The following is a 54174-nucleotide window of genomic DNA, read 5'->3' as shown; positions in this document are numbered from 1 at the left end:
ACGTTGCACGCGGGCGGCAAGTTCGACAGCCAGTCGTACGCGGTCTCCGGCGGCCTGCACGGCGTCGGCTCGGCCGTCGTCAACGCGCTGTCCACCGCCATGGAGGTGGAGGTCAAGCAGAACGGCCACTACTGGCGTCAGCGCTACGAGCTGTCCAAGCCCACGGCCCCCCTGGCCAAGGGCGAGGAGACCGACGAGACCGGCACCACGATCACGTTCTGGCCCGACCCCGACGTCTTCGAGACCACCACCTGGAACTACGAGACGCTCTCGCGGCGCTTCCAGGAGATGGCCTTCCTCAACAAGGGCCTGACGATCACGCTGGTCGACGAGCGGCCCGACCACATCAACGGCGAGCCGCACTCCGTCTCCTACCACTACGAGGGCGGCCTGGCCGACTTCGTGCAGCACCTCAACGCCAAGAAGGAGCCGGCGCACGCGTCGATCATCTCCTTCGAGGAGGAGAGCGACGGGCTCGCGGTCGAGATCGCCATGCAGTGGAACAACTCCTACTCGGAGTCGGTCTACAGCTTCGCCAACGTCATCAACACCGCTGAGGGCGGCACCCACGAGGAGGGCTTCCGCGCGGCGCTGACGTCCATCGTCAACCGTTACGCGCGCGAGCAGAAGTTCCTCAAGGAGGGCAAGGACGACAACCTCTCCGGCGAGGACGTCCGCGAGGGGCTGACCGCGATCATCTCGGTCAAGCTGTCCGACCCGCAGTTCGAGGGCCAGACCAAGACCAAGCTCGGCAACACCGAGGCGAAGTCGTTCGTGCAGAAGGCCTGCAACGACCACCTGCGTGACTGGTTCGAGCGCAACCCCGGCGAGGCCAAGGACATCATCAACAAGTCCTTGCAGGCCTCACGCGCCCGCATCGCGGCCCGCCAGGCCCGCGACCTGACCAGGCGCAAGTCGCTGCTCGAATCGGGCAGCGGCCTGCCGGGCAAGCTGGCCGACTGCCAGTGGAACGACCCGGAGAAGTGCGAGCTGTTCATCGTCGAGGGCGACTCGGCCGGCGGCTCGGCCAAGGGCGGCCGCGACTCGCGCTTCCAGGCGATCCTGCCCATCCGCGGCAAGATCCTCAACGTCGAGAAGGCGCGGATCGACAAGGTCCTGAAGAACAACGAGGTCCAGGCGCTGATCACCGCCCTGGGCACCGGCGTCCACGACGAGTTCGACATCACCAAGCTGCGCTATCACAAGGTCATCCTCATGGCCGACGCCGACGTCGACGGCCAGCACATCAACACGCTGCTGCTGACGCTGCTGTTCAGGTTCATGAGGCCGCTGATCGAGGCAGGTCACGTCTACCTGTCGTGCCCGCCGCTGTACAAGATCAAGTGGGACCGGAAGGGCGAGGACGCCTCCTACGCCTACTCCGACAGCGAACGCGACGCGGTCATCGCCGAAGGCATCGCCAACGGCAAGCCCGACCCGCGGCCCCGCGACAACGTACAGCGCTTCAAGGGTCTGGGCGAGATGAACGCCGGCCAGCTCTGGGAGACCACGATGAACCCGGAGACCCGGCTGCTGCGCCTGGTCACGCTCGACGACGCGGCCCAGGCCGACGACCTGTTCAGCGTGCTGATGGGGGAAGACGTGGAGGCGCGGCGCGACTTCATCATCCGCAACGCGCGCGACGTGCGCTTCCTCGACGTTTAGCCACAAGAAGGACCTTTACCTGTGACGGACGTGAACACCACTCCCCCGGCTGACCGCATCGAGCCTGTGGACATCCAGTCCGAGATGCAGCGCAGTTACATGGACTACGCGATGTCCGTCATCGTGTCCAGGGCGCTGCCTGACGTGCGCGACGGGCTCAAACCGGTGCACCGGCGGGTGCTCTACGCGATGTACGACGGTGGCTACCGTCCCGACCGCGGCTACTTCAAGTGCGCCCGCGTCGTCGGCGACGTGATGGGCACCTACCACCCACACGGCGACACCTCGATCTACGACGCGCTGGTCCGCCTGGCGCAGTCGTGGTCGCTGCGATATCCGCTGGTCGACGGGCAGGGCAACTTCGGCTCGCCCGGCAACGACCCGGCGGCGGCGATGCGTTACACCGAGTGCAAGCTCGCGCCCATCGCCATGGAGATGCTGCGGGACATCGACAAGGAGACCGTCGACTTCCGCCCCAACTACGACGGCAAGTCGCAGGAGCCCGACGTCCTGCCGGCGCGCATCCCGCAGCTGCTGGTCAACGGCTCGGGCGGCATCGCCGTCGGCATGGCCACCAACATCCCGCCGCACAACCTGCGCGAGGTCGCCAGCGCGGTCAAGTGGGCCCTGGAAAACCCCGAGGCCAGCGAGGAAGAGCTGCTCGAAGCGGCCATGAGGCTGGTCAAGGGGCCCGACTTCCCCACCAAGGCGCTCATCGTGGGCCGGCGCGGGATCGAGGACGCCTACCGCACCGGGCGCGGCTCGATCACCATGCGGGCCGTGGTCGAGGTCGAGGAGGACAAGGGCCGGCAGGCTCTGGTCGTCACCGAGCTCCCGTACCAGGTCAATCCTGACAACCTCGCGCTGAAGATCGCCGAGCTGGTGCGTGAGGGCAAGCTGACCGGCATCGCCGACGTCCGCGACGAGAGCTCGTCGCGGGTCGGGCAGCGCCTGGTCATCGTGCTCAAGCGCGACGCGGTCGCCAAGGTCGTCCTCAACAACCTGTACAAGCACACCCAGCTCCAGGACACCTTCGGGGCCAACATGCTGGCGCTGGTGGACGGCGTGCCGCGGACCCTGCGGCTCGACCAGTTCATCCGTCACTACGTGGCGCACCAGATCGAGGTCATCGTCCGCAGGACCCGCTACCTGCTGCGCAAGGCCGAGGAGCGGGCCCACGTCCTGAGCGGTCTGCTGAAGGCCCTGGAGCGGCTCGACGAGGTCATCGCCCTGATCCGGGCCTCCGAGTCCGCCTCGCACGCCCAGCAGGGCCTCATGGGGCTGCTGGAGATCGACGAGATCCAGGCGCAGGCCATCCTCGACATGCAGCTGCGCAAGCTGGCCGCCCTGGAGCGGCAGGCCATCCAGGACGAGCACGACGCGCTGATGACCCAGATCGCCGAGTACAACTCGATCCTGGCCAGCGAGAGCCGCCAGCGGGAGATCGTCAACGACGAGCTCGCCGAGATCGTCGGCCGCTACGGCGACGAGCGCAAGACCGAGATCATCGCGTACGACGGCGACATGTCGATCGAGGACCTCATCGCCGAGGAAGAGATCGTCGTCACGATCACCAGGGGCGGCTACGCCAAGCGCACCCGTACCGACCTCTACCGGGCGCAGAAGCGCGGCGGCAAGGGCGTCCGCGGCGCGCAGCTGCGCCAGGACGACATCGTCGACCACTTCTTCGTCACCACGACCCACCACTGGCTGCTGTTCTTCACCAACAAGGGCCGGGTCTACCGCGTCAAGGCCTACGAGCTGCCCGACGCCGGTCGTGACGCCCGGGGCATGCATCTGGCGAACCTTCTCGCCATGCAGCCCGACGAAACAGTCATGGAGGTTCTCGACCTACGCGACTACAACGTCGCCCCCTACCTCGTCCTCGCCACCCGCAGCGGGCTGGTCAAGAAGACGCGCCTGTCCGAGTACGACTCCCCCAGGTCCGGTGGTCTGATCGCGATCAACCTGCGGGACGACGACGAGGTCATCGGAGCCCGCATGGTCTCCGAGTCCGACGATCTGCTGCTCGTCTCCAAGGGAGCGCAGTCGATCCGGTTCACCGCCTCCGACGAGGCCCTGCGGCCCATGGGGCGGGCGACCAGCGGCGTCATCGGCATGAGGTTCCTCGACGGTGACGAACTTCTGGCCATGAATCGCATCGCCGACGGTCAAGATGTGCTTATCGCCACGAAGGCTGGGTACGCAAAACGGACGCCAGTGGATCAGTATCCGGTTCAAGGACGTGGCGGTAGGGGTGTGCTGACTGCGAAAATCGTATCTTCCCGTGGCAAGCTGGTCGGAGCCGTCATGGTCAACCCAGAGGACGAGGTCTTCGCGATCACGTCCGCCGGCGGGGTGATCCGGACGAGTGCCGGCGAGATCAAGCAGTCCGGCCGCCAGACCATGGGAGTGCGATTGATGAATCTCGCCGAAGGCGACAGCGTGGTAGCCCTCGCCCGGAACGCGGAGTCCATGGAGACTCCGATGGAGAGTGAGGAAGACGGGGGAGGAGAGTAAATCATGAGCGCCCAGGGTGGCACCGCCAGGACAAAGGCGGCTGCGGGTAACGGTCAGCAACCGAAGAAACCCGCAGAGACCGAAATATTCACGCCGGTCGAGGAGGGCAAGGACACCTCGCCCGCGCAGGGCAGGCCCCTGCCAGGACAGCAGGAGGCCGGCAAGCCCGCGCCTCCTCCTCAGCCTGGCCCTCCGCCCGGTGGCGGGCCTGGTGGACCTGGCGGGCCCGGTGGGCCTGGCGGGTCTGGCGGGTCTGGCGGGTTGCAACCGCCGGAGGGCAACGAGACCGTCCGGCTGCGTCCGTCGCTGGCCACCGAAGCCCCGCCGGCCATCGAACTGCCCAAGAAGAAGTCGTCCAACTCCTCGGGGGGCCGGCTCCCCCGCAAGGCACACCTGGTCCTGCGCCGCGTCGAGCCGTGGTCGGCCATGAAGTTCAGCTTCGTGGTCTCCCTCGTCTGCTTCGTGGTGCTGTTCGTGGCCGTGGCCGTCCTGTACGGCGTGCTGTCGGCGCTGGGCGTCTTCGACTCCATCGTCGACCTGGTCAACCAGCTCGGAAAGGGCGAGCAGGGCCAGAGCTCGATCCCGATCGACATCGCCTCGTGGTTCGAGCCGGTGCGCATCCTCGGCTACACGGCCCTGATCGGAGCCGTGAACGTCGTCCTGATCACGGCCCTGTCCACCTTGGGCGCGGTCATCTACAACATCGCCTCCGACCTGGTGGGCGGCGTTGAAGTGACGTTCAGCGAGGCCGAATAGGCGTGGACGCTCGCGCCGCGCGCACTGATCGCGCGGCGCGAGCAGCCCGCCGGACGCGGTAAGCTCTTCTCGTCCGAGCAACCGGTTCGCCTCCCTGAGGCGAATGCGATAACGTTCGGTGTGCGAGCGGGGCTATAGCTCAGACGGTTAGAGCGCTTCCCTGATAAGGAAGAGGTCCCAGGTTCAAGTCCTGGTAGCCCCACCCAGTTGATTAACGACAAGGCCGCTATCCGATCTTCGGAGAAGCGGCCTTTTTTGTTGCGTGTGTAAATCCACCGCGATCGCCAATTGCTCGGTACGAGTCCCCGGTTCAGGGCGTGCGGGTGCGGAGGTGGTGGCGTTGGGCCTTGGTGCGGTTGCCGCAGCGGGTCATCGAGCACCAGCGGCGTCTGCCTCCTTGCGAGCGGTCCACGAAGCGCAGGCCGCAGCGGTCGGAGGCGCACGTGGTGAGGCGGTCGTCGGTGATCGTGGGTTGGAGGAGGGGCGGGGTGCGGCCGCCACCGTCTCGTTGATCAGGCTGGATGTGATTCCGACCCGCGAGATGTTCCGCCGACGACGTGACCGGTGCCCAGATCACCGAATGCGGCCGTTTCATTCTTGAGGAGCGGTCGGAGGTTCTGCTGGAGTACCTGGGTGGCTTCTTGAGTTGACCCGCCTTGTGTGCGGGGGTCTTGTCGCCCTTGCCATTTACGAGCGGCGGGACAAGGGAGGCGCCTGACGGTCGCGGTGTGGGGGCGTGGTTCATCATGAGTTGGTGAGCGTGCGTTATGATGAGGTGTTCGGGGCCCTGCGGACGGCCTACGACGGGGGTGCCGAGCGGCGGGACGGCGCGGGTAAGCAGTGGTGGAAGCTGGCGGAGCGGGAAGCGTTCCTCGGCCGGGTCCTGGGCGACGGCGGCGGGCGGCTGCTGGAGATCGGTGCCGGGACGGGGCAGGACAGTGTGTTCTTCAGGGACAGTGGGCTGGACGTCGTCGCCGTCGATCTGTCGCCCGCGATGGTGTCGTTGTGCCGGGAGAAGGGCCTCGACGCCCATGTCATGGACTTTCTGCGGCTCGACTTCGCGCCGGAGTCGTTCGACGCGGCGTACGCGCTCAACTGCCTGCTGCACGTGCCCAACGGTGATCTGCCGGCGGTGCTGGAGGCCGTTCGGGGGTTGCTGCGGCCTGGTGGGTTGTTCTTTCTCGGTGTGTACGGCGGCGGGTCGCTGCACGGAGAGGGGATCTTCGAAGGGGACGATCACCGGCCTCCCCGGTTCTTCTCCTTCCGTGGAGATGAGGAATTGCAGGAGTTCGCCGGGCGGGAGTTCGAGATCGTGGACTTTCATGTCGTCGGAGCGGACGAGACGCGGTTCCAGTCGCTGACATTGCGTCGATCGGGGTAGGGCGGCAGTGGAGGGGCCGGGGTTAAGGGCCGACGTCGAGGACCGCCCGGTCCACACTTCGCCGTTGACCGGCCTGGCGGCTTACTGGCAGTTCGGCTGACTGCCCGTGTACGTGGGGTCGCACATCTCGTCCTGGACGTCCTGATAGTCCTGCGACTCGCCCGGGATCGAGATGTCGACCTCGTCCACGTACTCCGTCGTCGGGTCTCTGTCGTAGACCGTGTTTTCGATCATCAGGGTGCACGAGGCCAGCAGGAGCAGTGCGACCGCCAGCGCGCCCCAAAGGGTGAGGCGGCGGCGGGTTGCCTTGGCCAGGGGAGCCCGTGGGGGCGGGGGATCGGACGGAGAGCGGTCCAGGAAGGACGGCTTGGGGGCGAAGCGCTCGAGGTCCGCGGCTGTGGGGATGCCGAGGATCGGTACGGGGGCGGGCCGCTCGGGTACGGGCTCGGGTTCGGGGCGAAGGACGGCGCGGATGATGGGGATGGTGGGCGGCGGTTGGGGGTGGGGGGCGGTGTTCCGGGTGAGATGCCGGGTACGTCGTACCGCCAGGAGTGCCACCAGGAGCGCCACAGCCGCCGCGAGGGCCGCTGCCAGGGCGAGCCAGACTGTTCGGGACATTGATAATCGCCGCACGTCTGGCAGGGTATCCGGTTTCGGTCATCGTGGAGATCATGAGCGGTGGTAGGGAATGCGGGCGCTGGTTCTGACGGGGGCCCCGGCGGTGGGCAAGAGCACCGTGGGTCGTCTGGTCGCCACGGAACGGCCGTTGGCCGCCTTCATTGACGTCGACGACGTTCGTCACCTGGTCGTGAGTGGGCATGCCGCGCCGTGGGAAGGCGCAGAAGGGCTCCGTCAGCGGCGGCTGGGGGTGCGGAACGGGTGCGCGGTGGCGGGGAACTTGCTGGCGGGCGGCATCGACGTGGTGATCGCGGACGTGCTGACGGACGACACCGCTGCGTTGTATCGGGAGCTCCTGCCGGAGGTGCTGATCGTGGAGCTCGCGGTCGAGTTCGGTGAGGCGGAGCGGCGGGCGGGCACTCGGCCGGTGCACCTGACGCCTGGGGAGTTTCGTGAGTTGCATGAGCGGCAGGGCGAGTTCTCGGCGGGTGATGTTCGGGTGGATACGACGGGATTGTCCGTTCGAGATGCCGTTGCGCGGGTGCGGGAGATCTGGAGATGAGGGTTTCGGTTGCTGTGGAGGGTTGCGGAGGGGCGTCCTGAACCCTTGGTGGCGGGTGGTGCTGTGGTTTCGAGGGTTGTACGGGGAACGGCAGGGGCGCACAATCCACGGGTACCGCCATTCCGCGCCTCCCCTAGGAGCGTTCATGAGCACCGTCGCTTTGATCACCGGTGCGGCGAGTGGCATCGGGGCCGCCGTGGCGCGGCGGCTGGCCGCGGGCGGGGCCGACTGCGTGCTGGTCGACCGGGACGCTGAGGGCGTCGAGCGGGTCGGCAAGGAGGTCAGTGGCGCGTGGCTGGTCGGCGACGTCAGCTCCGAGGACACGTCCGTACGGGCCGTGGCGCTGGCCGATGAACGCTATGGGCGCCTGGATCTCGTGCACCTGAACGCCGGCACCAACGGTGGTGTCGACTTCTCCGCGTTCGACCCGGAGCGGTACCGGACGGTGATGGGGATCAACGCCGACTCTGTCGTCTATGGCGTGGCGGCCGCCCTTCCGCTGCTCAAGCGCTCCGGCGGTGGCTCGATCGTGGTCACGTCGTCGATGGCGGGGCTGGTCGGGTTCGGCCCGGATCCGATCTACTCGATGAGCAAGCATGCCGTGATCGGGCTGGTCAGGGCGCTGGTGGAGCCGCTGGCCGCGGCGGGGGTCAGGATCGGCGCTGTCTGTCCTGGTTTCACTGATACGCCGTTGATCGCGCCCGCCAAGGACTTCCTGGTGGCGGCCGGGTTGCCGATGCTGACCGCCGATGAGGTGGCGGCTGCTGTGGACGGGCTGTTCCGGGAGGAGTCGTCCGGGACGGTGCTGGTGGTGCAGAGCGGGATGGAGCCGACGCCGTACCGGCACGCGGATCTTCCGGGGATGGGCGGCGGCTGACGGCGGGGCCGCGGTGGGCTCAGCGTGCGGGGCTGCGGCGGTGGGTTCAGTGGGTGCGGCGGCGGTAGATGCCGTAGAGGCCGCCGGCCAGGCAGAGGCCCACGATGGCGATGAGGCGGATCACGTCGGGGCCGCCGGTGACGGCCAGCTCGCCGGTGGGCGGGATGAGGAAGCCGGTGGCCAGCGCCCAGGCCGAGACGCCTGTCACCGTGGCGGCCCACAGGTCGGCGGCGGCCAGCGCATACCCGCATCCGGCCAGGCCCATCACGAAGAATCGCAGCTCGAACTGGGCGGCGGGGATCAGCACCGCGGTGATCGCGCAGGCCGCGACCGCCACGAAGAAGCCGATGCCGATCAGGAGCTCGGTGGGGCGCGAAGTGGCGGGTCTGAGGCTGCGGAGGGGCATGAATCCCCATTGAAGGGTGAGATGGTCGCCAGGGCAAGCGATCCGGGCGCCTGGGTAATCAGGGGGTCGGGTTCCTTCGGCGGCTGGACACGAGGAGGAGTGTGCAGGCGACGAGGCCGACGGCCACGGTGGCGAGGCCCGAGCTGCCGAGGGTCGGGCGGGGGCCCAGGGCCGAGGTGAGGGGGCCGCCGAGTGCGGTGCCGAGCGGTGACGCGGTGAGCAGCACCGCGCTGCGGGCGGCGAGCATCGCGGTCAGGTGCTGCGGGGGCGCCTTCGTCTGCATGAGCGTCACCGAGAGCGCCACGAACGGGCCGTAGATCGCGCCGCCGATCGCGAAGCCGGCGATGGTGACGAGGACCGGCACGTCGAACCAGAACGGCAGCAGGCAGAGGCCCCAGCCGATCACCACGCCGATCGTCACGGGCCAGAGCGGCAACTGCCGCAACGCGCCGGTCGCGAGGCCGCCGAGCAGCGCGCCGATGCCGAACAACATCCAGTAGAGGCCCAGCAGGGTGCCGGGCGCGTGCAGGTCGTCGGTCACGTGGAGCGGCAGGGCCACCTCGACCGGGCCGTACAGGAAGTTGAAGCACCAGGTGAGGGCGAGCAGGCCGAACAGTTCGGGGTGGGAGCGCAGCAACGCGAGCCCGCCGCGGGCGGCCGTCTGATCGACGGGTGACACGTGGGCGTCGGGGTCCGGCTCGGGCAGCCGGGTACGTACGACGAGCACGGCGAGGAACACGTACGTCAGCGCGTCGAGGCCGAGGACGAGGGCCGAGTCGACGTACGTCACCAGCACGCCGGCGATGGCGGGACCGGCGATCGTGGCGGCGAAGCCGAGCGAGCTGATCAGGGTGTTGGCGGCCAGCCGCTGCTCCCCCGGCAGCAGCTCGGCCAGCATGGTGTACTTGCCCGCGTTGCCCCATGCGTGCAGCAGGGACGAAAGGGCGAGCAGCGTGACGTACAGGGGCAGACTGAGCAGGCCGGCCAGCCAGAACAGCGGCACGGCGCCGAGGAGGACCCCGCGCACCGCGTTGTCGGCGAGCAGCAGCCGCCTGGCGGGCACGCGGCGCAGGAGGCGGCCGAACGCCAGCGCCCCGGCCACCCCCGGCAGCGTGTACGCGGCCACCGCGGCGCCCACCCACAGGCCCGCGCTCCCCTGCGGCGCGAGCTCGATGGCGAGCCAGGCGACGGCGACGAAGCTCATGCCGTCGCCGAGGAACGAGACGCCGAAACCGAGGATGAGCCGCCGGAACACCCGGTTGGCGAGTACGGGACGGTAGGCGGAGGGAACGCGGATCAGGCGCATCGGCGGCTAAGGCACTCGAGTACGGCGGTCAGGCGCCGACGTACGCGGCGAGGTGTTCGCCGGTGAGGGTGGAGCGGGTGGCGACGAGGTCGGCGGGGGTGCCTTCGAAGACGATCCGGCCGCCGTCGTGCCCCGCGCCGGGACCGAGGTCGATGATCCAGTCGGCGTGCGCCATGACCGCCTGGTGATGCTCGATCACGATGACCGACTTGCCGGCGTCCACGAGCCGGTCGAGCAGGCGGAGCAGTTGTTCGACGTCGGCGAGGTGGAGGCCGGCGGTGGGCTCGTCGAGGATGTAGACGCCGCCGCGCTCGGCCATGTGGGTGGCCAGCTTGAGCCGCTGCCGCTCGCCGCCGGACAGCGTGGTGAGCGGCTGCCCGAGGGTCAGGTAGCCGAGCCCGACGTCGCTGAGCCGGTCGAGGATGGCGTGCGCGGCCGGGGTGCGCGCCTCCCCCGCGCCGAAGAACTCCGTGGCCTCGTCGACCGACATGGCCAGCACCTGGCTGATGTCGCGCCCGCCGAGGCGGTGGTCGAGCACCGAGGCCTCGAACCGCTTGCCCTCGCAGTCCTCGCAGGTGGTGCTCATGCCGGCCATCATGCCGAGGTCGGTGTAGATGACGCCGGCGCCGTTGCACCCGGGGCAGGCGCCCTCGGAGTTGGCGCTGAACAGGGCCGGCTTCACGCCGTTGGCCTTGGCGAACGCCTTGCGGATCGGGTCGAGCAGCCCGGTGTAGGTGGCCGGGTTGCTGCGCCGCGAGCCGCGGATCGCGCTCTGGTCGACCGAGATCACGCCCGCGCCCGCCGGGACGGACCCGTGGATGAGCGAGCTCTTGCCGGAGCCGGCCACGCCGGTGACGACGACGAGCACGCCGAGCGGGATGTCGACGTCGACGTTCTTCAGGTTGTGCGTCGTCGCGCCGCGGATCTCCAGCGCGCCGGTGGACGTGCGCGTCTTCTCCTTGAGCGCGGCGCGGTCGTCGAGGTGGTGGCCGGTGATGGTGTCGCTGGCGCGCAGCCCTTCGACGGTGCCTTCGAAGCAGACGGTGCCGCCCGCCGCGCCGGCGCCGGGGCCGAGGTCGACGACGTGGTCGGCGATGGCGATCGTCTCCGGCTTGTGCTCCACGACGAGCACCGTGTTGCCCTTGTCGCGCAGGCGCAGCAGCAGGTCGTTCATCCGCTGGATGTCGTGGGGGTGCAGCCCGATGGTGGGCTCGTCGAAGACGTAGGTGGTGTCGGTGAGCGAGGAGCCGAGGTGGCGGATCATCTTGACGCGCTGCGCCTCGCCGCCCGACAGCGTGCCGGAGGCGCGGTCGAGGGAGAGGTAGCCGAGCCCGATCTCCACGAACGAGTCGAGGGTGTGCAGCAGCTTGCCGAGCAGCGGCGCGACCGACGGCTCTTCGAGGCCGCGGATCCACGCGGCGAGGTCGGTGATCTGCATGGCGCAGGCCTCGGCGATGTTGACGCCGCCGATGCGGGAGGAGCGGGCCTCCTCGCTGAGCCGGGTGCCGTCGCAGCCGGGGCAGGTGGTGAACGTGACCGCCCGGTCCACGAAGGCCCGGATGTGCGGCTGCATCGACTCGCGGTCCTTGGCCAGGAACGTCTTCCTGATCTTCGGGATCAGCCCCTCGTAGGTGAGGTTGACGCCGTCGACCTTGACCTTCACCGGGTCCTTGTAGAGGAAGTCCTGGAGCTCCTGCTCGGTGTACTCGCGGATCGGCTTGTCCGGGTCGACGAAGCCGGACTCGGCGTAGACGCGTACGGTCCAGAAGCTGTCGGACTTCCAGCCGGGGATGGTGAACGCGCCCTCCGTGAGCGACTTGGAGTCGTCGTAGAGCTGGGTGAGGTCGAGGTCGGAGACCGCGCCGCGGCCCTCGCAGGTCGGGCACATGCCGCCGATCCGGGTGAAGCTGGCCCTCTCCGTCTTGCGGTTGCCGCGTTCGACGGTGATCGCGCCCTTCGCGCGTACGGTGGGCACGTTGAAGGAGAAGGCCTGCGGCGAGCCGATGTGCGGCTGCCCGATCCGGCTGAACAGGATGCGCAGCATCGCGTTGGCGTCGGTGGCGGTGCCGACGGTGGAGCGCGGGTCGGAGCCCATCCGCTGCTGGTCGACCAGGATGGCGGTGGTCAGCCCGTCGAGCACGTCGACCTCGGGCCGCGCCATCGTCGGCATGAAGCCCTGGACGAAGGCGCTGTAGGTCTCGTTGATCAGCCGCTGCGACTCGGCCGCGATCGTGCCGAACACCAGGGAGCTCTTGCCCGACCCGGAGACGCCGGTGAACACCGTGAGGCGGCGCTTGGGGAGCTCGACGCTGACGTCCTTGAGGTTGTTCACGCGGGCGCCGTGCACGCGGATCAGGCCGTGGCTGTCGGCGATGTGCTGTTCGGGCGCCTGCTGCGAGTCCGTCCTCGGGGGCGTGGTCATCGTCTCTCCATCGTGTCGGGGGCTGTCTCCGCCGGTGCTAGCTCGAATTTAACCAGCTATGTGAGGTATGTCCGTTTGTCTCCCGTCCCCGCCGAGGAGCGGGGACGGGGACCGGCTGCTCACTTGTCCTGCAGCAGCCCGAGGACGTTACCGTCCGGGTCGGTGAACGTGGCCACCACGCGGCTGCCGCCCACGTTGCGCGGGGCCGACTTCACGGTGGCGCCGGCCGCGGTCACCTCGGCCAGTTTGGCCTCGATGTCGTCGACCTGCCAGTAGACCGTGGGCGAGGACAGGTCCTCCGTCTTGCCGCCCGGGACCAGCCCGATGTGCTGGCCGTCGGCCTCGAAGCCGACGTAGTAGGGGTCGTCGGTCTGCGGCTGGAAGCCGAGCAGCGCGGCGTAGACCGCCTTGGCCGCCTGGATGTCGGACACGGGGTGCAGCACGGTCTTGATGCCCTGGGTGGAGGTCATTTCCGCTCCTGGAGTCGTGGGGTCACCAGCTCGGAGACGGTGCTCCGGGCTGCTCATGACCCTCACGCTAGGGGCCGTGCCTGGGGTGGCGCTTCTCGAATCCTGCTCGCTTCCCGACGGGCCTCTCGCGAGGTCCGTACGCTCAGAGTGAGAACGTCATCGTGCCCGCGCCGTGCACGCCGGTGATCCCCCGGGTGGCGCAGGTGCTGACGTCCGAGGTCGGGGTCGCGGAGCCGGCGGTACGGGCGCCGGCCAGCGGACCCTTGGTGATCGTGCCGCTGAGCAGCATGTCGCCGGGGTTGTGGCTGCGTACCTGGCTGAGCGCCGGGCGCAGGGTGGACACGCCCGCCTCCCCGCCGTCCGCGCCGTACCAGGTGATGTGGCCCTTGCCGCGGATGTTCTGCACGCCGGTGCAGAAGGCGCGGCCGGTTCCATGGACGGTCAGGCGGCCGGAGCGCAGGTTCGCCGCGGCCGGCGCGGTGGAGGAGCAGCCGGTGAGGACGAGCGTCCCCTGGGCGGTGACCGTACGCGGGAGGAAGCCCACGGCCGGCGTGAACGTCACCGGCTGCCCGGCCGCGGTGCTGATCCGGCAGGTCAGGACGGTCTGCGCGGCGTGCGCGGCCATCGGCGGGGTGGTCGCGGCCACGCAGACGACGGCGGCGAACAGGATCTTGGACATGTCGGTGCTCCTCGATACGGGTGGTGGCTACCAGCGCAGCAGTACGGTCCCGGCGCTCACCCCGCTGGCCAGCCCCACCAGGGCGACCAGGTCGCCGCGCTGCACGCGGCCGGCTCGGAGCGCCTGGTGCAACTGCGCCGGCAGGCTGGAGGCGACCAGGTTGCCGTGCTCGACGATCGTCACCTCGACCTTGTCGAGCGGGATCCCGGCCAGCTCGCAGAGCATGTGCAGGGACGCCAGCGAGGCCTGGTGCACGCAGATCGCGGCCAGGTCGTCCCATTCGAGCCCGCGCTCGGTCAGCGGCCCGGTCAGCGCGGAGTGGTCGAGCTTGCGCACGCCGACGGCCAGGTCCACGAAGTCGACCCGGAAGGGGGCCACCTCGAAGCCGCCCTCGGGGGCCGGCGTGATCGGCATGACGGCGGCCGGCCAGTGGCTGGAGTTCGCGCAGAAGCGGTGGGCGACGACGCCGGGTGCGCCGGCCGCCTGCAGCAGCAGGGCCGTGCCCGAGTCGGAGACGGTGTAGGAGGGGATGGCGGCGACGAATTCGTCGCCCGAGCTCACCCGCCAGCGGATGGAGGAGGTCGCGATCTCGCCGCAGGCGATGAGGATCGTGCGGTAGTGGCCGGCGGCGATGAGCGCGTCGGCCAGCTCGATCGCGTTCAGCACGCTGTTGCAGGCGTTGCGCACGTCGAACACCGGGCAGCCGGCGCCCAGCTCGGCTGCGACCATGTGCGCGGTGGCGGGCTCGACGGCGTCGCAGCTCACCCCGGCGTAGATGATCAGGTCGAGGGACGGCGCGGCCAGGCCGGTCTCCTCCAGCAGCTCGCGCGCTGCGGCCACGGCCATCGTGGCGGCCGTCTGCCCTGGGGCGGCCAGGTGCCGCCGCCGTACTCCGGTGGCCTGCTCGATGAGGCCGCGCGGGATGTGCACGCCGGGGTTGCGCTCGGCCAGCCCGTCCTCCAGCTCGGCGGTGGTCATGCTCCGCTCGGGCAGATGCACGGCCACCCCGGCCACGTGCGCGTAGTTCATGCTCGTCCCCCTCGTGTCCCCGTCTCGGGTCCCCGTGCGGCCACGATAGGGAGGGGGCCTGATCACGGACGGCGTGCGAATCGCCGCACCGGCAAACTTGATCAATTCCTTAACGGGTGGCGTCGCGTCACAAGTGATCATCTTTCGTGCCATCAGCGAGGCTGGGCGACACAACGGTCAGCACGCACGGCGGAAGGAACCGGACATGAGCGACGAGGAGATCATGACGTTGGTGCGCGAGCGCTGCGCGAGCATCCTCAAGGTCGATCCGAGCAGGGTCACCGAGGACGCGCGGCTGCGGGAGGACCTGGAGGCCGACAGCCTCGACCTGGCCGAGCTCCACGTCGTCCTGGAGGAGGAGTGGGGAACGATGCCGCGCGAGGCGCTGGCCGACGTGCGGACCGTGGGCGACGTCGTGGCGCGCGCCCGCGAGCTGGTCGCGGAGCGCACGGGATGAGTTCGCGCGAGCGGATCGCCGTCACCGGCATGGGCGTGCGCACGCCCGCCGGCTCGCGGCTCAAGGAACTGTGGAACGCGCTGCTGTCCGGGCAGTCCACCGCTCGGCGCATCACCTCCTTCGACACCACCGGGATCGGCACCGACTTCGCCTGCCAGATCCACGACCTGGACGTCACGGACTACCTGACGCCCAAACAGGCCGCCCGGATGGACCGCGTGACCCAGCTCGGGGTGTGCGCGGCGGCCGACGCGCTGGGCGACGCCGGGAACGTACGGGTGCCGGCCGAGCGGCAGGCGGTCGTGACCGGCAGCGGCTTCGGCGGCACCCTGACGTACGAGAACGCCCTGCTGGACGCCGCGGGCACGGGTCGCGGGAATCCCGGGCCGCTGCACGTGCCGATGGTCATGCCGAACGCCCTGGCCGCCGCGATCAGCATCCGTCACCGGATCCTCGGCCCCAGCCTGTCGGTGGCCACCGCGTGCGCGTCCGGCGCCCATGCCGTCGCCGAGGCGGCCAGGCTGCTGCGCGACGGCACCGCCGACGTGGTGGTCGCCGGGGGCGCGGAGGCGTGCGTCACGCCGACCGTGATGCTGGCCTTCCACCGCTGCCGCGCCCTCTCCGAACGCAACGAGGCCCCGGAACTGGCCAGCAGGCCCTTCGACCGCGACCGCGACGGGTTCGTGCTGGCCGAGGGCGCCGCCTTCCTCGTCCTCGAGAACCTGGAGCACGCGCTGGCCCGCGACGCCCACGTCTACGCCGAGCTGACCGGCTGCGGGCTCTCCTCCGATGCCCACCACATCACCGCGCCGCCCGCGCAGGGCGACGGCGCCGCCCGCTGCATGCGCGCCGCGCTCGCCGACGCCGGGCTCGGCCCGGAGGAGATCACGCACGTCAACGCGCACGGCAGCGGCACTCCGCTCAACGACCTGGCCGAGGCCCAGGCGATCAGCGCGGTGTTCGGGCCCGGCGCGGTGCCGGTGACCTCCACCAAGGGCATCACCGGGCACGCCATCGGGGCCGCCGGGGCGATCGAGGCCGTGGCCGCCGTCCTGGCGCTCAACGAACGGGCGGTCCCGCCCACGGCGAACCTCCGGACGCTCGATCCCGAGTGCGCCGTCGACGTCGTCGCCCAGGTGCGGCCGATGGCTGCTGGGCCGGTGATGTCCAACTCGTTCGGGTTCGGCGGGCACAACGCCACCCTGATCTTCGCTCCGGTCTGATTCTGAGGAGAGCTTCATGCGCGTTATCGCCGCCGCCTGCTGTGCCGCCTTCTGCTGCGCCGTTCTGCCGGTCGCTCCGGCTGCCGCCGACGATGCGGACTCCGTGGTTCCTCTGGAGCCTGCGCCGGTCGGTGGGGATGTGCTGGGCAAGTTCTGCATCAGCGTTCCCGTGAACACGCTGGCCCAGGCTTTCGCCGCCTTCTTCGGCATGGCCGGGAGCGGTGGTGGGGCGGTCGCCGGTGCACCCGCCGGGGTCCAGTCCGCGGCTTCGTCCGGGGCGCAGGCCGGGACCCCGTCCGGGGCGCTGCCCGCGAGCGCTCTCGTTCCGGCCCAGGTGCCGGCTGCGGTGCCGGTGAACGGCTCGCCCGCCGGTACGCAGTCGCTCGCGGGCGTTCCGCTGATGGCGCAGCTTCTCATGAGTGCGGGCCTGCCGAAGGACCTGACCATCCTCGAAGCCGTGCCCTGCTAGGCGAGCCCGCCCACCGGCGAGTTGTTGTAGAGGCCGCCGACGCAGACCAGGCGGCTGGCGCTGGCGGCGCTGGGGAGGACTATGCCGGCTCCCAGCACGCAGTCGATCGCGGTCACGGTGCCCGGCACGGGTGCGGCGGCGTGGGCCTGGCCCGCGGCGGCCAGCGACAGCACGGCTCCCGCGGCTCCTGTGACGATTGCGGCGACAAGTCGGCGCATGGCTACTCCTATCACTCTTAGTTATATTTCGCTACAGATAGTTACCGCATAGTGGATCAGCCAAAACGCTTGGAGGAGGTGGCATCGGTGGGTTCAGGGCTCTTCGACGTCGTGGCGATGACCGAGCGATGGGTGCACACCCGTCCCGACGCCGTCGCCTGCCACATCGACGGACGCCGTCACGCCGAGACGCTCACGTACGCGGAGCTGAACGAGCTCATCGACCGGACCGCGCGGGCCCTGGCGGGCGCCGGGGTGGGCGCGGGGACGAGGACCGCGGTCCTGGTGCCGCCGGGGCGGGAGCTGGTGGCGGTGGTCATGGCGCTGTTCCGGCTGCGGGCGGTGCCGATCCTGGTCGATCCCGGGCTCGGGGCTCGGGCCATGGGGGCGTGCTTCGCCGAGGCGGCTCCCGAGGCGTTCGTCGGGGTGCCGCGCGCTCATCTGGCGCGGGTCCTGCTGGGGTGGGGGCGGGGCAGCGTACGTACGACGGTGGCGGTGCGCTCGCACGGCCGGTGGCCTGCGGCCGAACCCGACTCGGTGGGGTCGCCTGCGGCGGAGCCCGACATGACCGTCGCGGTGCGGTCGCCTGCGGTCGGAGCCGGGGCGGGTGGTGCCGAGGAGCCGGCGTTGATCGCCTTCACCTCCGGGTCCACAGGGCCGCCCAAAGGGGTGCCTTTCCGGCAGCGACATCTGGCCGGTCAGACCGAGTTGCTGGCCCGGCTCGGGGCGCTCACGCCCGGCGCCGTGGTCTACTCGACCTTTCTGCCGTTCGCGCTGGCCGCGCCGTCGATGGGCTGCGGCTCGGTCGTCCCCCGGCTCGACCCGCGCCATCCGGAACGGAGCGACCCGGCCGTCATGGCCGGCTCCATCGCCGCCCACGGCGTCACCGGCCTGTTCGCCGCGCCCGCGCTGCTGGACCGGCTCGCCCGTCACTGCGTCGAACGCGACCTGCGCCTCGGCACCGTCGAGACCGTGCTCACCGCGGGCGCGCCGCTGCCCTACTCCGTGCTCCAGCGCGCCCAGAGGTGTCTGCCCGCCCACGCCGAGGTGCGCTCGGTGTACGGGTCGACCGAGTGCCTGCTGGTGAGCGCGGCGGACGCGGCCGAGCTGACCGCGACGGCGCCGGCGACCGCGCACGGCGCGGGCACCTGCCTGGGGACGCCGCTGCCGGGCAACCGGGTACGCGTCATCGCCGTCACCGACGACGCCATCCCCGAATGGTCGGACGACCTGCTGGTCCCACCGGGAACGGTGGGGGAGATCACCGTGGCGGGGCCGGCGGTGAGCGATCCGTACCTCGGCCGTCCTCATGACACGGCCCTCGCGCGTATCGCGGACGATTGCGGGCCGGTGCACCGCATGGGGGATCTGGGCCGGCTGGACGAGCAGGGGCGGCTGTGGTTCGCCGGACGCAAGAGTGAGCGGGTGCGTACCGCGGACGGTGATCTCTACACCGATCAGGTCGAACCCGTCTTCAACGGGCTGGTGGGCGTGCGCCGTACCGCGTTGGTCGGCGTGGGCCCGGCGGGGGCCCAGATTCCCGTGCTCTGCGTGGAGTGCGAGCCCGGCACGTCGCGGCGCGAGCGGCGCGAGATCGTGGAACGGGTTCGCGCGCACGGCCCCGACCTGGGCGAGGTGCTGCCGCACCGGGGTTTCCCGATGGACGTCAGGCACGCCAGCAAGATCCGCCGGCCGCTGCTGGCCCGGTGGGCGGCGCGCGTGCTGGGCCGGGGCGGGCGATGAGGGTCCTGGTGACCGGCGGCGGAGGTTTCCTCGGCCGCGCCGTCTGCCGCCAGCTCGCCGAGCGTGGTCATGAGGTGGCCACCTTCCAGCGTCACCTCCGTCCCGAGCCGGAGCCGGCCACGCCGGAAGGACCGGCCGGCTCCGTCCCAGACCCGGCCGCACCGGACGCCGCCGAGGTCCGTGATCCGACCATACGGGACGCCGCCGAGGTCCGTGACCCGGCCGTACGGGACGCCGCCGAGGTCCGTGACCCGGCCGTAGGGGACGTCGTCCAGATTGCCGGCGATGTCCGTGACCCCGACGCCGTGTACGCCGCCGTCCAGGGTCGTGACGCGGTCGTGCACTGTGCCGCTCTGGCCGGGGTCTGGGGTCCTGCCCGTGACTACCGGGAGGTCAACGTCACCGGTACGGCCAACGTGATCGACGCCTGCCTGCGGGCCGGTGTCCCCCGCCTGGTGCACACCTCCTCGCCCAGTGTCGTCCACGACGGGCGGGACCTGGAGGGCGTGGACGAGTCGGCCCCGTACGCCCGCCGTTTCCTCGCCCCCTACCCGGCGACGAAGGCCGAGGCCGAGCGGCAGGTCCTGGCCGCCGACGGCGCGCGGCTGGCCACCGTGGCCCTGCGCCCGCACCTGATCTGGGGGCCGGGGGACCCGCACTTCCTGCCCCGGTTCGTGGCGCGGGCACGGCGCGGGCGGCTGCTGCTGCCGCGCGTGCCGGGCAAGCGCGTCGACACCGTCTACGTCGACAACGCCGCACGGGCCCACGTGCTGGCACTGGAGGCGCTCTCCCCCGGCGCGCCGGTCGCCGGCCGGGCCTACTTCGTCGCCCAGGACGAGCCGGCGCCGATCGCGGACTGGATCAACGGCCTGCTCGCGGCGGCAGGGCTCCCTCCGGTCCTGCCCCGGGTGCCGGCCCGTCTGGCCCGGCTGGCGGGCGGGGCCGTCGAGCACGCCTACCGGCTCGCCCGCGTACGGTCGCAGCCGCCGCTGACCCGGCTCACCGTCGTGCAGGCCACCACCTCGCACTGGTTCGACCTGACCGCCGCCCGCCGCGACCTCGGCTACGAACCCCTGGTCGGCACGGCGGAGGGCCTGTCCCGGCTGGCCGCTCACCTCGCCGGCCGGAACGCCGACCACCGGACTGCAGCCCACCGAAATGCCGGAGCCCCATGACCCTGCCCGGTTACCCGTTCACCTCGCACTTCCTCACCCGCGCCGGCCTGAGCCAGCACTACGTGGACGAGGGCGACGGCGCGCCCGTCCTGATGCTGCACGGCAACCCGTCGTGGAGCTACCTGTGGCGCCGCCTCATCGTGGCACTGCGGACCGAGCACCGCTGCGTCGCGCCCGACCACATCGGCATGGGCCTGTCGGACAAGCCGGGCGAGGACCGCTACGCGTACACGCTCGCCTCCCGCGTGGACGACCTGGACGCGCTCACCGACCACCTCATCGCCACGGAGGGCGCGCCGGAGCGCGGGTGGACGGTGGTGATGCACGACTGGGGCGGCCCGATCGGCATGGCCTGGGCGAGCCGCCACCCCGAGCGGGTGGCCCGCCTCGTGGTGCTCAACACGGCCGCCTTCCCCAACCCGCACGGCGCCCGCGTACGCCCGGCGCTGCGGCTGCCCTTGTGGCTGCTGCGCGAGACCCGAGTGGGCGCCCGGCTGTTCCTGCGCCACCACGCCTTCGCCCGGCTGGCCACGCTGCCGCCGTTCGGGGTGCGGCGCCGCCTGCCCAGGGAGGTGCGCGACGCGTTCCTCGCCCCCGACGACGGCAGAGGACACCGGGTGGCGGTGCGGCGGTTCGTGGGGGACATCCCGATCGGTCCCGGCGACGGGGCCTGGCCGCTGCTGACGCGGACGGGGGAGAGCCTGGGGGAGTTCGCCGACCGGCCCGTGCTGATCGGCTGGGGGCTGCGCGACCCGGTCTTCGACCCGCTCATGCTGACCGAGTGGCGCCGGCGCTTCCCCGCCGCCGAGGTGCACGCCTTTCCCGACGCGGGTCACTACGTGCTGGAGGACGCGTACGAACGGCTCGTCCCCGCCATCGAGGCGTTCCTGCGGCGCTGACCCGGCAGCCACCAGTTGCGCTCGCCGAGCAGCCGCATCAGCGCCGGGACCAGCACCATCCGGATGAGGGTGGCGTCGAGCACGATCGCGACGGCCACCGCGAAGCCGCCCTGCTGGAAGTCGAGCCGCCGGGTGAACATCAGCCCGGAGAAGGTGACGGCCATGATGGCGGCGGCCAGCGTGATCGGGCGCGCGGTGTGCCGCAGCCCGTGCAGCACGGCGGCCGTGTTGTCGCCGGTGCGGCGGTAGTGCTCGTGGACGCGGTGCACGAGGAAGACCTCGTAGTCCATGGACAGGCCGAAGACGATGGTGAAGACGATCAGGGGGAGCAGCGCGTTGATATCCGTCGCCGGAGTCTGGAAGGCCAGCGTGAGCAGGCCGAACGTGGCGCACACGCAGAGCAGGTTCATCGCCACCGCCTTCAGCGGGATGAGCAGGCTGCGGAACGTGATCAGCAGCAGCGCGAACGAGGCCAGCAGGACGACGAGGAGCACCCGCCACAGCCCGTCGAGCGCGCCCGCCGTCAGGTCGCGCAGCCGCGCGGCCGGTCCGACGGCGAGCACCCGCTGACCGGCGGGCAGCAGGCGGGCGGCCCCTTCGCGCACGTCCCGCAGGAAGGCGGTCGCGGCCGCGCTGTCCGGGGCGGCCCTGTCGGCGACCAGCATCAGGGTCAGGTCCCTGCCGTTGTCGAACACGCTCACCACGGACACCCGGGGGTCGGCCCGCAGCGCGGCGCTCAGCGCCCCGGTGTCCACCGGGGCCGAGCCGGGCGGATGCGGCAGCGCCAGGCTGGTCAGGCTGGCCACCTTGTCGCGTTCGAGTTGCTCCAGGCCGGCGCCCATGTCCGTGCCGGCCAGCGTGGCGCGGTCGTAGTGCAGCCCGGTACGCAGGTGCAGGGCGGGCAGGGCGAGCAGGAGCAGCGCCGTGACGGCGGCAGCCGCGTACGGGACCGGATGGCGCATCAGGTGCCGGGCGCCCCGCACCCAGGCGGGCTCGCGCGGCTCCGAGTCGTGCCGCCGCCAGGGGAGCGTGCCCCACGCGAGCAGGCCGTCGAGCCGGGGGAGCAGCGCCGGCGTCAGGGTCAGCGCCGCGGCGAGCGTGACCAGCGCGGACAGCAGGCCCGCCAGCGCCATCGAACCAGCCCACGGCACGCCGACCAGGAAGAGCGCGCAGGAGGTGATCATGATGGCCAGGGCGCACCAGGTCACGGTGCTGCCCGCCGTGGCGACGGCGTGCCCGGCCGCGGCCTGCGGGGACCGGCCGCCGGCGCGGGCCTGACGGTAGCGCAGCAGGATGAGCAGGCTGTAGTCCAGGCCGAGGCCCAGGGTCATGGTGACGGTGTAGGTGAGCATGGTCGAGTCGGCGGCGCCGTACGTACCGGCCAGGGCGAGCGCGCCCATCGCGGTCAGGATCGCCGCGCCGCCGACGAGCAGCGGCACCAGCGCCGCGCCCGCCGCGCCGAGCCCGAGCACCAGCAGCAGCACGGCCACCGGGACGGTCATGGTCTCCATCGCCCGCAGATCGGCCATGTCGGTGTGGGCGAGCTGGGCGAAGGCGCGGCTGACGCCCAGGATCGTGACCGAGACGGCTCCCGCCGACGCCCGCCTCGCGCTCTCCTGAGCGGTCGCGAGCTGGGCGGGCAGGTTGCGCTGCCTGGCCGGCTCGTCGCCGTGCACACCCATCAGTGCGTACGCGTGCCCGGGATGCTGGCCGGCCACCTCGGGCAGCGGCAGCAGCGCCCCGACGTCCCCGCGGGCGGCCATCGCGCTCATCACCGCGGCCATCACGCGCTGGTACCCCGGCTCTGAGGCGCGCAGCGTGGCGGAGGTGAAGGCCAGCAGCACCTGCTCGGTCCCCTGCTCGGGGAAGCCGCGCGCGATCACGGCCGCAGCGACGGCGGACTCCGAGCCCGGCACCTCCAGCGAGGGCGGGGCCAGCCGGGCCGGCAACCCGGGCAGCAGCGCCGCCGAGCCGGCGGCCAGGACCAGCCACAACGCGATCACCAACCGCCCCCGGCGGGCCACCGCGGACCCCCACCTGCCCAGCGCGCCCGGCACGGGCTCGACGAGGGGCGAATCACGGCGAAGGCTCCCGACCGGCATGATTTCCCGCCTTTCCCGATCAATCGGGGGCTCACAGTAGGCAGAGGAACGGCGGCGAACACGGCTCACCCGCCGCCCGCGCACACACGTTTGCCAGGGCATCGACCAGCCTTGATATCGGCTCCGTTATCGACGCGCGGGGGATGTCAATATTGGACGCCCCTTGATCGGCTCTGCTCTGCTGGAGCGACGTCGCATCCGGGCGAGTGAAAGCAGGTACGAGGCGAATGTCCCTTGCGCAGTCCACCACCTCCCGCCGGGCCCTGCTGTCGGCCGCGGCCCTGCTGCCGCTGGCGGGTGGCAGAGCCGAGGCGGCCACCGCCGCGCCGGGGAGCGCGCGCGACCACTACGCCAGGGCGGCGAAGCTGGCCGGCCGCGACCCGGTGCTCACCACCCTGGTCAAGGCGCTCACACCGGGCGTGACACCGGCCCAGCCCAAGGCGCCGAAGCCGCTGAAGATCTTCGACAACGTGGCCGTGGTCAGCACCGGGTTCGTCTCGGTCACGGCCCTGCTCACCTCGGGCGGTGTCATCCTGATCGACGCGCTGGGCTCGCCGGACGAGGCCGGGAAGGTCATCGTCCCCCAGCTGAAGTCGCTCGGCGTCGACCCGTCGGCGATCAAGTACGTGGTGGCCGCCCACGGGCACGACGACCACTTCGGCGGCGCCCAGTACCTCGCCGACCGGTACGGCGCCCGCGTCATGATGAGCCCGGCCGACTGGAAGCTCGTCGCCGCCGAGAAGCCGCCGAACGCCCCCAAGCATGACCTGGACATCGCCGACGGCCGCCGCCTGACCCTCGGCGACACGACGATCTCCTTCCATCACACCCCCGGCCACACGCCGGGCACCGTCTCGATGATCTTCCCGGCGCGGTGGAGGGGACGGCGGCACACCGCGATGTTGTGGGGCGGCACCAACCCGCCGGCGGCCGTCGCCGACAAGCGGATCTACCTCGACTCCGTGCTCGCCTTCGCCGCCACGATGCGCAAGGCGGGGGTGGACGTGGAGCTGAACAACCACGGGGCCGCGGACTACGGCCTGGCGCGCATGGAGGAACTGCGCGCGGGGGCGGCCGCGAACCCGTTCGTCCTGGGGCGGGCGCGGACGCAGCGGTTCATGAAGGTCATGGAGGCCATGATGCGCGGCCGGATCGCCACGGACCTGGAGGCCGGGGGATAACCGGTGGACGTCACCGGACCGGGTGTTCTAGCCTCGCCCGGACGACTCTCCAGCCACTCGAAGAGGTGCATTGTATGACGGTCCAGGCGCGTTCGGCCGGTGTGATCCGGTCCCGTCACCTACGAATCGCGTCTACGACCAGAAGGAACCTCAGAAGTGGATCTGCCACGTAGCTTCACCATCCGCGAGCACAGCCACCGTATCCTCAACCCCGTCACCGCCGACAAGCTCGCCACCCTAGGCCGGGCGCTCGACCTGCCGCCCGGCAGCCGGCTGCTCGACCTGGCCAGCGGCAAGGGCGAGATGTTGTGCACCTGGGCCCGCGACCACGGCGTGCGCGGCACCGGAGTCGACGTCAGCACCGTGTTCACCGCGGCGGCGCGGGCCCGGGCCGCCGAGCTGGGCGTCGACGGGGCCGTCACGTTCGTGCACGGCGACGCCTCCGCCTATGTCGCCGACGAGCCGGTCGACGTCGTGTCCTGCATCGGGGCGACCTGGATCGGCGGCGGCCTGCCGGGCACCGTCGAGTTGCTCGAACGCAGCCTGCGCCCCGGCGGCCTGATGCTGATCGGGGAGCCGTACTGGCGGCTCGACCCGCCCGACCAGGCCACCGTCGAAGCCTGCCACATGCGTGAGGCGGGCGACCTGCGTTCGCTGCCCGGGCTGGTCGGTCAGTTCGGCGAGCTCGGCTGGGACGTCGTCGAGATGGTCCTGGCCGACCAGGACAGCTGGGACAGGTACGTGGCTCCGCAGTGGCTCAACCTGCGGCGCTGGCTCGACTCGAACCCCGACGACGAGCTGGCCGCCGAGTTGCGCGCGGAGCTGGACGAGTCGCCGGTGCGGCATGTCCGTTACCAGCGTGAATACCTCGGCTGGGGCATCTTCGCCCTCATGAGGCGTTCCGGCTGACCCAGGGCGGGGCTCCGGTGTTTCGCGCCGGGGTCCCGCCGATCAGTTCGAGAGATTTTGATCCGACGGACGTCGCACCGGCCCGTCGGTACCATCTCGCCGGTGATGATCCAGAAGTTGAGCGTAAGGACCGCCGCCGCCGTCATCGTCGGGGCCGTCACCGTGCTGGCCGGCCTGAGCAGCCCGGCCCAGGCGGCGGAGAACTACGGCCAGTACGCGATGTTCGGCGCGCGCAGCGCCGGCCAGCACTGGGCCGACGGGCAGGCGGCGGGGCAGTGGACCTGGAAGCCCCTGTCGGCCACGACGTCGGAGATCAGCTGGGGCGACCCGAAGAAGTGGCCGCCCTCCTACGCCGAGAAGTTCGTCCACAGCGGCGACTGGCTGATGCTGGACGGCTGGCGTGACAACGGCACCTACTACACCGTGCGGGTCACCAAGGAGCAGATCGGTGACGCCAAGTGCGGAAATCTCACGACATTGGCCACGTCGGGGCGGCAGCACTACGTCAAGTGGGCGATCCCCGCGCAGGGCTACTGCATGAAGGCGTGGGGGACGATCACCGAGCAGTCGTCGGGCAAGACCATCGACTTCGGGCACACTCAGATCTGGTCGCCGCCAGCCTCCTGCTCGAACCAGTACCTCGGCGCCCAGACCTGCGTCAAGCAGTGGGAGTCCTGGTGGGACAACCGGGGCAACCCTGGCAAGCCGATCGCCAGGAAGCTCGAACGCGACCAGTACATCGCCCGGGGCAAGGGCATGGCGTTCAAGATCCACCAGTACTTCCCGAAGGAGTGGAAGTCCGAGGCGCGGTCGTACTGGAACTGGTGACGAAGGCCGCTCGACCGGGCCGTTCGTCCACAGGGTGTGGGGTTTCGGCCGGGGAGGGGCGCGTACCCGTCCCCATACAGGTACGGGCCCCTTCCGCGCCGCCGTTTCAGGCAGCTTTTGAGGTGTGGTACGGATACTCCTTGCTCGCCGACGGCACGGCCCTGACCTGGGAAAACACACTCCCTGCCGAGGTCGGGCCAAGGGGTCGCCGCAGGTCGTGGCCGTCACCGGCGGACGGGCGGCCGCGGGAGCCGTTCGGCCAGAGGCTGGAAACGACGTTATCCACAGGCAAGGCCGGTTATCCACAGACTGTGCATCATGTGGAAAACCGCTCCGCGGAGCCCCTGTTCAGCCGCCGGCCGCGCGCCCGAGTTGCCGGGCCCGCGCGCCGGCGTCGGTGGGCAGGCCGCGCTCGGCCAGCCCGGCCGAGACCCGCTCGCGCACCTCGGGCCGGTGGTCGTCGAACTTGAACTTGGCCCGCACCTCCACCACCCGCAGCCGCAGCCCGCGCAGCGCCGACAACCTCTTGTGGTACGGCCCCGCGTCGGCCGCCATCTCGCCGTGATCGCCGGCCGGCTGGTGGTGGGCCAGTTGACGGCGCAGGATCTCCGCCTTGCCCTCCCCGTCGTCCACGATCTCGGCCAGGCAGTCGAGCTGGACGGAGGCGTAGTAACTGGTCGGCACGCCCGTCTGGGGAGAGTCGCCGCGCCAGCCGCTCGGGATGTAGGCGTAGTCGTCGTACACGCTCATCAGCGCCGCGGGGTTGGCCTCCAGCGCCGCCCAGATCGGGTTGGGCCGGGCCAGGTGGAGCACGATCTCGTCCCCGTCGAACAGGAAGTGGGTCGGCACCACCACGGGGGCCGCGCCGTCCACGCCGTTGACCGCGATCTGGCCGAAGTCGCGCGTACGCAGCCATTCACGCCACTCGTTCTCGTCCCTGGCGGCGTCCCATGGGTTGATGAGCATGCGAACCTCTTTGTATTAGTACATAATTAACATTGTGCTAGAAACATATCCGTTCACCGGCAGAACGGCCAGCGAGATAGCGGCCGGCGTCGAGATCGCCGTGTCCGAGGGCCGCCTGCCGCCGGGGGCGGTGCTGCCGCCGGTGCGTGAGGTGGCCGAGCGGGCGGGAGTCAGCCCCGGCACGGCGGCGGCCGCGTACCGGCTGCTGCGCGAGCGCGGCGTCGTGGAGACCGCGGGACGGCGCGGGACGCGGGTCAGGCCGCGCCCGGCCAGCACGTTCCGCGAGGAGATCCGCATCGAAGTGCCGCCGGGCGTGCGCGACCTGTCCAAGGGCAACCCCGACCCCTCCCTGCTGCCGCCGCTGCGCGAGGCCCTCGCCGCCGCCGCGCGGGCGCACGAGGAGAGCCCCGCCATGTACGGCACCGGCGACGACGAGGAGCTCATCGCCCTGGCCGGAGCCCGGCTGCGGGCGGACGGCGTCCCGGCCGAGGCGCTGGCGGTCACCTCGGGCACCCTCGACGCCGTCGAACGCATGCTGACCGCCCACCTGCGTCCCGGCGACGCGGTCGCGGTCGAGGACCCGGGCTGGACGGCCCTGCTCGACCTGGTCGCCGTCCTCGGGCTGCGCCCGGTGCCGATGCGGCTGGACGAGGAGGGCCCGCTGCCGGACGAGCTCGCGCGGGCACTGCAGGCGGGGGCGCGGGCCGTGGTCATCACCTTGCGCGCCCAGAACCCGACGGGAGCGTGCCTGTCCGCCGCACGGGCGCGGGAGCTGCGGGCGCTGCTCGCGGTCAGTCCCGAGGTGCTGCTGATCGAGGACGACCACGGCTCGGGCTTCGTGGACCTGCCGCCGTACTCGCTGGCCGGGGCCACCGCGCGCTGGGTCCACACCCGCTCCACGGCCAAGGCGTTCGGCCCCGACCTGCGCCTCACCCTGATCGCCGGCGACCCGGTCACGCTGGACCGGCTGCGCGGGCGGCAGCGGCTGGCCGCGGGCTGGGTGAGTCACCTGCTGCAACGCGCCGTCGCCCACCTCTGGCGGACGGACGCGGTGGACACGGCGGCGGTCGCGGCGGCGTACGGGCTGCGCAGGAACGGCCTGGTGGCGGCGCTGGCGACGCGCGACGTCACCGCGTACGGCCGCAGCGGGCTGAACGTGTGGATCCCCGTCGCGGACGAGACCACCGCGATCACCCGGCTGCTGGCCCGCGGCTGGGCGTGCGCGCCCGGCGCGCGCAACCGCATCGGCTCGCCGCCCGCGCTGCGCCTGACCGTCTCCACCCTGACCCAGGAGGAGATCGAGCCGCTGGCCGACGACCTGGCCGCCGCCCTGCGCCCGGCCCCGACGGGCAGGTACGGCTAGGACGGCGGCCTTCCCCGGCCGTCAAGGTGAGCGAGCCCTCCTGGCGGCCTTGCCGGGCGATCAGGAGAGCAGGGTCTCCCCGATCCAGCCGCCGGGCGCGCACCCCGGCGGGATGGCGAACACGGCGGATCCGATCGCGCTGATCCACTCGTTCAGCAGGTCGCCCTCGGCCAGCATGCGCTGCACCGGGACGAACTGCTTGCCGACGTCCGCCTGGAAGCAGGCGAACAGCAGCCCCGAGTCCGACTCGCCCTCGGCGCTCAGCCCCTCGTCGTAGTTGTAGGGCCGCCGGAGCAGCCGCAACGCGGGATCGGCCACGTGCGCCCGCCGGATGTGGGCGAACTCGGAGATGACCGGGAACCCGAGGGCGTTCTTGCGGGCGTAGTCGGGCGCGTCGCGCTCGGCCGCGCCGGTGAGCGGCGCACCGTCGCTCAGCCGCCGCCCGATGGTGAACTCCCTGGCCACCCGATCGGCGGCGTCCCAGGTCTCCAGTTTCATCCGGATCCTGCGCAGCACCATCGTGGTGCCGCCGCGCAGCGGGCCCTGTCCGATCCAGACGGCTTTGTCGAGGTCCGTGGCGTTGCCCGTGCCCTCGATCTGGCCCATCAGGTTGCGCCGGGTGGGGCTGTGGAAGCCGCGCTGCGTCCACCGTACGCGGGCGAAGGAGCGCGTGTCCTTCACGATCATCCGGACCGCGTGCGCCACGCTCACGCTGTCGTCCGCGCACACCTGGACCAGCAGATCACCTCCGCTCCACCGCTTGTCCAGCCGGTCGGTCTTGAACGCGGGCAGCGCGGCCACCGGCGAGTCCACCCCGGCCGCCGCGAACAGCCCCGGCCCGAACCCGAACGTGCACGTGAGCCCGCCCGGGGTCGCGGCCAGCTCGGGCTCGGTGTCCGCCAGCGCGGGCCGCCCCTGGGTGAGGCGGGCCGCGTCGTCGGTCAGGAGCTGCAGCAGCCGGACGATCGCCTCCTTACGGGTGCGCGGCAGCAGGTCGAAGCCGAGGAACACCGCGTGCGCCTGCGGCGGCGTGGCCACACCCGCCTGGTGCGTCCCGTGGAACGGCGTCACCTCGGTGGAGGCGAGCCTGATCACCTGCCGCTCGGAACGGTGCGGCCCGAGCACGCCGGCGGCGGTGACGGCGCCGCCGGCGATCAACCCTCTACGGCTGATCACTTGTGCCCCGGCTGATAGTCCTCCTCGCCGCCGGCGAAGTCCTTGCCCACGGCGGTGAACTCCAGCGGCTGCCCGCCCTGGACCTGCAGCGTGAACGGGATCTTCGCCCCGGGCCGCACCTGCTCGGTGACGCCCATCAGCATGATGTGGTCGCCGCCGGGCTTGAGCTCGTGGGTGCCGCCCGCGGGCACCACGAACCCGCCCTCCTTGGGCCGCATGACCATCTTGCCGCCGGAGTCGACGACCTCGTGCAGCTCGATCATGGGCGACAGCGGGGAGGCGCCGGAGACGATGGTGACGGGCGCGGTGCCGTTGTTGACCAGCGTCCCGAACGCCGCGGTCATCCCCTTCTTCGTGGTCTTCACCCAGGGGTCGGTGATGCTCAGCCCGGCCCCTGCGGCCGGGGCGGTGGCCGGCGCGGCGGCCTGGGCCGACGCCGTGGCCGTCGCGGTGGACTGCGCGCCGGCGTTCGCGGCGGGGTCGTAGGTGCCGGCGCAGGCGGTCAGCGCCACCGCGGCGGTGGCGAGGACGAGGGCATGTCGAACGAACATGGCAAAGCCTTTCTCCGCCCGGCATGCCGAAGCAGACCCAGCCGGGCGGCGGGGGTCGTCTGAGAGGGGAGAACGTCTTGCCGGACCCGCAGGTCAGGCGGCGACGGCCCGCGGCGGGCCCCTTCTGCTGACGACGTGCCGCAGCACGGCCGAGCGCAGCACGCGCGGCTCGGGCGTGCCCGGGGAGGCGGAGAAAGGAGTGACGAGCAGTGGCAGCCGGACGATGACCAGCAACCGCACGGCCAGGCGGCGCAGCAGCCCCCAGAGCGCGGCCTCGCCGCGCGCCAGCCAGAGCGCGGTCAGCCCGACCGCCCAGCCGTGGGCGGCGAGCATGCCCAGCCCCGGCACCAGCCCCGAGTGGAGGTGGAGGGCCGGCGCTGCCGGCGAGACGGTGTGGGACAGGCTGAACAGCAGGTGCAGCAGCACCTGGAGGCCGGCGAGCAGCGGCAGGATCAGCGCGAGCGAGCGCTCACGCCCCGCCAGCGGGTACGCGGCTCCGAACGCCAGTCCCAGCGCCACCACCATGGCCGGAGCGGGCACGGACGAGCCGCCGAGCACGTGAGCCGCCACGCCGAGCCCGAGGCACACGACGGCGAACACCGCGGTGCGGGCGAGACGGAACGGCAGCGCCATGGGCCTAGCATTCCACGCCGGCCCGGCGGTCCGGGCGTTGATCCCGATTCACGTGAAACCTCTCTTCTCGCCGCGGTAACCCGGATAATCGCCGCTGATGCCTAAATTTCGGGACTTGTCGGAGTATGCGGCGGAAATCGCCCCGGTCATCAACGTCGCCCACGTCAACGTGCACGCCTCGGCCGCCCCAGCCCTCGCCGACCTGGCCGCGACCTCGGGCCTGACTCCCGCCTACCTGTACGACCTGCGCTTCACCCTCCCCCTCCGCCCGCTGCCCCGCACGGGCCTTGCCGCCCTCTACCGGTACGCATCGGACCAGGAACACACCCTCCGGCAGCACCTCGACGAGGGCACGCTGACCGAGGACGGCGACGGGCTGCTGCGGCTGACGGGCAAGGGTCTCGCGTTCGTGCACCGCCTCTACGACCTGCACGCCGCCGCCGTCGGCCGCGTCTGGGCGGGCCACGACCTGGCCGGTCCGGCCGAGCTGGTGGGCCGGGTGCTCGACGCCGCCGAGCGGCTGCCCGGCGGGGCGCTGGAGCTGGTGGCGCCGCCGTACGAGCCGGAGGGGTCGGGGCTCGGGCTGCGGCTGTTCAACCGGCTCGCCGTCCTGCGCTACCACCGGGCCGACGCCCATGCCGCGGCGTGGGCGGCGGCGGGCCTGTCCGCCACCGAGATCGTCGGCCTGCGGGACGGGCCCGAGCGCGTCGCGATCGAGACCGAGACGAACCGGCGCGCCGCAGCGCCGTACGGGGTGCTGTCCGAGCGGGAACGCGACACCCTGTACGACGCCCTGCTGAAACTCGTCTGACCCCGCCGCGCAGCCGACTCGCACAAGCCGTCCCGACGTGGGACGGCCCGCGCGGGCCGGTTGCTCAGAGGACGGTCAGCAGGCGGGCCACCTGGGTGCGGTCGTTCACGCCGAGCTTGTCGTAGGCGGCCTGCAGATGGTTGGCCGCCGTCCGGGTGGACAGCGTGAGCCGGTCGGCGATCTGCCGGTTGGTCAGCCCGGAGGCCGCGAGCTGGACGATCTCCCGCTGCCTCGGCGTGAGCTCGGGCGTGGCCAGCTCGATCAGCGCCGGCGTGCTGATGCCCGAGCAGCGCCTGGCCAGCGCCCAGGCCCGCGTCCGTGCGCCCCTGGCCAGGGTGCCGCGCCCCGCCTCCCGGTACGCCGCCGCCTCGTGCGCCGTGGCCTCGGCCGCGTGCAGCAGCAGGCCCAGCCGCTCGAACTCCCCGGCCACCTCCCGCAGCTCGGCCGGATCCCCCAGCGCCCGCGCGTGCCGGGCGAGCAGCCGCACCAGCGGCCCTTCCACCAGGGACGCCAGCTCCCGCAGCCGCTCCACGGCGGCGGGTGCGGCCCCGAGGCGGACCAGGTCGTGCAGCGCGAACATCAGGTGGCCGCGCAGCTCGTGCCGCTCCGCGTGCTCGGCCGCCGCCAGACATCGCCGTACGGCGCCGGCCACGTCGCCGCCCGCCGCCGCCACCCAGACCGCGGCGCTCAGCACGTGCTGCCGGGTGAACGCCCACCTGGCCGCCGCCTCCTCGGCCTCGGCCAGCGCCCGCGTGGCCTCCCCCAGCCTGCCGAGCAGCGCGAACGCGTGCGCCTGCTCGGCCAGGCAGCGTCCCAGGTACGGCTCCCGCTCCGGCAGCCTGGCCAGGTCGTCCCCGCACCGGCGCACCGCCTCCGCCGCGTCCCCGCGCAACCTGGCCGCCATCGCCAGGTGTGCCGCGAACCCGGTCACCGGCAGCTCGGCGGCGGGCAGCTCCATCCCCCGCTCCGCCGTACGCGCCGCCTCCTCCGGCCGCCCGCGGAACAACTGCGCGGCACACAGCGCGTCGAGCAGCGTCGGCAACGCGTGCGCGGACTCCTCCCGGTCCGGCCCATCTTCTGCCGTCCGTCCGGCTGCGGCGAGGGCGCGTTCCGGGCGGCCCGTGTAGGCGTCCACCCACGTCCGCAGCGCCAACGCGTGCGCCAGGCCGCGGGCGGTGCCGGGCGCGCAGGCGCGGGCCTCGGCCAGCGACTCGGCCGCGCCGCCCATCCGGCCGGCGAAGCAGTCGGCGACGGCGCGGTAGACGTACGCCTCCTGCCGCCATCCCGGCTCGGTCAGCGTCGCGACCGCCGCGTCGAGCACCCGGCACGCCTCGGCGTCCGCGCCCGCCCATGCCAGGTTCATCCCCAGACTGCACGCGTGCTGCGCCCGCTCGCCCTCGGTCATCGACGCCCAAGCCCCGGCAACTGCTAGAGCCCCAGCCGCCTCCGCCGACGTCGACAGCGGCACCGACGTCGGCATCGACACCGCCGACAGGGCCGACAGGGCGGGGCCGGTCTCGCCCAGCACCGTGAGCACCTCGCCGAGCACCGCCACCGCCCCCACGCCCGCGCCCGCGTCGATCGCGGCCCTGGCCAGCCGGGCGGCCAGCCGGGGGTCCTGCCGGCTCCAGGCCAGCCGCGCGGCCGAGGTGAGCTGTGCCGGATCGGCGGGCGAGCCGCTGTCCAGCCGCCACACGGCCGCGCGCAGCCCGTCCTCGCGCCGCCGCAGCCCCGTCGCCTCCAGCCCTTCGGCCAGCGTCCGCAGCCGGCGCCGCGTGCGCAGGGTGCCGCAGTCGCCGCGGATCACCTCGCCGTAGAGCCGATGGCCGAGCCGCAGGTTCTCGCGCCGGCCGTCGGTCACGGTCACGACCAGGCCGCGCGCCTCGACCCGTTCGACCGCCCGCGCCGAGGTGAGCGCGGTCAGCAGCTCGATGCCGACCGGCTCCCCGAACGCCACCAGCTCAAGCACCTCGCGCTCGTCCTGGTCGAGGTGGCCGATCCGGTCGCCGACCAGCTCGCGCAGCCGGGTGGTCATGGCCGGCTCGCCCCGCCAGCGCCACGCGCCCCCGCGTTCGGCCAGGCAGCCGGAGTCGCGCCCCGCGTGCACGAGCTCGCGCAGGTAGAGCACGTTCCCCTCGCTCATCCCCGCGAGCTGCCGTACGGTCCGCGCCGCGACCTCCCCGCCGAGCGCCGCTTCGAGCACCTGGCCGACCTCCGCCACGGTCAGCGGCGGCAGCTCGATTCGCCGCAGCAGCTCGTCCTTCCACAGGGCGGTGACCGGAGCCGGGTGCGGCTCCTCCGACCTGACCGTCACCAGCAGTTGCGCCTCCCCGCTCTCGGCCAGATAGTGCACCAGCGCCGCCGACGCCTGATCCAGCCGCTGCGCGTCGTCCACGCTCACCAGCAGCCCCCGCCGCCCCGCCTGCCCGCGCAGATGACGCGCCGCCCAGCGCAGCAGGTTCTCGCCGCTGCGCGGCGGCCCCGTCAGCACGTGCGCGAACGCGCCGAACGGGATCGCCGCAGCGGTCTCCGTCCCCAGCGCGTGCACCACCGCGTATCCCGGCAGCCCGGCGACGGCCTGCGCCGCCAGCCTGCTCTTGCCCACCCCTGCCGCCCCGGCGATCATCATGCCCGCTCCCGACCGCAACGCCTCCCGTACGGTCGTGAGTGACCCCCTTCGCCCGACGAACGGCCAACAGCTCCCGTGCTCGCTCATCGTGCCTCCTCTCGTCACCCATCGTGGCGAGAGGTGTTCGCGGGAGGTTCAGGCCGGATCTCTGTGTAGTCCCGCGGCCACCATCAGCATCTCGATGACGGCTTCCGGGCCGCTGAACGGCACCGGTTCGCCTCCGACCTCTTCGAGCAGCCCGCGGAGCTGGCCGCCGGACTGCTCGGGCTCGACCAGCCGGACGATGACCGTTCTCATCTGTGCACGATCTCGCCGGGCGGTTCAGGTCTGGTTCAGGTCGGGGTGCCTAGGTCGGATACGGCGCGGGCTCGACCTCCAGCTCGCGCATGAGCTCCGCGTAGAACTGGTAGCGCCTGCGGGCGTCGCCGCGCCGGCCCGCCAGGTCGAGCACCCGTACCAGACCGAGGTGGGCGCGCTCGTCGTAGCGGTCGCGTTCGAGCAGCCGCAGCCAGTAGCGGGCCGACTCGTCGTAGCGGTGCGCGCCGGCCCGCTCGGTGGCGAGCCTGGCCGCCGCCTGCACGTATGCCAGCCGGGCCTGCTCGCGCAGGCCCACGGCCCAGTCGGCGTAGGGGTCCTCCTCGCAGAACTCCCCGCCGTACGCGTTCTCGGCCGCCGCCCACCGTTCCAGCGCCTCCGCCGGACGTCCGGCCTGATCGAGTCGCACGGCCTCAGCCACCAGATCAAGAAATATCTCTACATCGACCTGTACGTTGGCCAGCTCCAGCCGCAACGCTCCCTCTTCCGAGACCACGATCTCGTCCGCCGGCCACTCGTGCCCCGGATCCAGCACGGCGCGCAGCGTGGACACCATCACGTTCAGCCGCCGCAGCCCGACCGCCTGGTCCTCCTGCTCCGGCCAGAGGATCTCGACCAGCCGCTCCCTGCCGATCGCGCCGCCCCTGCGGCTGACCAGGATCTTCAGCAGGTCACGCGCCTTGCGCGACTGCCAGGCCGTACGCGGCACCGGCACCGCGCCCCTGAGCACGCGGAACGTTCCCATGGTCGCGACGACCACCTTGGCCTGGCGCGGGGGAGCGGCGCGGGCCACCAGCGCGTCGATGCGGTCGTCGAGCTCCCGGCAGCCGATCGCGTGCATGCGTTCGCGCACCGCCACGGCCACCTCGACGCCGGTCGCGGGATCGGCCAGCGCGGCCCTGACCAGCTCGGCCCTGGCCCGGCCGACGGGATCGCCGAGCATCGTCCACCGGCGCACCGCCTCGTCGGCGAACGCGGCGTCGCGGTCCAGCTCAGCGCGCAGCTCCGCGACGGCCGCCTGCGCGGCGTGGTCCCTGCGGCCGACCGCGACCGGCTCGGCCTCCGCCAGCAGCGCCCTGGCCTCCTCGCGCCGCCCGGCCGCCAGCGCCACCCGTACGGCGGCGAGCCTGGCCGCCACCCCGGCGATGCCGCCGACGTACCGGAGCGCCTGCCGGGCGACGCGGGCGGCCTCGTCGGGATCCTCGTACGCGAGCAGCCCGGCCAGCCCGTTGAGCGCGTGCGACAGCGCCTGCACCTCCCCCGACGGCTCGGCCTGGGCGATCACCCGCCGGTAGAGCGCCACCGCCGCCCCGCGGTCGCCGCGCAGCGCGTGCACGGCGGCCAGCTGATTCATGCCGGTGCCGGTCAGCCCGGAGCCCATCGCCTCCCACCGGGCCACCGCGTCGGCGGCCTCGGTCAGCGCCTCCTCCAGGCGGCCCAGCCGGGCCAGGGCCTGGGCGCGGTTGGCCACGTTGAGCGCGGCGAAGGGGGCGAAGGCCACCAGATCCGACAGGCGGCCGGCGATCTCCGTCTCGGCCAGCGCGTCCTCGTACGCGGCCTCGTCCAGGTGGCGAGAAGCCCGGTTCGCGTGGATGCGGATCAGCTGGACCAGGTCGCCGGCCCGCTCGGCGTAGGCCAGCGCCCGCAGGTAGTAGGCGTCGTTGGCGCGGCGGTCGCCGTCGAGCGCGGCCAGCATGGCGAGGACGGTGTTGGCCATGGCCAGCGCGGCCGGATCGCCCAGGCTCCTGGCCTGCTCCAGCGCCTTGTCCGCCAGCTCGGCGCAGGACACCCGGTCGCCCTTCAGCCAGTGCACCGAGGCCATCGAGGCGGTGCACATGGCCGCGTCGGCGGGCGGCAGGCCGAAGGCGTGACCCTGCTCGTACATGGCCAGCGCCCGGTCCAGCTCGCCGCGCATGTGGTCGATGAAGGCCAGCCGCCTGGCCACGGAGGCGTCGAACGCCGGCCCCTCCGCGGCCTGGGCGAGCAGCTCGCGGGCCCTGGTCCAGTGGCCGCGGTTCTGCTCGGCGAAGCCGGCCAGCTTGAGCATCGGGGGAGAGCGCCTGGCGGACTCGGGCAGCAGCTCCAGCGCGGCCGGCACGTCACCGCGCTCGGCCAGGCGCGGGCCGTGGGCGTCGAGGAGCGAGGCGGCGAGCAGGGGGTGGGCGGTCGAGATCGCCGCGCGCAGGGCCAGCTCGGGCTGGTCGTGCTCGACGTACCAGCGGGCCGCGACCGCCGCCACGTCGTGCGCCTCGTGCCGGTCCAGCGGGGCATATTTGGCCAGCACCTGGCCGCCCTGCGAGGTCAGCCGGCAGCTCTCGCGGCCCGGCTCCAGGAATTCGAGGAACAGGCCGCGGCAGGCCAGCGCGTCCAGCGTGTCGGGCGGCGCGCCGAGCGCCCCGGCCAGGTCCGGCGTCAGCACCGGCAGCACCGTGGCGGCGCGCAGCAGCTCCCGCATGGCGGCGGGCAGGTCCTCGAACGCGGCCAGCGTGAGCCGGTCGAGCGTGGCGGAGTTCGCCGTCAGTCCGGCCACGGTGCCGCGCCAGGCGGCCGGATCCTCGCGGGCCAGCGCGTCGAGCGCCGCCTGCACGGCCGCGGGCCAGCCGGCACACGTACGGTGCAACTCGGCCGCGATGTCCGCGCCCGCCTCGCCCAGCAGGGCCCGCGCCCAGGCGGCGGTCTCCTCCGGCGTCAGCGCGAGATCGGTGGCGTCCAGGTCGAGCACCTCGTGGTCCTGGCGCAGCCGGGCCGTCGGGAACGGCAGCGGCGCCCGCGACGCGGTGACCACATGGAGGTGGCGGGGCGCGGCACGTACGAGCGTCTCCACGTAACGGACGGGACCCGGCGCGTCCGCGATCACCTCGACCCCGTCGAAGACCAGGACCAGCCCCCGCCGCAGCCGCCGCGCCAGCGCCTCGGCCAGCGCGCCCGCCAGCGCCGCCGCCCTGGACGGCTCGTCGGCGCCGGGCCCGAGCGGCGCCCCCGCCGCCGTCACCAGCTCGGCGGGCAGATCGGGCACCTTGCCCGCCACCGCGGCGGCCACCTTCGCGGCCAGCGTGGGCAGGTCACGGTCGGCGCTCCCGAGGCGGTGCAGCACCGCACCCACGGCCTGGCTCCAACCGGCCAGAACGGTCGACTTCCCGTAGCCTGTCGTCGCCACGAGCGAGGTGAGCCGGTGTACGAGTGCGCCGTCGAGCCGCCGGTCGAGGGCGGGACGAGGCCGCACCCACCCTCGTTCCACCCCCGCATGCTACGCCTGGCCTCGCCGGGGGACTCCAGAGTTCGCAAAGTGCCACCTCCCGGTAACCAGCGGGTAGGCGCACTATGGTCGTACTTCGACAGGAGGCACCGTGGAACAGGATCTGCCCGGCGGTGCGCGGCTGATCGTCGGGGTGGACGAATCCCCGGCGGCGCGCTGGGCCCTGGCCTGGGCCATCGGCGCGGCGCGGCTGCACCGGATGGCTCTCGTGGCCGTGCACGTCAGCCGCGCGCCCGTCCACCCCTTCCCCGAGGCGCTGCCCGTGCAGCACGCCGTCAGGGCGGGCGAGGAGGCGCGCTGCACCGAGGTGATCACGGGCGTGTTCGAGGACGTGGCGGGCGGGGTGCCCGACGACCTGGCCACCTTCATGGTCGGCCGGGTGGGCGACCCCGGCTACCATCTCGTCGACCTGGCCCGTGAAGGTGACCTGCTGGTGCTCGGGCGGGGGAGACGCGGGGTGCTCAGCCGCATCTTCCTGCCTTCGACCAGCATGTACTGCGCGCGGCACGCCCGTACGACGGTCGTGATCGTGCAACAGCCCTCGCCGCCGGACGACCCGGAGATGTCGGGGGAGCGCAACCGCAGGTTCTGGACCCGCCGACATCCCTGACCTGCTCAGGCGCGGTAATTCAGTAACGGCCGAGTCCCTTCATGAGAAGCGTTCCCGCCGCATCGCCGACCTGAGCAGACGCAGCCCTTCCGGGATGGCGTCCCTGCCGATCCCGCCGTACCCCAGCACCAGGCCGGGCTCGGGTGTGCTCCCGCCGTAGTACGCCTCCAGTGACTCCACCGCCAGCTCCGGCACCGGACGTACCGACACATCAGGCGCGAGCCGGGCGCACAGGTGCAGCCCCGCCGTGGACGGCACGGGCAGCAGCCGGTCGTCGCCGGCCAGTGCCTCGGCGATCATGGCGTGCCTGGCGGCGTACTCGCGGGTCGCCTTCCTGATGTGCCTGGCCAGCAGACCCTCGTCGATGAAGCGGGCCAGCGCCGCCTGCGTGGGCAGCTCCCCGTGCCAGTCGGACAGCTGCCTGGCCGCGCGCAGGGCCGGCGCGAGTGAGGCGGGCGCGACCAGGAAGCCGAGCCTGAGCATGGGGAGCAGCGTCTTGGAGAACGAGCCCACGTAGATGACGCGGCCCGCCCGGTCGAGGCTCTGCAGCGGCTCCAGCGGCCGTTCGCCGAAGCGGAACTCGCTGTCGTAGTCGTCCTCGATCACCACCGCCCTGCGGCGCTCGGCCCAGGCCAGCAGGGCGGCGCGGCGGGCCAGCGACATCGGCGTGCCGAGCGGGAACTGGTGCGACGGCGTGACGTACACGACGCGCGCCTCACCGGGGATCGCCGTGACGTCGATGCCCTCGCCGTCCACGCGCACGCCGGCCACCCGCGCTCCCAGCGAGCGGAACAGCAGGCGGGCCGGGGGATAGCCGGGCTCCTCGACGGCCACCACCGCGCCCGGCTCGATCAGCACGCGGCCGATCAGATCGAGCGCCTGCTGGGCGCCGTTCGTGATCAGCACGTCGTCCGGGCCCGCGTGGACCGAGCGGCTGAGGCCGATGTGGCGGGAGATCGCCGCGCGCAGCGGCTCGTGGCCGGCCGGATCACCGTAGCCGGCGGCGCTCACCCGCAGCTCGCGGGCCACCAGGCGGCGCCAGGTCTCCATGGGGAACAGGCGCGGATCGGGGACGCCGGCGCGGAAGTCGTACCGGGCGGGGGTCATGGGCTGGGGCAGGGGGAGGTCGTCCCAGACGGGACGCGGGCGTACGACGCCCTTCGGCGCGGCCCGCCCCCTGACCGGCTCCGCCGAGACGAACGTCCCCGCGCCCGCGCGACCCACGAGGAACCCGTCGGCCACCAGGCGGTCGTAGGCGAGGGCGACCGTGTTCCTGGAGATCTCCAGGCCGCGGGCCAGGTCCCGGGTCGGGGGCAGGCGCTCGCCCGACCGCAGGCGGCCGTCGAGGATGGCGTCGAGCAACTGCCGGTAGACCTGTGCGGCCAGGTCACCGCGGCCGTGGAGGCTGATGTGGACGTCCATCTTGGCCCAATCATTTGACGATGAATTGGAGCTTACCTTGGGACAAGTCGGGGGCGAGGATGAACGTATGACATCAGCCCCCGCGCGTACGGCGTCCGACTTACTCGCCACCGGATCGTCCAGCTGCACCGTCCCCCAAGCACCGAAATATCGGCGAATCCTGGCACAGGCGCAGCTGGCGAACTCCATCGGCGACGGCCTCTACCTCGTCACCTCGGCGTTCTACTTCTCCCAGATCATCGGCCTGTCGGCGACGCAGATCGGCCTCGGGCTCACCCTCGGCTGGGCCGTCGGCCTGGTGGCCGGCGTACCCCTGGGCCACCTCGCCGACCGGCGCGGCCCCCGCGGCGTCGCCGTCCTGCTCGCGCTCACCACCGCCGTGGCGGTCGGCTCGTTCCTGTTCGTCGGCTCGTTCGTGGCGTTCGTCCTGGTCGCCTGCCTGTACGGCACCGCACAGACCGGCCTGTCAGCCGCCCGCCAGGCCCTGCTCGCCGCCCTGGTCGAGCCCGCCGAGCGGACCACCGTGCGGGCGACGCTGCAGGCCACGCTCAACGGCGGCCTGGCCGTCGGAGCCGGGCTGGGCGGGCTCGCGCTGCACCTCGGGACCCGCGAGGGCTACCTGGCCGCGTTCGCGGTGGACGCCCTCGGCTTCCTCCTCGCCGCCATCGTCCTGCTCCGGCTGCCTTCCGTACGGATCACCGCCCCCTCCGCCGGCCCCCGCCTCGCGGTGCTCAGGGACCGGCCGTACGCGCTCGTCACGCTGGTCAACGCGGTGATGCTCTTCTACATGCCGCTGCTCAGCCTGGTGGTGCCGCTGTGGATCGCCGCTCGTACCAGCGCGCCCACGTGGGTGGTCGCCGTCCTGCTGCTGATCAACACGGGTGGAGTGCTGCTGTTCCAGGTACGGGTGGCCAGGCGGGTGCGGAGCCTGCGGGACGCCTCGGCGGCGGTGCGGCGGGCGGGGGTGACGATGTTCGCGGCGTGCGCGGTGTTCGCGCTGAGCCCGTACTGGTGGGGGTTCCTGCTGGTGGCGACGGCGCTGCTGGTGGCCGGCGAGATGCAGCTCGCCTCCGGGTCGTGGGAGATCGGGTTCGGCCTCGCCCCCGACGACCGGCAGGGCCAGTACCAGGGCTTCTTCGGCAGCGGGGTGGCCGTGGCCAGGATGCTCGGGCCTGTGGTGCTCACGACGGTCGTGCTGGGGGCGGGGACGCTGGGGTGGCTGCTGGTCGGCGCGATGTTCGTCCTGGCCGGCGCGGCGATGACCCCGGCCGTCAGGCGCGCCCGGCTGACCCGCGCCTGACGTTGCACCGCGCCCCGCGAACCCGCACCGGACGCTCAATGGGTGTGGTCATGGGTCGCGGACGGGGCGTGCCCATCGGACAGCACCGCCGTCACCGTGAAACCCACCGTCCGCAGCTTCCCCTCATGCTTGAAGTCGAGGAACAGCCGATAGTCGCCCCGACTAGGGGCTTCGGCGACGAACGTGACCTCGGGCCCCGCCTCGTCCCTCTCCTCCGGATGCACGTGCAGGTAGGCGAGATCGCCGGCGCGCAGGGCGACCAGGTGACCGTACGCGCCCAGGTAGGGCTCCAGATCGTCGACCGGCTCGCCGTCCTTGCTGACGGTCATGACCAGCTTGCTCGCCCGGCCGGGAACGATGTCGCCGGCCAGGTTCACGGTGTAGTCACCGACGGCCGCCGTACGACTGACGTGGGGCAGCGGCTCAGGCCGATAGTCGCCCGCAGCCTGCAGATCCACCCCCAGCGTGAGCTTCTCCCCTTCGGCGGGGACGAAGTCGGCGAACGCCCGGTACGAGCCCGCCTTCGGCACCGCCAAGCCGACCGACCAGGTGCCGTCGGGGGCCATGCTCGGGTGCACGTGCTGGAAGCTCGTGAGATCGCGGGAGGCGACGACGAGGTGCATCTTCTTGTCGTGCTCGACCTGGTAGGCGGTGACCGGGGTGCCGTCGGGGCCGATCACGGTGAACCTGAACTCCGCCGGGGCACCGGTCGCGATCGTGCTGATGGGGTTGAGCGTGTAACCGTCCTGGGACACCTGCAGCCCACCGGGCACCGCACCGGACTGGCCACCGACCCCATGCCCGGAATGATCGGAATGGCCATCTCCCTCCCCCGCCGCCACACTCGCCCCCTCTCGGGGAGTCACCGGGCCGACCATCGTGCCCACCCCCAGAGCACCCCCGAACACCACGACCAGCACCAGACCGTACGAACCGAGCTTGCCCGCCGCCTTCATGCCCGCCCCACCCCGTAGCATCCGGCGGCCTGCCCACAGCTCCACGTGAAACCTGGCACCGTACCCCCTGAGCCTGAACAGCGAGCCGCCGGTCGCGGTCGGTCGAACCCTTCTCCACTTCAGATACGGCTGGAGCAGCCTTACTGGCGGGCAGAGTCGCGACCAACTTCCCGAGCACCCCTCACCTCCTGCGCCCAAACCCCCACCGAACCAGCACAAGCGTGAGCCACCGGATACCCCATCCCCGCGGTTGCGCATCAAGCTGGGAATTTTGGCATGATCGAGCTGTTGTCCAATCCATGAACCATGAGCCATGGCACATGAGCCATGGAGCATGAATCTTGACCTGAAACGCTCGAACCATCGTCACTGGGATGTTGTCCAAAGATGGACGGGTAGTGCGGCCCCACCAGGGGCTGAACTCCCGCCCTTCGCACATTCCGCACATCTGGTCCGTGCGCAACACAGGGAGCCCAGCCATCCCTTGCTAGGCTGCTTGTCAACCGTTGGGTCTCACCCCGGCAGGTGAGACCGTCGAAGAAGTGGGGTCACACCGTGAAGAAGCTGCTCGTTCTGGCGCTGATCGCCCTTGGGGGGTTGCTGATCTGGCGTAAGGTGCAGGCCGACCGCGCAGAGCTCGATCTCTGGACCGAGGCGACCGGCAGCGAGAACTAACCGACCGGCGAGGCGATGAGTGACGTCGTCCCCATCAAGCTGGTGTGCCTGGACCTGGCAGGCACCACAGTCGGTGACATCGCCATGGTCGAGCGCGCCTTTGCCGAGGCGATCGCGACCCAGGGCATAGTGCCCGGGACCGGAGCGTACGCGCGAGCCATGGTTCACGTGCACCGGTCCCGGGGCTGCCCCAAGATCGATGTCTTCCGTGGGATCTTCCCCGGCAACGAGGCCCAGGCACAGGCCGCGAACCTGACGTTCGAACGCTCCTACGAGGGGGCGCTGGAGCGGGCGGGTCTCGTACCCATGCCCGGAGTCATGGAGGTCCTCGACAAACTCCGTGGCAACGGCATCAAACTAGCCCTCATCACCGGCTTCAGCCGCACCACCCTGAGCCGCATCCTGAGCGTCCTCGGCTGGCACGACAAGATCGACCTGGCCATCTCCCCCGAAGACGCCGGTGGCCGCGGCCGTCCCTGGCCCGACATGGTCCTCCACGCGGTCCTCCGCTCAGGAGTCCCCGACGTCCGCCAGGTGGCCGTGATCGGCGACTCGGAAAGCGACATGCTCTGCGGCAAACGCGCCGGCGCCTCCATCGTGGCCGGGGTGATGACCGGCGTACACAGCAAGGAACGCCTGCTCAAGGGCGGCGCAACCCACATCCTCGACTCGATCGCCGACTTCCCGAATCTGGTCCTGAGCGATGACCTTGGTACGACGCAGGTAGCTTCCACCGCCCGGTAAGCTATCTTCGTCGAAGGGGCCTTAGCTCAGTTGGCAGAGCGCCTGCTTTGCAAGCAGGAAGTCAGGAGTTCGAATCTCCTAGGCTCCACCAGCGACAACGCACCCCCACCTAAGATCACTAAGTGGGGGTGCGTGACTTACTGAGTGACTACGCCTCTTCTTGTACTGGGAAGATGCTGTCCATGGCCTCCGCTCCTTCCAGCAGCACCGGCCGGAGCTGGAACCGGTAGACCGTCTCCGTGACCACGGTGTTCGCGTGGCCCACCAGCCGCGAGATGTCCTCGATCGGCACGCCGGAGTCCGACAGGAGCGACACGAAGCTGTGCCGCAGCTCGCGGGGCGTCCACTCGCCACCCGCCAGGCCCGCGCTCACAATGACCTTGCGGAAGTCCCGGCGCACGTTGGTGGCGCTCAGGGCCGTGCCGTTCTTCGTGCAGAACACCAGGCCGTCAGTCCCGCCGTCCACCGCGGCCGGCGCCTTCTCCTGGTCCTCCATCAGCAACCGCAACGCCTTCACCGCGCGAGCGGGCAGCTTCAGCGTACGGCGCGACTTCACAGTCTTCGTGTCGCCCTTCCTGCGCACTGATCGCCACACGTACATTGCGAACTCCCGATGCGCCCACCCGGCCCCAGCGACAGGAAGCCACGCCTGGCGGCTCTCGTCGAAGGCCACGACGTGCGACCAGCTCAACGCCCGTACCTCTTCCGTACGAGCTCCTGTGAGCAGCGAGAGCAGGACGTAGGCACCGATCCGGATATCTGCCCGTTCGGCCGCGACGATCACAGCCTCAGCCTGCGCCACGGACAGAGCTCGGGAAGGCCGGCCAGCCTGCCCATCGGGCACGTCGCACAAGTCGACGACATTCCGCCGCACCTTGTCTCGCTTCATCGCGTTCCTGATCGCCCGGTTGAGCACGGAGTGGAGCAACTTGAGCGAACGGGTGCTCAGTACGGTGGCCTTGTCAGCCAGCCACTTGTCGACATCCTCCACCGACAGGTCACGGAGCTTACGGCGGCCCAGAGCCGGGACGATATGGAGCCGGGCGAAGTCGGTGTAGAGCCTCACCGTCTTCTCGTCCCGGCCCCGGAGCCCGTGTTCCAACCAGTAGGTCACGGCATCCGACACGGTGTAGTCGTGCGGCGCGATCGCCAGGCCGTCCTCGTGGTCGCGAAGGATCTCCTTCAGCTTGGCCTTGGCCTCCGTCTTGGTCTTGCCACTGCCCTTCTTGACGATCCGCTTCCCGGCCGAGTTGTAGCCGATCGTCACCGAGGCGATCCAGCGCTGCCGCCGCTCGTCCCAATGAAGGCCGCCGTCTCCTGGGCTCCTTCTCTTGGCCATCATCGAGCCTCCGCCTCACGTTCGAGGAGGGCGATGTACTCGCGGATGGCAGTTGAGGGAACCAGCCTGGTCCGTCCTTCCTTGACCGTGCGCAGTCGGCCCGAACGGATCAGCTCATAGATCGACGAACGGCTCTGCCCCAGGAGCGTCATGGCATCCCGGACTCGATAAAGCCGCACGTCCTCGGTCGTGTTCATGATGGAGGGCCCTCCTTTGGTGGGTCGAGAGAGTCGATGAGCAGGGATTCGCCCGGGGTGTAGCCCTGACCGGCGAAGCTCCAGTGAGCGAGCACGAGTGTGCTGCCGTCTGCCTCCGGCATCAGCCCCGCCGCGCGCAGCTGCTCATGCCGGTAGTCGGTACGTTCCTGCCGAATGGCGCCGAGCGTGGTCGAGTAGGCCCGGGACCGGGTTGAGAAGTGACCACGGAACCCGAGCATGTGAGCCCACTTGCGCAGCCGCAGGCCGGTCAGCTCAGGATGGGTGCCGGGGTGGCCCAGCTCCCAGGCTGTGCGGATCAGCCGAGCGGCGTGGGCGGTGGCGCCGCGCTCGTGCAGGTGGGTGAGATCGTGTTCATGGATACGGCGATCGAGCGTGCCGGAAGACTCGGCGGCTTTGGTGGCGTATTTCGCGATGTAGCCAGCGACGGCCTGCTCTGACAGTTGGCCGGCGAGGTCGCTGCCGTGGATCGGCTGGACGTCGACCTGACGGCCCCAAACGAGATGGCGCGTCGGCTGGCCGAGCGTGGGTGCGTCGAGTTTTACAGCGGCGGCGGCCGAGCGGATCGCGTCGTCGAGCAGCTGCACGGTGGCCCAGTGCGGCGGTGCAAGGACGTCGGCCGGGTCGGTGGTTCGGGCATCGAGACGGATCACGGCGTGGAAGTGCACGACGCCGCGGGCCTGGTACTCGGCGACCTTGGCGAAGGAGGCCCGAACCGCCTTGTTGAACGCGGTCTGCGTCAGGCCGGCCGAGGCGGCCAGGCGGCGCCGAAGGTAGATGGTGAAGCGACGCCAGAGATCACCGGCATGCGCGTTCCACAGCACGTGCCCGACGTAGTCGTAGACGTCCGGGTCGAGTGGCTGCCCGATCCTGGTGTCGTCGGCCTTATGGCGCTGGAAGCAGGCCAGGCCGGTACGGCGTGGGTGGCAGACCTGAGGTTTGCCATCCTTTCCGGGACCGCGATGCACCGGCCCGAACGAGGGCGCGGTCAGAGTGGCGAACACCTTCGGGTGCTCGCGGACGGTCGCCGGCACGCCCTTGGCACCGCCGAGGAGACCAGCCCGGATCAGATGGTAGGTGTCGCGGCGGTAGAGCTCGGAGCAGGACGGACAGCGGGAAGCGCGCCGGTTGCCACACCGGATGAGCAGTTGCCCGTGTGGCTCGTTGTCGGTGCGGTAGTGGGACAGGACTTCGCCGGAGATGGCGTTCAGGGTGAGGCTTTCGCCGGTCAACCGGACTGGTTCCGCGCAGCCGCGCAGGCGGTGGACTCGGTCCAGCCAGCGGGCCAGGTCGGTGCTTGAATGCCGGGCCAGGTCGCGGACGACCGGCCCGGCCAGTTCGGCGAGCGCCCCCGCGTCGCTCACTGAATGATCCTCCTCACGTCGACGATGAGGGTGTGCGTGCGACAGGCCGTGCACTGCTGGTCGGCGGGCAGCCGCCGAGCGCAGGCCAGTTGCTGTACCAAGCCACAGCCGCGGATGATGACCGGCCGTTCGCACCGGCCGCTCCGGTCGTGGCCTAGTACCTGCCGGGCCACGCTCCACGGCAGGTCAGCGCCACAGGCGTACGTCTCGATGACGCGGACGCGATACCGGTTGGCCATCAGTCCGGCCCCCGCCGTCAAGCACCCCGAGTCGGTGCCCGGTGTCATAGCGCCCGGCAGTTCTGGGCGTGCTTGTCGGCGTCGGTGTGGTCTCCGGTCTTCTCCTCACCGCAGCCACCGCACTCGTACTGGCCACTTCTGTACGGCCATTGCGGGTCGTACGGCAGCTTTTTCCAGGTGACGGCGTTGCCGCCAGCGGTGCGGTATCTGATCGTGTCCTTCATGGCAATGTCTCCTTTGTGATCTCGAAGCCATGACGTTCCGGGCACCCGCCCAGCGGGTCGAACTGGGCAGGCTGGGCGGGCACCCGCAACCTCAGCCGTCGTGATCAGTCGAGGAACTCGGCGTCGCTGTCGGCCTGGCCCAGGCAGGCCGCGCAGTCGCCGCAGCCGTGCCAGGAGCCATCGATGAACTCGGGGTCGCAGTCCTCAAGCGGTTCGGGCATGGTCAGTCCCTCCCTTCGGAGTGGAGCGATTGATCTCAGCCGTCGCGATCAGCAGAAGGTGACCCAGAACGAGTAGCGGCAGTTCGGGCAGCCAACCTGAAGCCCGCGTTCGCCTACCAGCAGCGCTTGGAAGCGCGCGAGCCGGGTTTCATAGCGGCAGCCGGGGCAGGTCACCCGTTGGTCGTTGACGCCGGTCGGTGTCGACATGGTGGTGGCCCTCCCTTCTAGCGATCGCATTTGGGGCAGGTCTGGGTCCGGATGTACAGGTAGCCGCGGCAGATCGAGCACCGGGGCAGCGGCCGTGGCGGCGGGAGTTTCCTGCTCACCCGAACCAGCGCCCCAGGCCCTTGCCGCGAGCGCCGGCCTGTCGCAGGGCGTCCTCACGCAGCCGCTTGGCCTTCCTCGTGCCGACCGCGGCCTGCAGTTCGGCATCAGCCTGACGCCGCTCTGCGGCGGTCACGCCGTGGCCATTGGCGGCACGGGCGAGCTCGTTCAGCTCGTTGGCGTTCTGCGTCCTGGCCTTCAGCTCGGCCAGCTGCGCATCGCTCATCCGCCTTCTCATCGCTGCGCCCCCCGAGCCTGCTCGCGCTCGGTACGCTCCGCCTCTTGCTGGGCGAGTAGCTCGTCGTAGGCGTCGCGGACGGCCTGGGACTCACCGCCGGGCCAGATGCCGGGTTTGCCAGGGTGGAAGATCTGCGTCTTTGCTGCCATCGTGGAGTTCTCCCTTGTGGAGCCTCCAGGGCCGGGAATCTTTGCCGGATGAGCGGCCCTGGAGGAATCTTCGTCGTCTGCCTTCGTTGAAGCTGATCTGTGCTCACGTTCGGCTCCAGGGATCGCTAACCGTCCTGGTCGATCTCGTCGAACATGGCTTCCTCGCGCGCCTTTAGATCGGCCTGCGCTTCGGTGAACGCTTGCCGGCGAGCCCGGGTGAGGCTGTAACCGTTCTGCTCACGGAGCTGCCGTACGCGCTGGTCGAAGTTCATGGCTGTCTCCTCCCTTCGGCTGCTTCAGTCGTCGACGTGGTTGTCGATGCCGGTGCCGGTGCAGTCGCGGCAGGTCTGGTTCTCGCCGTCGATGCCGGTGCCGTTGCAGGTGCAGCACTGGAAGGCCCAGAGCGCCATGGGTCCTCCTCTGTGGCTCAGAGCCGCGATTACCGCTTCGGCCGAATCTCCGTGATCATCACGTTCTCGCTGGTGAACGGGAGGTCGTCGTAGAACGCCTCCTAGTGAGGAGCGGCGTTGACCTCGATCTGTTCGCCGTTCTTGGTGTGGATCGTGACCTTCGACATGGCAGTCATCCCTTCGTCTGGGGCCGGTCGCCCCGGGCACCCGCCCGATGAAAGGGGAGACACCGGGCGAGCACCCTGGGCGGTCGGTCACAGCGGTAGGGGAGGTGCGCTGAGGCGGCCCATCAGCGCGTCATCTTCGTTCGGGCTTGCCGAGCTCGGTCCACCAGCACTGGTCTGCCTCGCAGGTGATCGGCGGCGGCGTGCTGCTCCCGGTGGGGGTCGTGGCCGAGATGGTGGGGGCTGGTGCAGCCGGGTCACTCTCGCCGAAACCGCCGGACAAACCCAGCGCAACGAGCGCCACGCCACCGACGGCCAGCAGCGCAACCGTGCCCCTGAACGTCCGGCCCTGCTCAGGCAGGTAAACGCTCATGTCGTCACCGCCCCTTGGTAACTCAGGGCTGCGGTGTACTCGTTCATGGCTTGCTCGCTGATCGCGATCGCGCGGTAGGTGATCGGCCCGAAGTCCCGCGCCGTCTGGTAGTGCGTGCCGCCACTTGTGGGTGCGCCGATAAGATCGGCCACCCGATCCACCTGCGCGTGCTGCTGCTGTTTGGTGCCGCTGGCGTGCACGCTGACCGTCTCGCCATAGCTCGGCACGGGCACTTTGGGGTTGTCTGCCAGGAACCGCGCCAACGCGCGCAATCCAGCGATGAACTCGGCGCGAGCCGTCGAGTCGGTGGTCATCATCAGCGGATCTCCTTCGTCTCGATGTCGATTGGGGATGTCTCAGTCAGTGCCGAGCCCGAGATGGTCCAGCAGCCCGGCAGCCAGCTCCGGGGCCACATTCATCCGGGCACGCAGCACCTCAGCGGGAATCGGCCTGCTGTGGGTGGCCTCGTACTCGGTAGCCAGGCGACGCGCGTAACCGAGTAGCGCTGGCGCCGGCACCGGCGCGTTCTCGTCCGGAGCGGCGGGCACGGACGGTGCTTGTTCGAGCTGCGGCGGTTCCTCGTTCTCCGACGCGGCCACCAACTGCTCGTGCTCGTCGACGCGGGCAGAGTGAACGCGCTGAGCAGACCCGCCGTGCGCAGGCACCGCGGCATCACTACGTATCTCCAGCGCATCCTCAGGATCGGGACGACTCGCGCGGCGCTCCAGCATCGACATGGCGATCAGGAACGCGCCGGCCGGAGTCGCGGCCAGGATCCAGCCCCATGCACTTTGCGGTGCTTCCGCCAGGTTGGCCGCCAACGTCAACACGATCCCGCCCGACAGCACCAGCGCGGGCCACGACAGCAGACCGCGCCGACGTCGACCAGTACGCTTGTCTCGCTGGATCTCTCGTGCGGCCATCACGCATAGCAGGTCGATGCAGACTGCCACCGCCCACGCCCGCCACCCGAGCTGGCCGTACTTGCGGGCCAGGCTGGAGATGTGATCGAACGAACCGACAGCCGCGATCAGAGCAAGGACCGTGACCGGTGCCGAGTCGACCACCATCGAGCGCAGCCGGTTCACGACGCACTCTCACGTTCCTGCCGACGAAGCGCTTCCCAACGCTGAGCCTGGCGATAGCTCACGCCCATGCGTTCAGCCGCCTGCGCGATGCTGTGGCCCTGCTCCTCTCGCAGCCACACGTAGTCCTCCCGGCGGCCGGCCGCTTGCTCCGCGTACTTCGCGCGAGACGTGGCCGCACCGCGTCGCCGTGCCGCCGTGGCAGCACTTGATCGTGCTCTCACGTTGATCACTCCCGAAAACAGGCATAGATCTGCTAGGGACATGGCGTGATCAGGACTCACGCCCGGTCTGGGGAAGGTTGGTCAGCCAGGCAACTAACGCCGTGGCTCAGTGGCTATGGCCAGACGTTCCACTCGTCTCGGCACGTCCGGCACCGGTAGTCGAAGCGGAGTACGTCCGCCGAAAACCGGCTTGGACCACAGCGGATCAGTTCGCTGTCGTTATCGCCGCACGTCTCGCATATGACGTCGTCGGGCGATGTCTTCATGGGCCGGTCCTCCTGGCTAGACGGGGAGGTCCTCAAGGTCGGGGGCGGCGAACTCATCCACCGCCTGCTCCAGTTCCTCCGCGTCGGCGACCTCGATTGCCGGTCCGCCCGTCAGCAGCGCCCACGACGGAGCCAGCTCCGCGTGCTCCTCAGCTGCTGCTTCGGCTTCCTCCTCGGTGACGTGCACCGAGCGCTCCATATGCCAGCGGCTATCAGCCCCCAGTACCACCGCCGTGCCCGGCCGGTCCGCAGAGATCTGCCGAGCCGCCGCCACCGCGCGGGAGTCCATGTCGCCCAGGCACATCTTGGCCGTCTCGTCATCGTTGACCATGTGGCAGATCCGGCCGGTCAGCTGCGCACGCAGCGCGGTCACCCCCGGCCCCAGATCCGAGCCCACGCGCTGCCCGCACACCACCAGGTAGATCCCGAACGCGCGGCCCAGCTGAGCGATGCGCAGCAGCCGGGTAGCGACCGCGGCGACCTCTTCCTTCTCCGCCTTGGGATCGGCCATCAGGAACAGCTCGGCCACCTCATCGACCAGCACCACGATGGGCGTTGGCCGTGCCTCCTCCGGCAGCCTCGGATGCCAGATGTTCTTGACCCGGTGCTGGCGGCACAGCGCCATGCGAGACGTGATGATCCCGACCAGATCGGCCAGCAGCCGCGCACACTCGGCACGCTCAGTGGCCAGCGCCGAGAGTCGCCGCTGATACGGGGTGAACTCGACCCCGCCCTTCAGATCGAAGCCGACCAGCGCCACCGGCTGCGGAGCCAGCCCCGCGATCAGGGCGTTAGCCAGGTTCGACTTCCCGGACTGGGTAGCGCCCACGTTCAGCCAGTGCGGCACCTTGCGGAAATCGATCACGAACCACTCACCGGAGTCCAACCGGCCGACCCGCACCCGCAGCAGCCCATCGGCCAGCGAATGCCCGCCGGCCACCGTCTCCAGAGGATCGGTCATCGTGGCGACCAAGGTCACCTTGCCCGGCCGCCAACCGACCAGCCGCACACTGTGCACCCGCCAGGCGTGCGCCAGCTTGTCCAGCACCCGCTCGTAGTCGTCGGGAGTCTGCCCATCGTGCAGCCGCACCGTCACCCGGAACCCCGTGGGCGTCGGCCGCAACAGCCCCAGCCGCGGAGCCCGCTCAACCTCGACCCGCCGCAAGCCACGACGCTGCTTGGCAATCATCAGGCCTCTCACCCGGGGTACCTCCCCTTGGCGTAGGCGATGGCGTCCAGCACCGCATCGCTATCACTGTCGGCCAACCACGCCAGCGCACAGTCAGCCTGCTCCGGCGTCAGCTCCGCCAGTTCCTCGTTGAACCGCTTCCAGAACTCGCCGAGTTCCATACCTCAGCCCCCGAACCCGGGGAAGCCGGGGAAGGTCCACCGCCAGCGACGCCGACGCCTGGACAGACCGCAGCCCGAAGCCACCGCCCGCCACGTCCCGTACACCGCCAGCGCCTTGGCCGGGAACCCGATCACGTACCAGAACGAGGTCGGCGCCCACCGCCGCCACGCCCAGAAGCCCACGCTGGCAGCCAGCAACGCCAGCCCCAGCCAGACCGCGAAGTCGGCCATACTAGACCGGTCTCCTCTCCTCTTATCTGGGTGGACGGAGACCCCGGAGCGGCCCAAGCCGCCAAGCACACGGCCGCTCCGGGACCTCTCGTATCAGGCCGCCTTCTCCGCGGCCGGCCGGATCGCCTCGCAGCGAAACCCCATCCCGGAACGCCCGTTCATCTGCCAGTAGAAGCAGGTCAGCCCCACCGGCTTGACCTTGCTGCCGACCACGATCTGCGGGAAGGTCGCGGACGGGAAGGTCACCGTGATCACCGGGTTGCGCCGGTCGTCGTTCGGCATGGGCAGCAGGGGCAGCGTGTACAGTTCACGCCCCTCCGCGTCCTTCTTCACCTCACCGGTCGCCCGATCCACGATCTTCGGCTCAGCCTCGCCAGCGACCGTGAACGACATCGACGCGATGTCCACCGGAATGTTGCGCATGTGTTCTCCTCTGATCTCTTGGTCCTCGGCAAGCCGTGGCTTCGAGGTTCTATCGCAACCATACTGCCTTTTCGATAAGGCAGCAAGGAATTGGGTAGACTTCTTTGAGGGCAGGGGACAAATCCATCCTTATCGCCTTGCCAGTAAGGTGGCTAGGTGGTGTCCCTGCGGGATGAGCTGGTGAGGAGTGGTGGGTCGTGGCCGACCAAGACAGCTGGAGCAGCGTCTCAATGCCGTACGTGCTACCCCGAAGGGCGGACCAGCCGGACGCTTGGGCAGAGGAGGCCGCTGAACACGGCCACACTGGCAGCAACGTCCTCCGTGAAGTAACAGTGCTGCGCCCTCCGGCCAACGTGGGAGCAGCGCTCGGCATCCGTGAGGACGAACCCGTAATCGTCAGACGTCGAACCGTGCTCCTTGACGAGCAGCCCATCGAGCTGGCCGATTCGTACTATCCCGTGTCCATAGCTCAGGGGACCCGCCTCGCTGACAAGAGAAAGATCCCTGGAGGAGCACCAACGCTCCTCGCCGAGCTGGGTCATCAACTCGTCCACGTCGAAGAGGACGTATCTACTCGGCCGGCCACCGATGAGGAGCGGAAGCTGCTCCAGCTCCAGGAGCACGAGTGGGTGCTTGTTCTCTTCCGGCTATCGCGATCTCGCGACAACACGCCAGTCGAAGTCAGCGTGATGACCATGGTCCCTTACGGGCGCCACCTTCGCTACAAGCTCTCCCACTGAGCAGAGAGGCTCTCCCTTGGTCCAGTACCAGGACACCCGTCCGAAGCACCAGCAGATTGCCGCCGCCATTCGAGCAGACATCATGGCCGGCCGACTGTCTCCTGGTGCGCAGCTCCCATCGACTCAGCAGCTTGTGAGTCAATACACGACCGCGAACGCCACAGTCCAACGTGCGCTCTCACTGTTGAAGGACGAAGGCTTTCTGGAAGGCCGTCCTGGCAAGGGTGTCTTCGTCCGCGCCAAGCAGCTGGCCGTTGTTGAGGTCTCTTCCTACTTCGCACCATCGCCGCGGGGCTACAGCTACGAGCTACTCAGCGTTGACGAAGTCGTTCCGCCCCCTGACGTGGCGCAAGCCCTTGGCCTAGACGATGGTGACAAGGCCGTTCTGCGTCATCGCCTGCTTCTCCACGATGGTGACCCTGTCGAGCTCTCCTGGTCGTACTATCCATCGACTCTCGTACGAGGCACGCCCTTGGCAGGCTCTAAGAAGATCAAGGGAGGAGCGCCTCAGGTGTTGACCGACCTCGGCTACCCGCAGCGTGAGTTTACGGATCTCTTGTCGAGCCGCCCTCCAACAGTCGAAGAGGCTGAAGGGCTGGAACTCCCAGAAGGAGTGCCCGTGATGAGGCAGTTCAGAGTGGTCTATGCCGAGAATAAGCGCCCTGTTGAAGTCTCAGTGCTGGTCAAGGGCGGACATCTCTACACGTTGCAGTACCACCAGCGCACGACCTGACGAAGGCAAGCGCATGACCCGTTCCATGCATTCGGTGAGTGTCGCCGGCATCGTTGTCGACGACACCGGCCGAGCCCTGTTGACTCGCAGGGCCGACAACGGCGAGTGGCAAGCGCCGGGTGGCGTACTCGAAATCGGAGAGACCATCCCGGACGGTGTTCGTCGCGAGGTCCTCGAAGAAACCGGCCTGATCGTAGAGCCCTTGGCCCTCACTGGCGTCTACAAGAACATGACCGTCGGCGTCGTGGCCCTCGTGTTCCGCTGCAAGGCCACCGGTGGCCAGCTCATCATCAACGACGAGGTCACCGCTTTCCGCTGGGCGTCCGAACCTGAGATCCGAGACATGGTCACCGAGGCGTTCGCGGTTCGCATCCTTGACGCTCTCCACGAAGGCGCCCCAGCGATCCGGCACCACGACGGAATCAACCTCATGTGACCTCTGGTTTGTCTAGTCCCATGAGATGGCTGACGTTTCTGTCCCACGACATGGGCGACAGGTGATCTAGGAAACATGGTCGACCTTGTACGGCCGATGAGCTTTGACGTTACGGACCGGAAGG

59 protein-coding genes and 2 tRNA genes (1 of these 61 only partly in view) are annotated in these 54174 nt (G+C 70.7%); 26 read left to right on the top strand and 35 right to left on the bottom strand.

What is annotated here, in order from left to right; all coding sequences use genetic code 11:
- The 4 genes from gyrB to B0I32_RS52640 form a co-directional block, all read left to right on the top strand.
- On the top strand, positions 1-1665 hold the 3' portion of the coding sequence (gene gyrB, locus B0I32_RS52655; protein WP_106252707.1) for a DNA topoisomerase (ATP-hydrolyzing) subunit B. The gene continues 279 nt to the left of window position 1, outside the view; 1665 of the gene's 1944 nt are visible here — the last part of the coding sequence; its start codon lies beyond the left edge, outside the window; the stop codon is at positions 1663-1665.
- Positions 1666-1686: 21 nt separating this feature from the next.
- The gene (gene gyrA / locus B0I32_RS52650) at positions 1687-4185 is read left to right on the top strand and encodes a DNA gyrase subunit A (protein ID WP_106252706.1); all 2499 of its coding nucleotides are present in this window, start codon (positions 1687-1689) and stop codon (positions 4183-4185) included.
- 261 nt (positions 4186-4446) lie between these two features.
- Complete coding sequence (locus B0I32_RS52645; RefSeq protein ID WP_245956684.1) at positions 4447-4941, top strand: DUF3566 domain-containing protein; 495 nt, start codon at positions 4447-4449, stop codon at positions 4939-4941.
- A 128-nt stretch (positions 4942-5069) separates the two neighbouring features.
- Positions 5070-5143: transfer RNA gene (locus B0I32_RS52640), tRNA-Ile, on the top strand.
- Between the two features lie 108 nt (positions 5144-5251).
- On the opposite strand, the gene B0I32_RS52635 is transcribed toward B0I32_RS52640, so the two are convergent.
- Positions 5252-5536 (bottom strand): CGNR zinc finger domain-containing protein, encoded by a 285-nt coding sequence (locus B0I32_RS52635; protein ID WP_106252702.1) that lies wholly within the window; start codon positions 5534-5536, stop codon positions 5252-5254.
- Positions 5537-5695: 159 nt separating this feature from the next.
- Between B0I32_RS52635 and B0I32_RS52630 the strand changes: the two genes are divergently transcribed.
- A complete protein-coding gene (locus B0I32_RS52630; protein ID WP_106252700.1) occupies positions 5696-6322 on the top strand; it encodes a class I SAM-dependent methyltransferase in 627 nt (208 codons plus the stop codon).
- A gap of 81 nt (positions 6323-6403) precedes the next feature.
- On the opposite strand, the gene B0I32_RS52625 is transcribed toward B0I32_RS52630, so the two are convergent.
- Positions 6404-6940, bottom strand: coding sequence for a hypothetical protein (locus B0I32_RS52625; protein ID WP_106252698.1), 537 nt, complete (start codon positions 6938-6940; stop codon positions 6404-6406).
- A 103-nt stretch (positions 6941-7043) separates the two neighbouring features.
- Between B0I32_RS52625 and B0I32_RS52620 the strand changes: the two genes are divergently transcribed.
- Both B0I32_RS52620 and B0I32_RS52615 read left to right on the top strand, forming a co-directional pair.
- Positions 7044-7502, top strand: coding sequence for a nucleoside/nucleotide kinase family protein (locus B0I32_RS52620; RefSeq protein WP_146178653.1), 459 nt, complete (start codon positions 7044-7046; stop codon positions 7500-7502).
- 145 nt (positions 7503-7647) lie between these two features.
- Complete coding sequence (locus B0I32_RS52615) at positions 7648-8379, top strand: SDR family NAD(P)-dependent oxidoreductase (protein WP_106252694.1); 732 nt, start codon at positions 7648-7650, stop codon at positions 8377-8379.
- Between the two features lie 46 nt (positions 8380-8425).
- Here the strand turns inward: B0I32_RS52615 and B0I32_RS52610 are convergent, their stop codons facing one another.
- The 6 genes from B0I32_RS52610 to B0I32_RS52585 form a co-directional block, all read right to left on the bottom strand.
- On the bottom strand, positions 8426-8785 hold the full coding sequence (locus B0I32_RS52610; protein WP_106252692.1) for a hypothetical protein: 360 nt from the start codon (positions 8783-8785) through the stop codon (positions 8426-8428).
- Positions 8786-8843: 58 nt separating this feature from the next.
- Positions 8844-10091, bottom strand: coding sequence for an MFS transporter (locus B0I32_RS52605; protein WP_106252691.1), 1248 nt, complete (start codon positions 10089-10091; stop codon positions 8844-8846).
- A gap of 28 nt (positions 10092-10119) precedes the next feature.
- Positions 10120-12513: an ATP-binding cassette domain-containing protein gene (locus B0I32_RS52600; protein ID WP_106252690.1), complete on the bottom strand. Its 2394-nt coding sequence runs from the start codon at positions 12511-12513 to the stop codon at positions 10120-10122.
- A gap of 119 nt (positions 12514-12632) precedes the next feature.
- Entirely contained in the window at positions 12633-12983 is a 351-nt protein-coding gene (locus B0I32_RS52595; RefSeq protein WP_106252688.1) for a VOC family protein, read from the bottom strand.
- A 142-nt stretch (positions 12984-13125) separates the two neighbouring features.
- A complete protein-coding gene (locus B0I32_RS52590) occupies positions 13126-13662 on the bottom strand; it encodes a hypothetical protein (protein ID WP_106252687.1) in 537 nt (178 codons plus the stop codon).
- 27 nt (positions 13663-13689) lie between these two features.
- Complete coding sequence (locus tag B0I32_RS52585; protein ID WP_106252685.1) at positions 13690-14691, bottom strand: 3-oxoacyl-ACP synthase III family protein; 1002 nt, start codon at positions 14689-14691, stop codon at positions 13690-13692.
- A gap of 205 nt (positions 14692-14896) precedes the next feature.
- Here B0I32_RS52585 and B0I32_RS52580 point away from each other — a divergent pair, with 205 nt between their 5' ends.
- The 3 genes from B0I32_RS52580 to B0I32_RS52570 are packed head-to-tail and all read left to right on the top strand — an operon-like array spanning position 14897 to position 16840.
- Entirely contained in the window at positions 14897-15148 is a 252-nt protein-coding gene (locus tag B0I32_RS52580) for an acyl carrier protein (protein WP_281262678.1), read from the top strand.
- Positions 15145-16371 (top strand): beta-ketoacyl-[acyl-carrier-protein] synthase family protein, encoded by a 1227-nt coding sequence (locus B0I32_RS52575; protein WP_106252684.1) that lies wholly within the window; start codon positions 15145-15147, stop codon positions 16369-16371. Before B0I32_RS52580 ends, B0I32_RS52575 begins: the two co-directional genes overlap by 4 nt.
- Positions 16372-16387: 16 nt before the next feature.
- Positions 16388-16840, top strand: a complete 453-nt coding sequence (locus tag B0I32_RS52570; protein WP_106252682.1) for a hypothetical protein — start codon at positions 16388-16390, stop codon at positions 16838-16840.
- Here the strand turns inward: B0I32_RS52570 and B0I32_RS57100 are convergent.
- Complete coding sequence (locus B0I32_RS57100) at positions 16837-17058, bottom strand: hypothetical protein (protein ID WP_146178652.1); 222 nt, start codon at positions 17056-17058, stop codon at positions 16837-16839. The genes B0I32_RS52570 and B0I32_RS57100 overlap by 4 nt on opposite strands.
- 87 nt (positions 17059-17145) lie before the next feature.
- Between B0I32_RS57100 and B0I32_RS52565 the strand changes: the two genes are divergently transcribed.
- The 3 genes from B0I32_RS52565 to B0I32_RS52555 are packed head-to-tail and all read left to right on the top strand — an operon-like array spanning position 17146 to position 20875.
- A complete protein-coding gene (locus B0I32_RS52565) occupies positions 17146-18801 on the top strand; it encodes a fatty acid CoA ligase family protein (protein ID WP_106252681.1) in 1656 nt (551 codons plus the stop codon).
- A complete protein-coding gene (locus B0I32_RS52560) occupies positions 18798-19976 on the top strand; it encodes an NAD-dependent epimerase/dehydratase family protein (RefSeq protein WP_146178651.1) in 1179 nt (392 codons plus the stop codon). Before B0I32_RS52565 ends, B0I32_RS52560 begins: the two co-directional genes overlap by 4 nt.
- Positions 19973-20875, top strand: a complete 903-nt coding sequence (locus tag B0I32_RS52555; protein ID WP_106252677.1) for an alpha/beta fold hydrolase — start codon at positions 19973-19975, stop codon at positions 20873-20875. The genes B0I32_RS52560 and B0I32_RS52555 overlap by 4 nt, the downstream gene beginning before the upstream one ends.
- Here B0I32_RS52555 and B0I32_RS52550 read toward each other — a convergent pair.
- On the bottom strand, positions 20812-22977 hold the full coding sequence (locus B0I32_RS52550; protein WP_181308764.1) for an MMPL family transporter: 2166 nt from the start codon (positions 22975-22977) through the stop codon (positions 20812-20814). The genes B0I32_RS52555 and B0I32_RS52550 overlap by 64 nt on opposite strands.
- A 227-nt stretch (positions 22978-23204) precedes the next feature.
- On the opposite strand from B0I32_RS52550, the gene B0I32_RS52545 reads away from it, so the two are divergent.
- The 3 genes from B0I32_RS52545 to B0I32_RS52535 all read left to right on the top strand — a co-directional run bounded on the left by B0I32_RS52545 (position 23205) and on the right by B0I32_RS52535 (position 25895).
- Complete coding sequence (locus tag B0I32_RS52545) at positions 23205-24158, top strand: MBL fold metallo-hydrolase (RefSeq protein WP_106252674.1); 954 nt, start codon at positions 23205-23207, stop codon at positions 24156-24158.
- A gap of 156 nt (positions 24159-24314) precedes the next feature.
- Positions 24315-25067: an SAM-dependent methyltransferase gene (locus tag B0I32_RS52540; RefSeq protein ID WP_106252673.1), complete on the top strand. Its 753-nt coding sequence runs from the start codon at positions 24315-24317 to the stop codon at positions 25065-25067.
- 117 nt (positions 25068-25184) lie between these two features.
- Complete coding sequence (locus B0I32_RS52535) at positions 25185-25895, top strand: hypothetical protein (protein ID WP_106252732.1); 711 nt, start codon at positions 25185-25187, stop codon at positions 25893-25895.
- Positions 25896-26243: 348 nt separating this feature from the next.
- Here B0I32_RS52535 and B0I32_RS52530 read toward each other — a convergent pair whose 3' ends face one another.
- On the bottom strand, positions 26244-26861 hold the full coding sequence (locus B0I32_RS52530) for an FMN-binding negative transcriptional regulator (protein ID WP_106252671.1): 618 nt from the start codon (positions 26859-26861) through the stop codon (positions 26244-26246).
- 34 nt (positions 26862-26895) lie between these two features.
- Here B0I32_RS52530 and B0I32_RS52525 point away from each other — a divergent pair, with 34 nt between their 5' ends.
- Positions 26896-28224 (top strand): aminotransferase class I/II-fold pyridoxal phosphate-dependent enzyme, encoded by a 1329-nt coding sequence (locus B0I32_RS52525; RefSeq protein ID WP_106252669.1) that lies wholly within the window; start codon positions 26896-26898, stop codon positions 28222-28224.
- Between the two features lie 60 nt (positions 28225-28284).
- Here B0I32_RS52525 and B0I32_RS52520 read toward each other — a convergent pair whose 3' ends face one another.
- The 3 genes from B0I32_RS52520 to B0I32_RS52515 all read right to left on the bottom strand — a co-directional run bounded on the left by B0I32_RS52520 (position 28285) and on the right by B0I32_RS52515 (position 30584).
- On the bottom strand, positions 28285-29400 hold the full coding sequence (locus B0I32_RS52520) for a Dyp-type peroxidase (protein ID WP_245956683.1): 1116 nt from the start codon (positions 29398-29400) through the stop codon (positions 28285-28287).
- Positions 29397-29951 (bottom strand): copper chaperone PCu(A)C, encoded by a 555-nt coding sequence (locus B0I32_RS60665; protein ID WP_181308762.1) that lies wholly within the window; start codon positions 29949-29951, stop codon positions 29397-29399. Before B0I32_RS60665 ends, B0I32_RS52520 begins: the two co-directional genes overlap by 4 nt.
- A 93-nt stretch (positions 29952-30044) precedes the next feature.
- Entirely contained in the window at positions 30045-30584 is a 540-nt protein-coding gene (locus B0I32_RS52515; protein ID WP_106252666.1) for an MFS transporter, read from the bottom strand.
- 115 nt (positions 30585-30699) lie between these two features.
- Between B0I32_RS52515 and B0I32_RS52510 the strand changes: the two genes are divergently transcribed.
- The gene (locus B0I32_RS52510) at positions 30700-31395 is read left to right on the top strand and encodes a hypothetical protein (protein WP_106252665.1); all 696 of its coding nucleotides are present in this window, start codon (positions 30700-30702) and stop codon (positions 31393-31395) included.
- Between the two features lie 64 nt (positions 31396-31459).
- Here the strand turns inward: B0I32_RS52510 and B0I32_RS52505 are convergent, their stop codons facing one another.
- The 3 genes from B0I32_RS52505 to B0I32_RS52500 all read right to left on the bottom strand — a co-directional run bounded on the left by B0I32_RS52505 (position 31460) and on the right by B0I32_RS52500 (position 37577).
- A complete protein-coding gene (locus B0I32_RS52505; protein WP_106252663.1) occupies positions 31460-34024 on the bottom strand; it encodes a helix-turn-helix transcriptional regulator in 2565 nt (854 codons plus the stop codon).
- A gap of 135 nt (positions 34025-34159) precedes the next feature.
- Positions 34160-34321 carry a hypothetical protein gene (locus tag B0I32_RS58495; RefSeq protein ID WP_181308760.1) on the bottom strand — a complete coding sequence of 54 codons (162 nt, stop codon included), beginning with the start codon at positions 34319-34321 and terminating at the stop codon, positions 34160-34162.
- A 49-nt stretch (positions 34322-34370) separates the two neighbouring features.
- On the bottom strand, positions 34371-37577 hold the full coding sequence (locus B0I32_RS52500; RefSeq protein WP_146178650.1) for an ATP-binding protein: 3207 nt from the start codon (positions 37575-37577) through the stop codon (positions 34371-34373).
- A gap of 109 nt (positions 37578-37686) precedes the next feature.
- On the opposite strand from B0I32_RS52500, the gene B0I32_RS52495 reads away from it, so the two are divergent.
- Positions 37687-38205, top strand: coding sequence for a universal stress protein (locus tag B0I32_RS52495; RefSeq protein WP_106252660.1), 519 nt, complete (start codon positions 37687-37689; stop codon positions 38203-38205).
- A 39-nt stretch (positions 38206-38244) separates the two neighbouring features.
- Here the strand turns inward: B0I32_RS52495 and pdxR are convergent, their stop codons facing one another.
- Positions 38245-39627: a MocR-like pyridoxine biosynthesis transcription factor PdxR gene (gene pdxR / locus B0I32_RS52490; RefSeq protein WP_106252658.1), complete on the bottom strand. Its 1383-nt coding sequence runs from the start codon at positions 39625-39627 to the stop codon at positions 38245-38247.
- A gap of 67 nt (positions 39628-39694) precedes the next feature.
- Here pdxR and B0I32_RS52485 point away from each other — a divergent pair, with 67 nt between their 5' ends.
- A complete protein-coding gene (locus B0I32_RS52485) occupies positions 39695-40927 on the top strand; it encodes an MFS transporter (RefSeq protein WP_106252656.1) in 1233 nt (410 codons plus the stop codon).
- Between the two features lie 35 nt (positions 40928-40962).
- On the opposite strand, the gene B0I32_RS52480 is transcribed toward B0I32_RS52485, so the two are convergent.
- Positions 40963-41928: a hypothetical protein gene (locus B0I32_RS52480; RefSeq protein WP_342751852.1), complete on the bottom strand. Its 966-nt coding sequence runs from the start codon at positions 41926-41928 to the stop codon at positions 40963-40965.
- A gap of 510 nt (positions 41929-42438) precedes the next feature.
- Between B0I32_RS52480 and B0I32_RS59320 the strand changes: the two genes are divergently transcribed.
- From B0I32_RS59320 to B0I32_RS52470, 3 genes are all read left to right on the top strand, one after another.
- Positions 42439-42558: a DLW-39 family protein gene (locus B0I32_RS59320; RefSeq protein ID WP_020542320.1), complete on the top strand. Its 120-nt coding sequence runs from the start codon at positions 42439-42441 to the stop codon at positions 42556-42558.
- A 15-nt stretch (positions 42559-42573) separates the two neighbouring features.
- Positions 42574-43302 carry an HAD-IA family hydrolase gene (locus B0I32_RS52475; protein WP_106252653.1) on the top strand — a complete coding sequence of 243 codons (729 nt, stop codon included), beginning with the start codon at positions 42574-42576 and terminating at the stop codon, positions 43300-43302.
- A gap of 15 nt (positions 43303-43317) precedes the next feature.
- Positions 43318-43393: transfer RNA gene (locus tag B0I32_RS52470), tRNA-Ala, on the top strand.
- A gap of 57 nt (positions 43394-43450) precedes the next feature.
- Here B0I32_RS52470 and B0I32_RS52465 read toward each other — a convergent pair.
- The 16 genes from B0I32_RS52465 to B0I32_RS52410 form a co-directional block, all read right to left on the bottom strand.
- Entirely contained in the window at positions 43451-44644 is a 1194-nt protein-coding gene (locus B0I32_RS52465; RefSeq protein WP_245956682.1) for a site-specific integrase, read from the bottom strand.
- On the bottom strand, positions 44641-44838 hold the full coding sequence (locus tag B0I32_RS52460) for a helix-turn-helix domain-containing protein (RefSeq protein ID WP_106252651.1): 198 nt from the start codon (positions 44836-44838) through the stop codon (positions 44641-44643). Before B0I32_RS52460 ends, B0I32_RS52465 begins: the two co-directional genes overlap by 4 nt.
- On the bottom strand, positions 44835-46220 hold the full coding sequence (locus B0I32_RS52455; protein WP_106252650.1) for a replication initiator: 1386 nt from the start codon (positions 46218-46220) through the stop codon (positions 44835-44837). The genes B0I32_RS52460 and B0I32_RS52455 overlap by 4 nt, the downstream gene beginning before the upstream one ends.
- A gap of 283 nt (positions 46221-46503) precedes the next feature.
- On the bottom strand, positions 46504-46683 hold the full coding sequence (locus B0I32_RS52445) for a hypothetical protein (RefSeq protein WP_106252647.1): 180 nt from the start codon (positions 46681-46683) through the stop codon (positions 46504-46506).
- 269 nt (positions 46684-46952) lie between these two features.
- Positions 46953-47111 (bottom strand): hypothetical protein, encoded by a 159-nt coding sequence (locus B0I32_RS58490; RefSeq protein ID WP_181308758.1) that lies wholly within the window; start codon positions 47109-47111, stop codon positions 46953-46955.
- Between the two features lie 115 nt (positions 47112-47226).
- Complete coding sequence (locus tag B0I32_RS52440; RefSeq protein ID WP_106252646.1) at positions 47227-47454, bottom strand: hypothetical protein; 228 nt, start codon at positions 47452-47454, stop codon at positions 47227-47229.
- Positions 47455-47462: 8 nt separating this feature from the next.
- Positions 47463-47615 carry a hypothetical protein gene (locus tag B0I32_RS58485; protein ID WP_181308756.1) on the bottom strand — a complete coding sequence of 51 codons (153 nt, stop codon included), beginning with the start codon at positions 47613-47615 and terminating at the stop codon, positions 47463-47465.
- Between the two features lie 125 nt (positions 47616-47740).
- A complete protein-coding gene (locus B0I32_RS58480; protein ID WP_181308754.1) occupies positions 47741-47887 on the bottom strand; it encodes a hypothetical protein in 147 nt (48 codons plus the stop codon).
- Between the two features lie 435 nt (positions 47888-48322).
- A complete protein-coding gene (locus B0I32_RS52435) occupies positions 48323-48562 on the bottom strand; it encodes a hypothetical protein (RefSeq protein WP_106252644.1) in 240 nt (79 codons plus the stop codon).
- Positions 48559-48879, bottom strand: a complete 321-nt coding sequence (locus tag B0I32_RS52430) for a hypothetical protein (RefSeq protein WP_106252642.1) — start codon at positions 48877-48879, stop codon at positions 48559-48561. The genes B0I32_RS52435 and B0I32_RS52430 overlap by 4 nt, the downstream gene beginning before the upstream one ends.
- A 39-nt stretch (positions 48880-48918) precedes the next feature.
- A complete protein-coding gene (locus tag B0I32_RS52425; RefSeq protein ID WP_245956681.1) occupies positions 48919-49650 on the bottom strand; it encodes a DUF2637 domain-containing protein in 732 nt (243 codons plus the stop codon).
- The gene (locus B0I32_RS61915; protein ID WP_146178649.1) at positions 49647-49913 is read right to left on the bottom strand and encodes a helix-turn-helix domain-containing protein; all 267 of its coding nucleotides are present in this window, start codon (positions 49911-49913) and stop codon (positions 49647-49649) included. Before B0I32_RS61915 ends, B0I32_RS52425 begins: the two co-directional genes overlap by 4 nt.
- A gap of 240 nt (positions 49914-50153) precedes the next feature.
- Complete coding sequence (locus tag B0I32_RS52420) at positions 50154-51326, bottom strand: FtsK/SpoIIIE domain-containing protein (RefSeq protein WP_106252640.1); 1173 nt, start codon at positions 51324-51326, stop codon at positions 50154-50156.
- Positions 51327-51334: 8 nt separating this feature from the next.
- Complete coding sequence (locus B0I32_RS58470; protein WP_181308750.1) at positions 51335-51487, bottom strand: hypothetical protein; 153 nt, start codon at positions 51485-51487, stop codon at positions 51335-51337.
- 3 nt (positions 51488-51490) lie between these two features.
- Positions 51491-51718, bottom strand: a complete 228-nt coding sequence (locus tag B0I32_RS52415) for a hypothetical protein (protein WP_106252639.1) — start codon at positions 51716-51718, stop codon at positions 51491-51493.
- A 93-nt stretch (positions 51719-51811) separates the two neighbouring features.
- Positions 51812-52141 (bottom strand): SCO3933 family regulatory protein, encoded by a 330-nt coding sequence (locus B0I32_RS52410; protein ID WP_106252637.1) that lies wholly within the window; start codon positions 52139-52141, stop codon positions 51812-51814.
- A gap of 197 nt (positions 52142-52338) precedes the next feature.
- Between B0I32_RS52410 and B0I32_RS52405 the strand changes: the two genes are divergently transcribed.
- From B0I32_RS52405 to B0I32_RS52395, 3 genes are read left to right on the top strand one after another with little or no spacing between them, the layout of a single operon-like run.
- Positions 52339-52881, top strand: a complete 543-nt coding sequence (locus tag B0I32_RS52405; protein WP_219912478.1) for a GntR family transcriptional regulator — start codon at positions 52339-52341, stop codon at positions 52879-52881.
- A 16-nt stretch (positions 52882-52897) separates the two neighbouring features.
- Complete coding sequence (locus B0I32_RS52400; protein ID WP_106252636.1) at positions 52898-53614, top strand: GntR family transcriptional regulator; 717 nt, start codon at positions 52898-52900, stop codon at positions 53612-53614.
- Positions 53615-53627: 13 nt separating this feature from the next.
- Entirely contained in the window at positions 53628-54050 is a 423-nt protein-coding gene (locus B0I32_RS52395) for an NUDIX domain-containing protein (protein WP_106252635.1), read from the top strand.
- Positions 54051-54174 lie beyond the last annotated feature (124 nt).

The organism is Nonomuraea fuscirosea, from assembly GCF_003001935.1.
Taxonomy (GTDB): Bacteria; Actinomycetota; Actinomycetes; order Streptosporangiales; family Streptosporangiaceae; genus Nonomuraea; species Nonomuraea fuscirosea.
The sequence above is the reverse complement of the archived record's forward strand: the minus strand, read 5'-3'. Positions and strand labels throughout refer to the sequence as shown.

Bases quoted from the DNA above. Each gene is read 5' to 3' on its own strand.
- B0I32_RS52635 (WP_106252702.1), bottom strand. From the start codon at position 5,536: ATGAAACGGCCGCATTCGGTGATCTGGGCACCGGTCACGTCGTCGGCG.
- B0I32_RS52625 (WP_106252698.1), bottom strand. From the start codon at position 6,940: ATGTCCCGAACAGTCTGGCTCGCCCTGGCAGCGGCCCTCGCGGCGGCT.
- B0I32_RS52615 (WP_106252694.1), top strand. From the start codon at position 7,648: ATGAGCACCGTCGCTTTGATCACCGGTGCGGCGAGTGGCATCGGGGCC.
- B0I32_RS52610 (WP_106252692.1), bottom strand. From the start codon at position 8,785: ATGCCCCTCCGCAGCCTCAGACCCGCCACTTCGCGCCCCACCGAGCTC.
- B0I32_RS52605 (WP_106252691.1), bottom strand. From the start codon at position 10,091: ATGCGCCTGATCCGCGTTCCCTCCGCCTACCGTCCCGTACTCGCCAAC.
- B0I32_RS52600 (WP_106252690.1), bottom strand. From the start codon at position 12,513: ATGACCACGCCCCCGAGGACGGACTCGCAGCAGGCGCCCGAACAGCAC.
- B0I32_RS52595 (WP_106252688.1), bottom strand. From the start codon at position 12,983: ATGACCTCCACCCAGGGCATCAAGACCGTGCTGCACCCCGTGTCCGAC.
- B0I32_RS52590 (WP_106252687.1), bottom strand. From the start codon at position 13,662: ATGTCCAAGATCCTGTTCGCCGCCGTCGTCTGCGTGGCCGCGACCACC.
- B0I32_RS52585 (WP_106252685.1), bottom strand. From the start codon at position 14,691: ATGAACTACGCGCACGTGGCCGGGGTGGCCGTGCATCTGCCCGAGCGG.
- B0I32_RS52580 (WP_281262678.1), top strand. From the start codon at position 14,897: ATGAGCGACGAGGAGATCATGACGTTGGTGCGCGAGCGCTGCGCGAGC.
- B0I32_RS52575 (WP_106252684.1), top strand. From the start codon at position 15,145: ATGAGTTCGCGCGAGCGGATCGCCGTCACCGGCATGGGCGTGCGCACG.
- B0I32_RS52570 (WP_106252682.1), top strand. From the start codon at position 16,388: ATGCGCGTTATCGCCGCCGCCTGCTGTGCCGCCTTCTGCTGCGCCGTT.
- B0I32_RS57100 (WP_146178652.1), bottom strand. From the start codon at position 17,058: ATGCGCCGACTTGTCGCCGCAATCGTCACAGGAGCCGCGGGAGCCGTG.
- B0I32_RS52560 (WP_146178651.1), top strand. From the start codon at position 18,798: ATGAGGGTCCTGGTGACCGGCGGCGGAGGTTTCCTCGGCCGCGCCGTC.
- B0I32_RS52555 (WP_106252677.1), top strand. From the start codon at position 19,973: ATGACCCTGCCCGGTTACCCGTTCACCTCGCACTTCCTCACCCGCGCC.
- B0I32_RS52550 (WP_181308764.1), bottom strand. From the start codon at position 22,977: ATGCCGGTCGGGAGCCTTCGCCGTGATTCGCCCCTCGTCGAGCCCGTG.
- B0I32_RS52545 (WP_106252674.1), top strand. From the start codon at position 23,205: ATGTCCCTTGCGCAGTCCACCACCTCCCGCCGGGCCCTGCTGTCGGCC.
- B0I32_RS52530 (WP_106252671.1), bottom strand. From the start codon at position 26,861: ATGCTCATCAACCCATGGGACGCCGCCAGGGACGAGAACGAGTGGCGT.
- B0I32_RS60665 (WP_181308762.1), bottom strand. From the start codon at position 29,951: ATGTTCGTTCGACATGCCCTCGTCCTCGCCACCGCCGCGGTGGCGCTG.
- B0I32_RS52515 (WP_106252666.1), bottom strand. From the start codon at position 30,584: ATGGCGCTGCCGTTCCGTCTCGCCCGCACCGCGGTGTTCGCCGTCGTG.
- B0I32_RS52505 (WP_106252663.1), bottom strand. From the start codon at position 34,024: ATGATGATCGCCGGGGCGGCAGGGGTGGGCAAGAGCAGGCTGGCGGCG.
- B0I32_RS58495 (WP_181308760.1), bottom strand. From the start codon at position 34,321: ATGAGAACGGTCATCGTCCGGCTGGTCGAGCCCGAGCAGTCCGGCGGC.
- pdxR (WP_106252658.1), bottom strand. From the start codon at position 39,627: ATGGACGTCCACATCAGCCTCCACGGCCGCGGTGACCTGGCCGCACAG.
- B0I32_RS52485 (WP_106252656.1), top strand. From the start codon at position 39,695: ATGACATCAGCCCCCGCGCGTACGGCGTCCGACTTACTCGCCACCGGA.
- B0I32_RS52475 (WP_106252653.1), top strand. From the start codon at position 42,574: ATGAGTGACGTCGTCCCCATCAAGCTGGTGTGCCTGGACCTGGCAGGC.
- B0I32_RS52465 (WP_245956682.1), bottom strand. From the start codon at position 44,644: ATGATGGCCAAGAGAAGGAGCCCAGGAGACGGCGGCCTTCATTGGGAC.
- B0I32_RS52460 (WP_106252651.1), bottom strand. From the start codon at position 44,838: ATGAACACGACCGAGGACGTGCGGCTTTATCGAGTCCGGGATGCCATG.
- B0I32_RS52445 (WP_106252647.1), bottom strand. From the start codon at position 46,683: ATGAAGGACACGATCAGATACCGCACCGCTGGCGGCAACGCCGTCACC.
- B0I32_RS58490 (WP_181308758.1), bottom strand. From the start codon at position 47,111: ATGTCGACACCGACCGGCGTCAACGACCAACGGGTGACCTGCCCCGGC.
- B0I32_RS52440 (WP_106252646.1), bottom strand. From the start codon at position 47,454: ATGAGCGATGCGCAGCTGGCCGAGCTGAAGGCCAGGACGCAGAACGCC.
- B0I32_RS58485 (WP_181308756.1), bottom strand. From the start codon at position 47,615: ATGGCAGCAAAGACGCAGATCTTCCACCCTGGCAAACCCGGCATCTGG.
- B0I32_RS58480 (WP_181308754.1), bottom strand. From the start codon at position 47,887: ATGAACTTCGACCAGCGCGTACGGCAGCTCCGTGAGCAGAACGGTTAC.
- B0I32_RS52435 (WP_106252644.1), bottom strand. From the start codon at position 48,562: ATGAGCGTTTACCTGCCTGAGCAGGGCCGGACGTTCAGGGGCACGGTT.
- B0I32_RS52430 (WP_106252642.1), bottom strand. From the start codon at position 48,879: ATGATGACCACCGACTCGACGGCTCGCGCCGAGTTCATCGCTGGATTG.
- B0I32_RS61915 (WP_146178649.1), bottom strand. From the start codon at position 49,913: ATGTCCCTAGCAGATCTATGCCTGTTTTCGGGAGTGATCAACGTGAGA.
- B0I32_RS52420 (WP_106252640.1), bottom strand. From the start codon at position 51,326: ATGATTGCCAAGCAGCGTCGTGGCTTGCGGCGGGTCGAGGTTGAGCGG.
- B0I32_RS58470 (WP_181308750.1), bottom strand. From the start codon at position 51,487: ATGGAACTCGGCGAGTTCTGGAAGCGGTTCAACGAGGAACTGGCGGAG.
- B0I32_RS52415 (WP_106252639.1), bottom strand. From the start codon at position 51,718: ATGGCCGACTTCGCGGTCTGGCTGGGGCTGGCGTTGCTGGCTGCCAGC.
- B0I32_RS52410 (WP_106252637.1), bottom strand. From the start codon at position 52,141: ATGCGCAACATTCCGGTGGACATCGCGTCGATGTCGTTCACGGTCGCT.
- B0I32_RS52395 (WP_106252635.1), top strand. From the start codon at position 53,628: ATGACCCGTTCCATGCATTCGGTGAGTGTCGCCGGCATCGTTGTCGAC.